The following is a 57,671-nucleotide window of genomic DNA, read 5'->3' as shown; positions in this document are numbered from 1 at the left end:
CTGGTTGAAGCGGGTAACATTTCAATGCCATCGCTAAGGTAAAGATGAATTGGATTACAAGCGTCCAGCCCGCTACATATGGGTCCACCATAAAGATAAAGGGATTAACAATGAGAAAGGCAATAATGGTTTTTTTATACCAGTCGGGCGCATGTCCCAGGAAATTCTTATAGATCGCCGCGATCATTGAGGTTTGCATGAGTTCCTGTTCCTTTTACAACAAAGCACGCATTTTTGCGCATCTTTATACTGTGTAGTTCCGGTTATTGCATACATAAACTGCTGGCGCTATGCGATTTATTTCGCCTTACCGCGGTTTTGCTGCTGTCATTATAGTCGGAAATTAAGCGTACATGATATTAACGTCTTGAGAAAGCAATTCACAGACCCCACCATGTGAAAGTCACTGAATATTTATCACTTTTTTTATGATAGTTATCATTGAATTTGAAAATACGTAATATTTCGAACATAAAATGTACAAGCAGTGTTTAATGGTGTTTGAAATAACACTTTAATTTTAACAAGTTGTTAAAACCTTGAGTGGACGAGGCATAATTCATTGTGATAATAAAACAGCATCTGGTACAATCAGTTGCAAAATAACAATAACGTGCAGGCGATTAGTTATGATTTATAAGGCACAGAGTCCAGCTGGATTCGCCGAAGAATATATTGTTGAATCTATTTGGAGTGGAAGATTTCCACCTGGCACCATTTTGCCTGCAGAAAGAGAGCTTTCTGAGTTAATTGGTGTAACGCGTACTACACTGCGTGAAGTACTTCAGCGTCTAGCTCGTGATGGTTGGTTAACAATTCAACACGGCAAGCCGACCAAGGTTAACAATTTCTGGGAAACGTGTGGGTTAAACATTTTAGAAACTCTCGCTCGTTTAGACCAAGAAGGGATCCCTGAACTGGTTGATAATTTATTAGCAGCGCGCACTAATTTAAGTGCGGTTTTCATTCGAGGCGCAATTCGAAACAACCCTCAAGAGTCTGCTGAAATTATTGCCCGTTATAAAAATGTGGAGCAAGAAGGTTTAGCTTTTGCCCAGTTCGACTATCAAATGTCACATGACTTGGCGTTAGCGTCTAACAATAACGTATTTGTTTTGATGATGAACGGTTTCCGTGGTTTGTACTCGCGTATTGGTGGCTATTTCTTCTCGCACCAACAAGCACGCGACGTGGCAAACAAGTATTACGCAGACTTGCTTGATGTTGCTGAGAAAGGCGAATACGACCGTGTCCCTGTAGTAGTTAGAAAGTACGGTATAGAAAGTGGAAAGGTGTGGCTTGCTATTCGTGATGACATGCCTAAGGATTTGGTCGACTAAACACTAGGCTGCCAAAGGCTGTTGGTTTCCATACGACGGCTTTTACAATAAACAACAAAAGCGCCGCATTATTTCTGAATATGCGGCGTTTTTTTATCGCTTTCTACTAACGCTCGTTGGTGAATTTACAGCGATGAAACACAGTTTCACATATCTTGTAACATTTTAACCCTTACTTAGTCTCATTCGCGTTAACTATCGCTAGACCCTTAATTGTATTTATATATACTCAGTCTGCTTATAAGTTCTGCTTAGTTTAGTTGCCTCCCTATATTTTCAATCACCATAAGTCGATTGTCTTCAATCGTTTGGCGGTAAACAAAGCGCAAATAAAAGTGCACAACAGGAATAATAATGAAATATCTATGGATAGCACTTGCCGCAGGTGGCTTGGTAGCAGGCTGTGGCGTCGAAAATAAAACTGAAAATCCTCAACAAGTAGCTGAAAGTGCAGCGCCATCCGTTATGCTAAATACTCAAGTAAGTGCGCCTGTGGCAAAAAAAGTGCCGCATGAAATGACCGCGCATGGTGTTACCCGTAATGACAATTACTATTGGATGCGAGATGACTCCCGCACCGACGAAGAGATATTGTCCCATTTAGAACAAGAAAACAGCTATGTTGAGACTGTTTTGGCTCCTCTTAAGAAAAACCGAGAAGCGCTTTATGAGGAGCTCGTGTCTCGGATTGAGAAGGACGACTCAACCGTTCCCGTTCTCGACAATGGTTACTGGTACTACACCAGCTACTCAGGTGAAAACGAGTATCCTATTTATTTAAGAAAACCTTCACTTGACGCTGAACCGCAAGTATTGCTTGATGCAAACCGAATGTCTGAAGGGCATGATTATTTCAGTATTGGCAGTTATGCGGTGAGCAGCAACAACAAGTTGCTTGCGTATTCTGAAGATACGCTTAGCCGACGCATCTACACTGTGTATGTCAAAAGCCTAGAGAGTGAAGAAAAGCTTGATGACGTTTTAGAAGGTACGTCTGGAAGTGTAGTTTGGGCGAACGATAATACCCACCTCTTTTACGTGAAGAAAGACCCGCAGACTCTTTTGGGATACCAAGTCTATCGCCATAAATTGGGCACGTCTCAAAGCGAAGATGTTTTAGTTTATGAAGAGAGCGACCCTACCTTTTATACCTATATCAGTAAAAGTAAAGACGATAGTCTCATATACATTCACCATGACAACACCGAAAAAACAGGCGTGACTCTGATTGATGCGAATAACCCAACGTCTCAAACAAAAGTATTCTTGCCCATTGAAGACGGACAAGAATACAGTGTAGCAAAAGCGAGTGACGGTTATTTTGTGTTGACTAATATTGGTGCGAAGAATTTTAGAGTGATGAAAGCACCATTAGACGCCACTAACGATGTGTCGAAATGGCAAGAAGTGATTGCACATCGTCCAGACGTTTTCCTTCAAAGTATTGAAGTAATGAACAACCACTTAGTGGTTAAAGAAAAAGAAAACGGCATGCTGCGCTTGGTCGTTCACAATCTGACGTCAAACGAAGAGAAAGTTATTCCAACTCAAGATCCAATTTACGGTGCGTATTTTAATGCAAACCCTGAAATGGATACCAATAAGCTTAGAATTTATTACAGCTCGTTGACCACGCCTGGTTCTATCATTGATATCAACTTAGATACCCTTGAAAGCGAGGTGATGAAACAAACCCGTGTATCTGACACTTTTGACTCCTCTCTCTATGCCTCTGAGCGCGTGATGATTGAAGCGAGAGACGGTACGTCGGTTCCCGTTTCGTTGGTTTATCGCAAAGATAAGTTTAAGAAAGACGGCACCAATCCATTATATCAATACGCCTATGGCTCATACGGTTCGACTGTAGACCCAACGTTTAGAAGCAGCTGGTTATCCTTGATAGACAGAGGTTTTGTTGTCGCGATCGCACACATTCGCGGAGGTCAAATGTTGGGTCGCGAGTGGTATGAAGACGGCAAAATGCATCAGAAAATAAATACCTTTACTGACTTTATTGACGTTTCAAAAGGACTTGTGGCAAAGCAGTACGTAGACAAAGACCGCGTCTTTGCTATGGGCGGCAGCGCTGGTGGCTTATTAATGGGCGCAATCGTAAATATGGCACCTGAACTCTATCAAGGTGTGAGCGCGCACGTTCCATTTGTTGATGTAGTGACCACGATGAGCGATGCGTCTATTCCGCTGACTACCGGCGAATATACCGAGTGGGGTAACCCAGCCAACAAAGCTGAGTTTGACTATATGCTTTCCTACTCGCCTTACGACCAGGTTGAAGCAAAAGACTATCCACATATGTTGGTCACAACCGGACTACACGACTCACAAGTGCAGTACTTCGAGCCAATGAAGTGGGTGGCGAAGCTAAGAGAATACAAAACAGACGATAATTTACTGCTTTTCAAAACCGACATGGAAGCGGGTCACGGTGGAGCTTCAGGACGTTTCAAACGATTCGAGTCTACCGCGCTTGAATATGCGTTCGTATTGCATCTTGCAGGTGTTCCACTCTAACTCTACACCCACCTTTTTAAAACCAGTCTCCTCTGGTATTTCGCCCGAACAAGTTAGCGCTTTTTCGGGCATTTTTATTTTTTGTGTTTTTAGTATGCGGATTCTAATTGTTAATCGTAAAGTAAAGCCATGGTGTTGAAATACACTCTCATTTAGCATTCATAGGAGCTGAACATGACTACTACTGACACAATTAAAGGTAAAATCAACGAAGCCGAAGAAATGGCACGTAAAATTTGGTTAGCAGGCCTAGGCGCTTATGGCAAGAGCGTTGAAGAAGCGCAGGGGCGCTACGAGAAGCTAAGCGAAGAAGCGAACAAAATGTTTGACGAGCTAGTGACAAAGGGCGAAACGCTAGAAGAAGACGCAAAGAGTAAATTCAAATCTACGACTAACGATGTTGAAAATCGCGTTGCAGACGTGCGCAAGAAGCTTGGCCTTGATTCAGAGCCAGCTGATCAGCGCATCGAAGAGCTTTCAGCAAAAATCGATGCCTTGACTGAAGCGGTTGCAAAGCTAGCTGCCAGCAAGTAAAACGGTTTTCCTTCCGGGCACCATTTTGTGGTGCCCTCCATGCAGTTTTCATAAGCTTTTCAGTGCTGAAAGCGCGTTTTAAAAGCTGCAATTGAGTGACAGCGAAGCATTTTTACAAAGTTCAATGACTGTAGAAACCGTTTTATGCTGTCATGCTTAGTAAATCTCCGTATTGGAGGCGTTATGAGCAACAAAAAAATTCCATCTACAGAATCTGTGTCGACAGTCGATCAAGATTCATCGGTACTTAACGGTACTGCTACTTCACCTCTTAAATCGTCACCTCTATTTGGTTGGCTTTACGCTGGCTCAGATTTGTTATCGGCGAAATTAGACCACGCTGCAGGCGTTGTTAGTCAGAAAATTGATGACACGCAAGAAACCATAAATTCGATGCAGGCGAAAGGGCTTGAGGTTGAAAGCGAGTTAAGACGAACACTTAATCCCTTTGCCTTGGTTGATGCTGCTCAGAAATTAGTGGCGTCAACGCCGCTTTTTTCTGCATTCTCAGGCGGCCAGAAGCGCCAGCAAAAAGAGCAGCAGCTTGAACTATTAAGCGCAAAAGTTGACTTGCTTGTAGAGCAGGTAGCCCTTTTAGCAGCAAAAGAAGCTGCTAAAAAAGCCGAGGCTAAAAGCGCTGCTAGCAAGACTGCAGCGCCCAAGAATACCTCACCAAAGTCTACGCAAGCAACGAGGAGTACATCGACAAAGTCGTCTTCGACCGCTTCTTCAACTTCTCGTGCTCGCAAAGCCAGTACAACCAAATCGGCATCTGCATCATCAAGTACGACTAAAAAAGCTTCTGCGGGAACAACTAATAAGCGTACTGCGGCCAAATCGACAACTACTAAGAGTGCGGCACAAAAGAAAGCGGCTAGTGCAGAAGCAACGTCGACTAAGAGCGCGACTGATACAACCAAGAACGACGAATAAAAGCACTTCCTAAAGATAAACCTCGCTTTCGGCATGAGCGCCAATTAACTACATATGTGGTTAATTGGCGCAGCTTCGTCCAGAAACGCTTTAGATAGACATAGTGATAGCTATAGCTAAGTTTAGTTTTACATTTTCTTGAGAGGTGTTTTGTAGAAGTTGTACTATGAGCTTTTATTGAAGTGAAACTTCAATTTTTCCATCACAAACTTCACGTAACTAAGCCCACTATTTATTTTTCGCCCACAAATTCTGATGCTTTTTAAAACCGAAGAAGTCATAGGGTTCCCAGAAACTCGGTACTAAATCGTCAAGTGCGTCTGGAGTGAAGTTGCTCGACAATTGACTCATAATTTCACTTAATCTGTCTTTCCCTACGCGCATGAGTTTCTTGCGGTTAGCTGGGAAATAAAGGTTTCTTCCTTTGGGAATGATTTCTTGCGTACCGCTGGTAATGTACTTCTGATTTCTTGTTACCACTTTACATAAAGGCTCAGCTGGATTTGCAGGGTTGAGGCCAATCACTATTGCACATTCGTACTGGTCCTTTTCATGACCTTTCTCATTCATCGGTATGTAGGTAATGCCGAACCCTTGTGGGAAATACCCCACAAGCTCAACAAAGTCCTGCGCTAACTGCTTATTTAAGCCGCCTTTTTTCGCTAGTTGTTCAATGAGCATGTAGCCTTTAGGCAAGCTCATACGTGAGTAGTCAGACTTAGTTGAAAGCACAATCGAAACATAAATTTGAGGGATCTTTACAATCTCTCCCAGCCCCGTTTTCGACACAAATGCATCTTTTACCAGCTGCTGCAAAAATTCATTGGCTTCTTTGTGAGTTTGAACAAAGCGATCCCTTTCTTCTTTGTTGTTTCCTACATACTTAGGTAGGCCTAACCCCTCAGACAAGTACTTTAAAGTGAAGTGATAGTTTAGCTTCAGAAGATCCTTTCGCTGCGACTCTTCCAGCAAACGAAATTCGTCTAGATCGCCATTTTCCCCTTTCAAGATGGTGAGTGCGGCAGGGCTTTGCAGGCCAATATCTTGAAGTAACGCTGCGGTTATTAGTGGTCGCCCAAGCTCAGTTTTCCATTTATCGCGCCAATAGCGGTTCCCACGAAACCGGGATGCAGCTTCGCGATACTTCGAGAAATATTTGTGAGCAATCGTGTCGTGCTCTAACAGTCTATCGACTAAGCGCAGTGTAAGCACCGCTTTGTAGAGCGGTTTGAAGCGCATGTGCACACGTGCAAAGTTGCCCTCTGGTCCTCGTGTGAGCAGCATAAGTGTACCAAGCAACTTAGCGCTGAGCTGTTGTGTTTCTTGCCAGTTATCGCCCTCACAAAGCTCAATAATTTTGGTGCTTACAGCGTCAAGCCGCTCTATCCTTGCCAGACGCTCTTCTTCAAGCTTTTCAGTGCTGTTTGTTATTTGCTTGGTCAGTTGCTCTGCAAGCACCTCTTTGTTTTTATTTCCCTCAATTTTCTTAAGCTGAGCTTTCAAGTCTTCAATGTGCTGCTCAAGAGAGGGGGTAAGCGAAAAATAGTGACTCGCATCCTCGAACACCGAACCGTAGCCCGTTTCTTGAGGATAAATCATATTGATTAGTTGTTTTACTTGCTGCGTGTAAATGCTGTCGGGGTTTTGGCTTTGTGCGCTCACCGTTTTCCTTTCAAAAGATGCTGTGAATTGCCATTACTTTGCTATTGGCAATTCAAGACAGGTCAAGCGACGCACACGCTATCTTACTTCGTGCCCAAGCTCTACTGCCTCACGTTTTTTCAATTGGCCTAGATGATACCGTAAATTTTCGCTAATTTTGGTATTTCTTTTAATAACATGAAGTTGCGGCCATGATGCCCGTTCGCCACTGACAATCAACTGATTGATGCTTTCGCGCGTTGGATTAGACAAAACCTGCGATAAATTTCTAATTTGGCGCTTGGGTAAAATATTGATGTTACCTACGTATTGCTGATCAATGATAGAACGAACTTTATGAATAGCCAATTTGGCACTTTTATTACCGGTTAACCTTTCAATGATATCAATGGCGAAAATACTGTTAGTTTTCGCTAGTTGGCCAAGATGGCGCGCAGACATGTCCCACAGCGAGTTGGGGTCAATGCGGTTTGCGGAAATGAATGGTACTGCCAACGGGTTTGTTTGGCTCACGATACTGTGATTTACACCATATAGCCTCGCTAAGCGCTCGAAGGGAAGGTCGGCCATTAATGAGCCATCGGCAAAACGACGGTTGGGAATATAAGGCACAATATCGCCCGAAGGCGTCTTCGCTCTTAACTGTACAGGGCTAAAAATGATGGGAACTGCACAGGATGCACGTACCGCTTGAGTAATAATTGCATTCGGTGAGGTTTTAGCATTTAACAAGCGCGAATGTTGATGGAGGTCGGCAGGGGATACCGTCACAGTAATGTGTCGACCTGTTTTCTTAAAGGCTTCCTCAAAAGTGGTAAGGTCGAAAAGTTCAATCAGCGCATTTTCGAGCACGGAACTATCAAATAGCCCTTTCTTTCCAAGACCGGCAAAGCTTCGCCAGTGTTTAAAAGTCTCGTAAATAAAGTCGGCGCTGAGTGCTTCTAATAACTGGTCGTGAGTTCGTGTACCCAACATGGCTGCGATGATAGAACCAGCGCTAGAGCCAGACACTACGGTAGGTAACAAATTCTTTTCGTTTAATGACTTAACCACGCCAGCATGGAAAAAGCCTAAGCCTGCGCCACCTGAAAGCATAAGGCAGCTGCGCCCGAAGGCGTGTGCAGTCTCTTCAAAAAATGACAGTTTCTCGTAAAAGTCTACGTCTTGTTCATCGGCGTGATAAATTTGCTCTAGCGCCAATATCACTTCGTCAATAAACTGTTCAATAAGATATTTAGTGCCTATTTTACACTGGGTAAGTAATACGGGGTTGGCAATATTGCCTAAATTGCCGTGTAGCCCCTCGTGCAGAATCGACATAAGCGCATGTAAATCGCCTTTGCCTCTGGCAAGCTGTAGGCGCTGAACCCGTTTGCGAATTAGTTTGTAGTCGTAATCATCGCTAGCGTCTTCGGCTTTCCATTCCTCTGCACCAGACAATGCATCGTGCGCTAAGCACGCGGCCTCATATTCATCATAATTGCCTGCATGCTCGATTTCATGTTCAAGCTTTTTTAACCGCAAGTCGAATACTGCCATGACGAGTACCTATTTTTGATTGATGAGGGCTGTACCTTCTACTCATTGGAAAAAGTACACTGACCCAAAAAACACCAGCAAAACGATAGTTTTCATTTAGAACGCAGTTCTCAAAAATTGCAGGTCTTTAAATGTCCATATAGCGAAGACTCAAAGCACGGGCTTGAGAACAGCGGTTCATACACTATTTTGAGTGTATGGCGTAAATTTAGAATTCACTACCTAATCGTTTGTTGTTGAGAAAACTGATGCACATTAGGTGAATCACACAAGGTCAAACGTTCTAACTTTTAGACTTTCATTTAGCTGTTTTCAATCAACAATTAGCAGTAATTTCACTTTTTACATTGACCATTTCATAAGCACTCAGTAGCCTGAGAGAGAAAATAACAAATTGGACCACATGTTCGTAGTATGGAATGGAACTTTGAAACGCTAAGTCTGCTATCAATTCCTTTAATTAGCGCTATTGTTGGATGGCTAACCAACTATCTGGCGGTAAAAATGATGTTTTACCCCATTGAGTTTGTTGGTATTAAGCCTTTCTTAGGGTGGCAGGGACTCATTCCTGCGAAGCGCCGCCAAATGGCCGAGATTGAGGTTGAGCTAGTGCTAGGCAAACTGCTTAGTGTTGAAGAGTTAGCACAGCGTTTAGACGCAGACGAGCTCACTAAAGCAATTGAGCGGCGTTTAAGTCAAGTTATTCGCAAAGTCGTTAACGATGTAATGGCAGAATCTGCGCCTCAACTTTGGGCTGCGTTACCTGTACAGGGCAAAAATTTAGTCTATCAACGTATCGAAAACGACATTCCTAATGTGGTTCATAAAATGGTGGACGACTTTCAGCACAATGTTTCAGAAATTTTAGATATTAAAGAGCTGGTGGTAGAGCAGCTGGTGAATGCGCCCGAGCTCGTTAATGAAATTTTCTTAACGGCAGGCAGCAAAGAGTTTCCGTTTATTGTACGTTCTGGCTTCTATTTTGGCTTTTTGTTTGGTTTGCCCACCATGCTACTTTGGTATTTCTACCAAGCATGGTGGATTCTGCCGTTAGGTGGGCTGCTTGTGGGTTATGCCACTAATTGGATTGCTATCAAAATCATATTCGAACCCAAACGCCCAAGAAAACTGGGGCCGATTACTATTCAAGGAATGTTTTTAAAGCGCCAAAAAGAAGTGTCCGAAGTCTATTCAAACATTATTGAAGAAAAGCTTATAACGCCTAAAAACATCACCCATGTAATCTTGCATGGTTCAGGCTCAGCCCAGCTTTTAGAACTCATTGAGCTTCATGTCAACGACGCTATTGAACGCTATGTTGCCATAGCGCAACCGTATTTTGCGTTGGGTGTGGGGTCAGAAAATTACCATAAAATGAAGGCACTAGCGGTGCGTCAGATATTTGATAATTCTGATAAGTATCTGCTTTATGCGTTTGATTACGCTAATAATGCTATGCAGATTGGGCACGATTTAAGCGAGCGCATGCAGGCGTTAAGTGTTGAAGAATTTGAAGGCGTTTTGCGCCCAGCATATCAACAGGATGAGTGGAAGCTCATCGTAACCGGCGCTATTCTAGGTATGGTAGCTGGTATTGCTCAACTCTATCTGGTGTTTATGTAGCGTGTTTCACGAATAAAAAAATTAACGCACTGGGTTGGCAAAGGATTGAACTAAATTATGAAAACCGCGCAGAAAATACTACTCACCGCGCTAACCTTATTTAATGAGCACGGCGAAAACACCGTTACCAGTGTTGATATCGCTATTGAGCTGGATATTAGTCCGGGGAATCTCTACTACCACTTTAAAGGCAAGGACAGCCTGGTTAACGCGTTGATGAAAATGCATGAGCAGCAGATGCAGAAGATACTAAGCCGAGAAAAGCTCGATACACTTCATCCTGAAGAAATTATGTATTACCTGTATTTGCTTATAGACAGTATCCATGTATTTCGCTTTTTCTACCGTAGCCCGGCTGACTTAGCAGAAAAATATCCCAGTATCGTGCGCCCTAGACAGCACATATTGTCTAGCTTGAATAAGCAATTAGCGTTTCTTTTTGAGTCACTATCGAAACGAGACATTCTTATTGCCTCAAAGGCCGACAGGGCACTTATGGTGGATTTAATGTCCTTAATCATCACACAGTCTTGTCAATTTGATGAATTAAACAGCCATATGGATAGTACGATGCAGCGCTATCATGCTTTGTCGCTAATGATGGTAAGCGTATTGCCAAGGTTGGCACTGTCCGATGAACAAAAACAGCAGTTAGAACAGATGCTCGACTCTCATGACTTTATGAGAGATGCCTCAACCCCGTCACCCCTCGACTTCGCGTAAAGGAATAGTAATGGCAAAAACGCTCAGTTTCTTAGATAAGTCATTTTGGATAACCGAGTCAGACGAGAATCCAAAACACGTAGCTTGCTTGCAGCTACTTGCCATACCTAAAGGGGCAAAAAGTACCGAATATGTCCCTCAATTATTCCAAGAAATAAGAAGCTTTGCCCGTGCTACTTCTCCCTTCAATTGTGCGGTAAAAACGGTATTGGGGTACCCAGTGGGGTTTGCGCCGGTAAAAAAGCTCAACATGGATTATCATGTTCAAATTCATCGTGTGGCTGATGTTACAAACCGCGAAGAACTCGATGCGTTTGTAGCAAGATTACATGCTTCGCGGTTAGATCCCGACAAGCCCCTTTGGCAATACCATTTCATCTTTGATGACAACAGCGAGACGTTTGCTATTTATGCGCGGGTTCATCATATGTATGGCGATGGGGCAACATTAGTGCGCTGGTTCCAAGCGGGATATGTATCAAACTCTCACGAGACTAAGTTCACACCAGTATGGGCAGTAAAACGACTGCGCCATAAGCGCAGAGAGCCTGTGAGCTTTTACAAGCGCTTAGTGGGAGTGGGTTACGCGCTTAAAACCGCGCTTGATTTGCTAATTATCTTTATTCGTATATTCATGAAAGTGCTGCGAGTGAACCCACACTATATGCCTATTCCTTTCACTGGTACGAAAACAGTGCTGACTGGACAAGTGAAAGCGGGAAGGGCTGTGGCTACCATGGACTTAGACTTTAAGCGTGTGAAAGCCCTGGCAAGGCGAACGCGCTCTACGGCAAACGAGGTATTACTATGTGCCTTCGATATTGGCGTACATAAACTGCTGCAAGACCACGGGCAAGTATTTAAAAAAGCCTTGTTCACCAATATGCCAATCAACTTGCGTAAACCCGGCGAGAAAACCACGGGTAATAAGATAGCTATTGTGCCGGTGCAGCTTGCTCACGGCGAAACTGATCCTTATTTACGTTTGCGCCAAATCGTAGTGAATCACCGCATTGTAAAACATGCAGCGCAGCACGCGCGGCCCGCAGCATTTAGCGGCTATACCATTGTGATTCAATCGCTTGCACTGGTCTTTGAGTGGTTAAGGCTATCTAGCGTAGTCAAACCCATTGCCAACATCTTAATCTCCAATGTACCTGGGCCAAAAGATACGCGGTATCTAAAAGATGCAGAGCTTCTGGCTTGTTACCCCATTTCTACCATGACGCCTGGTGGCGGGGTAAATATTACGCTTATGACATATGCAGGCACGGCAAATGTGGGATTAGTGTGCTGCAATAAGAATATTGAATCGCTACAGCCGTTAGCGCGCTACGTCAAAGAGGCGTTCGATATGCTAGAAGCAAGTGTGGACGATCCCAGGTTAAACATCGTCGATATTGGTGAACAGGTGGATACCGTCCCTGTTTCTATTGTGTCAGATCACTAGCGTGCATTGTTCCAAACAGTAAGCGTTGTCATTCAATGAGGTAGAAGCGCAGCACGTCGTCTTCTATACGCACGTTTTGGCCAGCTTTTGAGAACAGAACCTCGCGCCAATGGTCGTTACGCATGGTATGGCTTAAGTCTTCCTGCTTAATTTGCTTTTTAATGGCGTTGTTAATGAGAGGGATGTGGTAGTCCAACACGGCTTGTTTCGAGCCAGATAAATAGACCTTTAGATAGTCTGCAGCTATATCGGATGTGCCGGCGCTAAACAGTGATAACGCTGATTTTAAAGAGCCACCAAGCAAAGAATTAACGCTTTTGGGGAAGAGTCGCGACATCAGAAATTGCGTGTCTTTAATCAACGCGTAATCATCGTTAACTAAGGTGACGCTGTCAGTGGCGACGCCTGTCAAATAGAGTGTACTCATATTTTTGTCGTAATAGGGTGAAGCTGACACGGTAAATACAACATGAGCGCGATAAATAGTCGTGGTGGCAACCACAATATTAAGCGCAGCGAGGCACTGCAGACCAATACGGTTGCTTTCACTATCTAGCGTGATGTTTCCTTCAAGCACGGTAACCGTGCCAGTTCCCATGGGGATATCGAAAGTGAATGAGTAAGGAAAGCTGCCTTTTACGAGGTCATGAAGCTCTGATTTCGTGAAGTCGTCGTGCTTCAGCTTGCCCCATTTCACAAGCCATTGTGCAAGGTAGACTTTACATTTGTCTTTAAACGATAGGTTTTTGGTCAACGTTCATTCTTAGCCTAAATCTACTAGGCGGTGGCTTGTTGTTAGTTTTTTCAGAGTAGGGGCTACTTCGATATAGACTTAAGTTATCAGGATTATTAGATTTTTTAAATCTTACAATTTAAGTCTTTTCTCGGCGAAGTGTTGTTTGGTAATCTGGTCGTACCACAACATTTTTTTAACATTTAATAGTCTTGCCCTCAAGGAGTTGGCGAAATGAGCGAAGTACTGAGCAAATACGATTACATTATTGTAGGCGGCGGTTCTGCGGGCGCGGTGCTTGCCACCCGTTTATCAGAAAACCCCGCGTTAGATGTTTTGCTATTAGAGGCTGGCTCAAAGGACACTAATCCGCTTATTCATATCCCGTTTGGGTTGTCTTTACTCAGTAGATTTGAGGGGATTGGCTGGGGTTATCACACAGCACCCCAAAAAGAGATGTATGACAGAGAACTGTTCTGGCCCCGCGGTAAAACCTTGGGCGGCAGCAGTTCGGTTAATGCGATGTGTTATATTCGCGGGCAAAAAGAAGACTACGACCGCTGGGCTAACGAAGAAGGGGCTGAAGGTTGGTCGTTTGATGATGTACTGCCTTATTTCAAACGCTCTGAGAACTTTGAAGAAGGTGCTGATGAATACCACGGCACAGGCGGCCAACTCAATGTTAGCAAGCTTAGGCATACCAGCGTGCTGTCAGACGCATTTGTGAACTCAGCGTCGATTGCAGGCTATCAACAGCTTGACGACTTTAACCGAGACGACAGGGAAGGGTTAGGGTATTACCATGTTACACAGGCCAAGGGGCAACGCTGTTCAACGGCGAAGGGGTATTTAACGCAGGCCAAGCATCGCAACAATTTAACTGTACTTACTAGAGTCGCAGCCGAAAAAGTGCTGTTAAAAGAGGGGCGTGCAATTGGCGTTCAGGTACGTGAAAAAGGCGTAGTAAATCGCTATTTTGCTAAAAGCGAAGTTATCCTGTGTGGCGGCGCGATTAATTCACCACAACTTCTGATGCTTTCAGGTATAGGACCCAGAGCAGAGCTAGAAGAAAAGGGGATTTTTGTTCAGCAAGATTTGCCTGGTGTGGGTCAAAACTTACAAGACCATCTTGATGCAATTGTACAATATACTTGTAAAGCGAGAGAGGGCTATGCCGTGGCGTTAGGGGCCTTGCCTTCCTACGTAAAAGCCACCGCAGACTATGCGTTTAGGCGCAAAGGTATTTTCTCGTCCAACATTGCCGAAGCAGGTGGCTTTGTTAGCTCAAGCTTAGCGACACAAGGTCCAGACATCCAGTTTCACTTTCTACCGGCAATTTTAAACGACCATGGAAGACAGTTAGCTTTTGGTTACGGTTATGGCCTTCACGTATGCTGTCTATACCCCAAAAGTCGCGGCACTATTTCGCTTCAAAGCAACCATCCTGCTGATCAAGCCCTTATTGACCCCAATTATTTGACTGCAGAGGAAGATCAGCAAGTCATGATTGAAGGTGTGCGCATTGCTCGTAAGCTGCTATCTGCACCAGACTTCGACAAGTTCCAAGGCAGTGAGCTATATCCTGGGGTAGAAGCACAAACAGATGAAGAAATATTAGAGTTTTTACGTGAGCGTGCTGAAACTATCTATCACCCAATTGGTACCTGTAAAATGGGCAGTGATGACGATGAGATGGCAGTGGTTGATACCCAATTGCGGGTAAGAGGTATAGCAGGTCTTAGAGTGGTAGATGCTTCTGTGATGCCCAGCCTAATTGGCGGCAATACCAATGCGCCCACCGTCATGATTGCTGAACGTGCTGCTGAGTTTATTAAAGCGACGCACGAAGGCCAGCCAGTATCTATGGCTAAAGCGGAATCGGCGTAACTAAAAAAGTGCTACGAGCGAGTCTTCGTCTCGCTCTGGCAATTCATCCGTTCTAAGCATCCATTTGCTTTTGCATAAATAAATCTGCTGCACAATCACACATTTCCTCGATATGACTGCTGTCAGCGTAGATACCATCAATAAGCAATCGTGCAATCCCGTGTAACGTGCCCCAAGTAACCTGTGCGAGTCTCAGCGCATCCTGATTATTTGGGAGAAGCCCTTTATCTTGCCAATAGCGCGTCATCGTCACTTGAAACTGAAAGCAGGGAAATGCAACCTCTTTCAGATCGTTGGTCGCCGCTTGGTTTTGCCAAATTGTGCGACCAAACATCAATTCGTACATCTCTGGGTTGTCGGCAGCGTAGCCAATGTATTCGTGCACAAATTCGCGGAAACGTGCCTGCGGTGTTTTGTCTTCTTGTTCGAAGATTCGTTTAGCTGCGGTATGCCAATCGCTAAAGCCTTTGGCTGCAATGGCGCTTAAAAGCGCACTCTTGTCTTTGAAATGGTGATAGGGCGCAGTACGTGACACTCCGGCATCTTCTGCCAGCTTTCTGAGAGATAAACTATCAACGCCGTATTCAGACAGACGCGCCGTTGCCGCCTCTATCAGTGCGCTGCGCAAGTCGCCGTGATGGTAGCTTTGTACTGCATTAGCCATAAACCCGATGTTTCCATTTTCAAATTGAGACGAATAGATAACGTTTTATCTTGACACTGTCAACATAGCCTTTTATCTTGACGCTGTCTAGTTTGCAAATTTGTTAACAGGAACAGCCCAAGGAGACAGCGCAAACCATGAAGTACTCTACATTAAAAGTAAAACAAGAGGGTCATATTGCCCACGTAGTACTAAACCGCCCCGACGCAATGAATAGCATGATCCCAGAGTTCTGGACCGAATTGCCAGCGGCTATTCGTGAAATAGACGATGAAGGCAACGCCCGTGTCATTGTTATTTCATCAACGGGTAAGCATTTCTCTGCCGGTATGGACTTATCGGTGTTCCTGAATATGAAAGAAGACTTTAAGGGCGACCCGTCGCGCAGAGCAGAGCGTATGCGCCGTATGGTGATGTTGCTTCAAGATAGCTTTACCGCCATAGAGCAGGCACGTATGCCGGTTATTGGTGCCGTGCAGGGCGGGGCAATTGGTGGTGCAGTAGATTTGCTTAGTGCATGTGACATGCGCTATTGCACACAAGATGCTTTTTTTACTATTAAAGAAACCCAATTAGGCATGACAGCCGATGTCGGCACGCTTCAGCGACTTCCAAAACTCATTCCCATTGGCATAGTTAAAGAACTGGCTTATACAGGTCGCAATTTTGGTGCAGCAGAAGCGCAGCAGCTTGGCTTTGTAAATCAGGTATTTGACGACCAAGAATCATTGCTAGACGCAGTGATGAAAATAGCGCAGCAGATTGCAATGAATTCGCCGTTAGCAGTTTCAGGCACTAAGACTATGATTAACTACGCGGCAGAACACACGGTGGCAGAGAGCTTGACCTATATGGCCACATGGCAAGCGGGCATGTTCCAAATGGAAGATGTGTTTAAAGCCATGGAAGCACAGAAAACCAAAACGCTGCCAGAATATCCGCCATTGCACCCAGCCATTAAGAAAATGAATTCGTAAGTTTATGTAATTCGTTGAATTACATAGCGCCTTCAGAGAAAGAGCGCATTAGATAAGAATATTTAAACAGGCTTTTTAACGGCTTTTACCAAGCCAAAACGACTTTCAGGAATGTATCATGAATCAGACCGTTACCGATCATCCCGTTTACCCTCATTTATTTCGTCCGTTAGATTTAGGTTTCACCACCCTTAAAAACCGCGTGCTAATGGGCTCTATGCATACAGGCTTAGAGGAATTACCCGACGGCCATAAACGTATGGCGGCATTTTATGGTGAACGTGCCAGAGGTGGCGTAGGGCTTATCGTTACAGGTGGTATAGGACCAAACGAAGAGGGTGCTACCCATCCGTCAACGTTTCGTTTAGATACAGACGAAGCAGTGAAAAATCACAAAGAAGTGACTGACGCGGTGCACATTGCTGGCGGTAAAATCTGTATGCAAATTCTGCACACGGGGCGCTATGCGTATAGCCCTAAGCTTGTTGCACCTTCTGCGGTACAAGCGCCTATTAATCCGTTTAAGCCCAAGGCACTTGAAGCTGACGAGATTGAGAAGCAAGTTAAAGATTTCATTACAGCCGCAACTCAAGCCCAGCGCGCGGGTTATGATGGTGTTGAGATCATGGGGTCTGAAGGCTATTTCCTTAATCAGTTTATTGCAAAGCGCACAAACCACCGTGACGATCAGTGGGGGGGCGAATACGAGAATCGTATCCGTCTGCCTATTGAAGTGGTACGCCGCGTGCGCGAGGCGGTAGGTAAGAACTTCATCATTATTTATCGCTTATCGATGCTAGACCTGGTGGAAGGTGGCTCTACTTATGATGAAGTCGTGCAGCTTGGCAAAGAAATTGAAAAAGCCGGTGCAACTATTATTAACACCGGCATTGGTTGGCACGAAGCGCGTATTCCAACCATTGCCACTAAAGTACCGCGAGCGGCATTTACGTGGGTTACCGCAAAATTCAGAGAGGCGCTTTCAATTCCAGTGATCACATCGAACCGTATTAACACGCCTGAAGTTGCTGAAGAAGTGTTGTCTCGCGGCGATGCAGATATGGTGTCTATGGCACGTCCGTTCTTGGCAGACCCTGACTTCGTCCGCAAAGCCCAGCAAAATAAAGCCGACGAAATTAATACCTGTATTGGCTGCAACCAAGCATGCCTAGACCATGTCTTTAACGGCAAAATGACCAGCTGTTTGGTAAATCCACGAGCCTGTCACGAGCTTGAAATTAACATCAAGCCTGCAGAAACCAAAAAGCGTGTTGCAGTGGTAGGTGCGGGCCCAGCTGGATTAGCAGCGGCAGTGACTTCTGCCAAGCGCGGTCACGACGTGGTGATTTATGATGCATCTAGTGAAATTGGTGGTCAATTTAATATCGCCAAACAAATTCCAGGCAAAGAGGAGTTCTACGAAACGCTGCGTTATTTCAAGCGCCAAATCGAGCTTCATAAAAACATTACCCTTAAATTGAATACTTATGTTGATGCGGCTGCGCTAAACGACGAAGGTTTCGATGAAGTGATGATTGCGACGGGGATCAAGCCGCGTACGCCAGCGATTGAAGGCATTGAGCACGAAAAAGTGCTGACCTATATCGAAGTATTGAAGGAAAAGAAACCCGTTGGCAATAAAGTGGCCATTATCGGCGCTGGTGGAATTGGTTTTGATACCGCTGAGTACTTGTCTCATGGCAAAGAAACGCCAAGCCAAGATATTCCTGCATTTATGAAAGAGTGGGGTATTGATATGACCTTCTCTGCTCGCGCGGGCATCGAAGGCGTTAAGCCGCAGCCTGAGCCATCGCCAAGAGAGATTTTCCTGTTGCAGCGCAAGACAACCAAAGTTGGCGCGGGTCTAGGCAAAACAACGGGGTGGGCACACCGAGTGGGTCTACTAGCCAAAGGCGTGACCATGATCCCAGGTGTAAGCTACGATAAAATTGATGACGAAGGGCTACATATTACGGTTGATGGTAACAGCCAAGTATTGCCGGTAGACAACATTATCATCTGTGCAGGCCAAGAGCCGATGCGTGATATCGTTGAAGGCTTAAACATGCCTTATCACTTAATTGGTGGTGCTGATGAAGCGTTAGAGCTAGACGCAAAACGGGCCATCGACCAAGGTATGCGCGTGTGCGCTGCGGTTTAACGAGCTAGTAAACCCAACCTTGTTAGCATTATAAGCGCCTCATGGAGAGGCGCTTTTTTTGTATATATTAAAACTGAACCTGTTGTGGACTTTTGTAATGACATAGACCTGTTATTATCGTTTTCTTTTTTGAGATAAACATGGCATACAGCAGCACCCAAGACTTAGTTCAAGCAGTCACTAATTCCCCAGATACTATCGAATTTAACGACGTTATCGCGCTCGTTGATAGTGCGTTTGTTTTCACGCCCACCGCTTTCACTAATGGTGACGTAAAAAACGAAGCCAATCAGAACAATGGCTCTTGCAAACTGCTCGCACTCGGTCAGCATTTAAACCTCAATCAAGCGCAAACGCTGGCCTTATTTGGACGTTTTTATCGAGAAGATGTACTTAATAACCCTAACGGCGACGACCATGCCAATATCCGCAACTTTATGGAAACGGGGCATGAAGAGGTGGTGTTTGAGACGTTTCCTTTAGTTAAATTGCAAAATTAATACATCACGCTATTAAGGCTAAAAGGCGAGAGGCGCAAAGCTCTCGCCCTTGTGCAGACTGCATTAATCACGCTCTGTCAAAATCAACTCACTAGACTGGGGCATTATTGCAAAGTCAAACTGACCTAGAACGTTCATTCCCAACAATCCGTCGGCATCGGGTAGAGCGTCTTCGGGCAGCACGATGGCAGAAACATCGTTGAACTCGTAGCCAGCAAAGTAAAATCGGGGTATTTGTACCAGAGGGGCTTCAATGGTTCCTGACGCGGTTCTAATGTTGAAGTTACCAATGAACGTGAGGTTTCGCATACGGCCTAAACGCGCAAAGAGTCGCGATGATATTGCGGTGGTACTGGCACCCGTATCTAAAATCATGGTGGCTTTTTGGTTAAGCGCCTTTACATCAAGGCGATATTGATCGCCAATGCGCTCTAAGGCTACACGGGTTTGATAACGTGCGGCTTCAGCGCCTGTTGGCTCTATTTCACTCTTGTTCGGCGTAGCGTCTGCGTTGGCAATATCGCGCATTTCATAGGCTTTATTGCGAATGATATTCGCGTCTCTGTCGTTTGATGGAAGGGCAGCAAGCACGTCTTCCATTAACGTAAGCTTTTGCTGATAAGCGTACGCTTCAGCCAAATTAAGGGTGTAGTGCCTAGCGTCAGGTATGCGTTGATACAGTGGCTCATTTAATCTGGCAACCAATTCCCATTGTTCGTCTTGACTTAACTGCGTCTGCGCCTGTTGATACAAAGTGGCAATTTTTGCGTCAATAAATGAGAGAGTTTCAGTTGAAAGAGGCAGTTCGGCCAAGTCGTAGTAGTGCACTATGGCCGTTGAGAGAGGCTTGGTTAACTCGATCAGTTCACCCTCTAGCAACAACAGAGATTCGTTGAGCGGGTCATATTTCAAAAGGTTTGTTAATTCAGTGGCGAGGAACGCGTATTGCTCGTTATTGAGTAGGGTAGTCAGTGACTCTAATTGATCTTGATTAACGAGTGGTGAAGAGGTGCGTAGATCGTCAAGTGCGTTGGGTGCCGTGTTAGTGCCTGTCATAGGTGAAAAGTTGGCGGGAGAGCGTTCATTGTTGAAGGGCTCAGCTTTTTCGTTTACCTGAGTTTCATCCACCAACTGTGCTTGGGTTTCTAGCTGCTTGTCACTATCTAAACGGTGTTCATAACTGGCCTCTAGTGCATAAGCTTTATCATTGTGCTGCTTTAAACTAAGCCATAGGTAAACGTTTATGCCTAACGACACAATAAGGAAGAGCGAAAGCACTATCGCTAGCCACGTTTTCATTGCGCCACACACGCTTTGCCATAGATGTCCACGAATTGTTTAGGCATTCGCTTTGGGGCGCCAGTATCAAGGCTAACACATACGAATGTGGTCATAGCATCAAATACGGTTTTGTTTCGCTTTGGGCAGATAAATTGAAACTGGCGTTTCAAAGTAAGTTTGCTGTCGCAATGCACTATCCATGTAGCGCATTCTAACGTATCTCCAAGATGTGTTGGCAGGTGGTAGTTTAGCTCGTGCCGCTTAATGACCATGCCACGGTTAAGCGATTGATAATCGGCAAACTGCAAGCCAAGCGCGTTTGAATGGGCCCATGCTAGGCTTTCTAACTGCGACAGGTATGCCACATTATTAACGTGCTGATAGTGATCGATGTGCGTTTCATCAATATGCCACTGCTGCACATAGGGGGCGTCTAACATCCAATTAAGCGTTGGGGTGCTCAAATCTTTTCCTTATTCATATTTTTGCTTTGATCTACTCTGCTTCTTCACGTTCAGGCATTGTGCCTCATACCACAGGCAGGGGATTATCTTCAGGTAACGTTAAATCATCGTTTAACAATAATTGCATTATCGCTTTTTCTCTCACCAATACGGGGTCAATAAAGCTCTGCACGTCACCTATCGCTTTAAACGCATCAAACCCTCGTTCCAAAAATTCATGCAATGCGAGTAATCCTGCTAATTTAGCTGGACGACGGGACAGTGAAATTAACATACCTATACCACGAATTTTTATAACGTCGGCGAGTTGATCGCCCAAATGGGAAATTATGTCGATTTGATGCTTTCTATCCTCAATTCTGCCCACATTACGATACGCCAAAGCGTAGTCATCTCGGTTGATAGGTTCTCCGGGAAAATGGCTTTGTAAGTACTGAGCCATCGCCATATCTAAATCGAACGATAGTGCATTTAACGACAATGCGTCGTCCATAGCGTTCATAGCTTTGTCAGGCAATACTTTTGCGAGCTTCGGAATAACTCGCACTAAATCAGCGTCCCGTTGGCTAAAATCTTTTGGCCCGTACAATTCATCTACAAAAAAAGCCATGGCTTTTTGGTAACGTTTTTGCTGTGCTAAATCGTCGTGCGTGACCAGTAAGCGTTCGCATTGCCAGTGTTGCAATTGATGAATGATAGGCATTACACCCAACTGATTGGCTAAGTCACGAAGGGCGTTGACCCGATGAATATGTTTAATTATCTCTTGCGCCAAATGACAAACTCCCTGTTGAGATAGTGTGGCTAATTCGTTGTTGTAAACCTAGATTGACCTAAGCAAGCGAGCCTTTCAAGTGAGAAGACAAAGTTTTACTGGTATACTCCACCGCCATTGAAATAGCTCTGTTGTGTAGAATTTATTAGCCGCCATGAACATCGCAAGTCATCACGCATTGTTTGCCAAGACTGAAACTAAAAATACCGATACTAAAGGCTCAAACGTTGAAAGCCTAAAAAGTGAATATCCGGGCATGCACCGAGAAACGCCTACGGGGTCGGATCACTCAGAAGCAGACGTTGATGTACCTGTGTTAATCGCGTTGTTTAATTCGACATTTGAAGATTTTAATACACGCTTGGTTTTAGGTGATGACGAACCCATTTACATCCCAGCAGACAGCGCAACGCCTTACCATCAAGTCGTGTTTGCTCATGGATTTTTTTCAAGCGCTTTGCATGAAATTGCGCACTGGTGTATTGCGGGTGAAAAGCGTCGACTATTAGAAGATTACGGTTACTGGTATTGCCCAGATGGCCGCGATGCATCACAGCAAGCTGACTTCGAAAAAGTAGAAATTAAGCCCCAGGCCATTGAGTGGGCGTTTACAGAAGCAGCAGGAAGAAAGTTTCAGGTAAGCACGGATAACTTAAACGGCGCTGAGCCCGACAGAGAAGGTTTTACGCGAAACGTAGCCGCACAGCTTGAACGTTATAAATCTGAGGGCTTTCCGCCTCGGGCTGAACAATTTATTAATGCGCTGTCATCTGCGTTTGGTAAAGGTAAGTCGTCTGGTTCATGTAGCAGCATAATAAATAGCACGGTAACAGACATGTCAAAAAATACGCTAACAGCAAATTGGGTGGCGGGATAGGAGTAGATGCCGAATGAATCATACTGATCTTAGCCAACCAACGTTTGATAACAAACCCAAATTCAAACTGGGTGTTGTGGTAAACCCCTTTGCCGGCATAGGCGGAGCACTCGCGCTTAAAGGCAGCGACGGTGCAGAAATTCGCGAAAAAGCACTGGCTATGGGAGCAGAGAAAAAAGCCAACGAAAAAATGGCGAAAGCGCTCAGCATTCTAGAGGCGTTGTCAGGCCAGTTCACAGTGGTTACAGCCTCAGGCGACATGGGCGAAACCGTATGTGAGTCTTTAGGTATTCCCTGTGAAGTTATCTACACAGCTATTGCAGAGCAAACCGAAGGTGAAGATTCAGAGCGCGCAGCTAAAGCAATGGTTGACGCAAACGTCGACTTACTGCTTTTTGCTGGTGGCGACGGCACAGCCCGTAATATCTGTAGCGTAGTTGGCACACAGGTGCCCGTGCTAGGTGTGCCTGCAGGTTGCAAAATTCACTCTGGCGTTTACTGCGTGTCGCCGTCAGCGGCAGGGCAGGTAGTAAGTCAGATGATCGCAGGCGAGCTTGTGAGTGAAATGGACGCCGAAGTACGTGATATTGACGAAAACGCGTTTCGCGAGGGCAAAGTTATTGCCAAACACTATGGTGAAATGCGCGTACCCGCAGAGCTCACTTACGTTCAAGCAGTAAAAATGGGCGGGAAAGAGGACGAGGCTTTAGTGCTTGACGACATTGCCGCTTATGTTGGTGAAATTATTGACGATGAGCCTGACACCTATTTTGTCATGGGATCCGGCTCCACCGTAGGTGCGGTCATGGACTTTCTTGGCCTAGAAAATACCTTGTTAGGTGTGGATGTGGTTAAACAAGGTGAGCTAATCGCAAGTGACGTTACTGCGAGCGAACTGATTGCGCTGACTCATGACAAGCCCACCAAAGTCATTTTGACGGTTATCGGTGGTCAGGGCCACATATTAGGTCGCGGAAATCAGCAGCTTAGCCCTGCTTTTATCCGTCAAATTGGCAAGCAGAATATGCTCGTTGTTGCCACTAAACAAAAACTACAGGCATTAAACGGTAAGCCGCTTCGCTTAGACTCAAGCGATGCAACGCTAGACGCTGAACTCGCAGGCGCGTTCACGGTTATCACTGGGTATAAAGATAAAGTACTTTGCCAAGCTGTTTAAAGACGCAGTTTGATACAACACAGCACATGTATAGCCATAAAAAATGAGTTTATCTCGAACTAAGATTTGATATTTAAAAACAGGAAGGAGTAAGACGTGTTACCACCTGCTGCAGCACCAGAAAGTGTCGTTAACGCCATCGCAGATATTGAGGCATCGCTTGATGACGTGGTAAATCACGGTAGTGATGACGAATTGTTTATAGCCAGCTACTTGCAAGGTCACTTTGCAGTAGAGGCTCGCCAGTTAGAAATGCAAGAAGATGCTACGGTTGCGATGCTTAATGATAAAATGCTCGAAAGCCTTAATAGCGCATTCGCCAACAACGAATTAGAAAGTGAAGACGCTAAACAAGTTAAAGCGCTTTGGGCACGGCTAGTCGCAATATAATTGCGACTTTCTTCCTTACTTTTCCCCTATCAATTTTTCTTCGTTCGTCGTTTATCCTCTCTTTTACAATCCGTTACAGTTTTCTGCATCGTAACTCTTTATAAACTACCAAATTGATTTATGTTTAGTATTGGCGTAAAGCCGTTTTGTGGTGCCTGGCACATTTTGGTGTTCAGCACAGATAATAAGATTAAGGATGACGAAATGACTGTACTTAAGCATCTCACCAAGCGCTTAAAAGTAAGTGTAGGTGTGCTGGCAGTAAGTAGTACGCTGGTTGGCTCAGCGTTTGCTAAAAACGATATCAATATCGACTACGAAAAGTTCACTACCGATAATGGGTTAACGGTAATTGTTCATGAAGACCGCAAGGCCCCAGTGGTTGCCGTTGCGGTTTGGTATAAAGTGGGTTCAAAAGACGAACCAAACGGCAAATCAGGGTTTGCGCACCTATTTGAACACTTAATGTTTAACGGCACGGAGAACTATGACGATGAATGGTTTGGGCCGTTACAAGAAGCTGGGGCAACAGGATTAAACGGTACCACAAACTTTGACCGTACTAACTATTTCCAAACCGTTCCGACACCTGCACTTGATCGTATTCTCTGGATGGAATCTGATCGCATGGGGCACTTGTTAGGTGCGGTGACACAAGAGAAATTAGACGAACAGCGTGGCGTTGTACAAAATGAAAAACGTCAGGGCGAAGACCAGCCTTATGGAAGCGTATTCACGCATATTTTTGAAGGCTTATTTCCCATAGGGCATCCTTACCATCATACGGTGATTGGCTCGATGGAAGATCTTAACTCCGCATCGTTAGACGACGTTAAAGGCTGGTTTAACCAATATTACGGACCGAATAACGCAATACTGGTGCTAAGCGGCGATATTAACGCAGAAGAAGCCAAACCTCTGGTTAACAAGTACTTCGCTGATATTGAGCCGGGCCCAGCACTGTCTAAATGGGAAGCATGGGTACCCAAGCGCAATGCAAATACCCGAGAAGTGATTCAAGACAAGGTGCCACAATCGCGCATTTACCGCCTTTGGGTTTCACCTGAAAATACCTCTTCAACCGCAACAGACTTGTTCATTGCCGCGAGTGTCATGGGCGATGGTAAAAACTCACGCCTTTATAAAGAACTGGTGTACGACCAACAAATTGCTACCAATGCCTCGGTGTTTAACTACGAGCTACAAATGGCGTCTATTTTTGGTGTGACGGTTGACGTAAAAGATGGCGTTGACGTTGCGACAGTAGAAAAAGAAATAGATAAAGTCATTAGCGAGTTTTTGAGTAAAGGTCCAAGCAAAGACGAAGTTAAATTGGTGTCGACTAAGCGACGTGCTTCAATTATTCGCGGGCTTGAAGAGGTTGGGGGCTTTGGCGGTAAAGCCGATACGCTTGCTAGTGGTGAGTTCATTGCTGGCGACCCTAACTACTTCAAAACTGAATTGAGTGAGCTAGGACAGGCTACTCCTAAAGGGGTTAAAGCGGCTGCGAATAAATGGCTAAAAGAAGGGTGGCATCAAATCACGGTTGTTCCGTTTATTGAGCACACAGCATCTACCGAAGGCGTTGACCGCAACTCTGGCTTGCCTTCAATCGATGCAGAGACTCAACTGAGCTTTCCTGAGGTGACAGAAACTACGCTTTCTAACGGTGTAAAGGTAGTATTTGCAAAACGCTCTACGGTTCCATTGGTGAATGTTGCGGTGCAATTCGACGCAGGTTACGCTGCTGATGCGGGTGGCAAGTTGGGACTTGCGAGCTTCACCACACAGATGCTTGACGAAGGCGCGGGAAAATATGATGCGCTGGAGCTTGCGGCAGAGCTTGAGCAGTTGGGTACTGATTTAAACGCCGGCTCAAACCTAGATACCACCACAGTTACCATGTCAATGTTAACAGAGAACATGGAGCCTTCTTTGGCGCTGATGGGGGATATCTTGAAATCACCAACGTTCAAAGAGGAAGAGATTGAACGTCAACGAGCGCTTATATTAAGTAATATTGCACAGCAAAAAACACGCCCTGTAAGTATTGCGCTTACGTTACTTCCGCCTCTTATTTATGGTGAAGGCCATGCGTACGGTATTCCGTTTACCGGTACCGGAACTGAACAAGACGTACAAGCGATTACGCGAGATGACCTTGTTAACTTTAAAAATACGTGGCTACGCCCAGACAATGCGACAATTTTTGTTGTTGGCGACACCACGTTAGGTGCCATTAAACCCATGCTTGAGAAAGAGTTTGGCAAATGGAAGGTAGAAGGTAGCAAAGGTGCGAAGCAAATTGCTGAAGCGTCAATGCCTGAGCAAGGCCAAGCGATTATTATCGACCGCCCTGGTGCACAACAGTCGCTTATTCTGGCTGCACATTTAGCGCCACCAACAGGGGCTGACAACAATATTGCAATTAATGCCATGAATTTAACCTTAGGTGGTGCTTTCACTGCTCGCGTTAATATGAACCTGCGTGAAGATAAAAGCTGGTCTTATGGCGCGTACACCTTCCTGCAAGATGCTAGGGGACAGCGCCCGTTTATGGTTTATGCGCCGGTGCAAACCGATAAAACAGGTCCATCACTGCTTGAGCTTAAGAAAGAGCTTAACGCTTACTTAGGTGAAAAGCCGCCAATGGCGAATGAACTTGAAAGGGCGCGGTTAGACGAAGTTCGCTCTTTGCCAGGTCAATTTGAGACGGCTAACGCGGTATTGTATAGCTTACTGTCGAGTGAAAGATTTAACAGACAATATAACTACCCAGAGTCCTTGGTCGAGAAATACAACAGCTTGTCTTTAGACGATTTGAGTAACGCGGCGAAAGAAGTGCTGCACCCAGAGAAATTAACCTGGATAATCATCGGAGATGCCGAGAAGATTAAAGCAGAAGTTGAAGCGGCTCAGCTCGGGCCTGTTAGCGTGCAAAGCATGAATTCACTGTAATAAGCGACACTGCAAAGCAAGCGAAAGGGCCGAGAAATTTCTCGGCCCTTTTTTATTCAGAATTATTCGCTAAATTCGTCAAACGCACGCAAAGCATCGGCGGCGTACATAAATGATGGGCCTCCGCCCATGTATACCGACATACCGCACACTTCTTCTATTTCTTCACGGGTAGCACCTAAATGCACTAACGCTTTAGCATGAAAACCTATGCAGCCATCACATCGCGTTGCAATACCAATCGCAAGGGCAATAAGTTCTTTCGTCTTTTTATCCAACGCACCATCGGCGGTCGCCGCCTTGGCCATATCTGAGAACCCCTTCATGACTTCTGGCACGCCTTTTTTAACCTCGGCTAGATATGGATTTAAGTTATCTGTAATTTCTTTATATGACTTCGTCATAGAGTTTCTTCTATGTGGCGACTCAGGAAGGCCCTTTTCTTTTCTTTCCAAGTTCAGGCGTATTCCTTGCACAAACAACGCGAGACGGCAAAGCATTAGGCCAAGTGAACTCAATGATTGAAGATCACGAAGGGTGCATTTGGTTTGTGACCACCACGGGTCTTTATAGACATACAGGTGAGGGAAATTACGTAGAGAAGATGGACTTTGGCTATGACAACGGACTTCGCATAATATATGAAGACCACACTAAAACTAAATGGGTAACCAGTGAAGTTCACGGCATATTCAAGCTATCTCCTCGCCGTAAAATCAAGCAGATCAACAGTGACTCATTGGTTTCACCCAGTGGCATTGAGCTAGATACCTTCAAAAATAGTGGCGATGTATTGATTGCTACAGCAAATGCTGAAATTTATACATGGAAAGTGAAAGAGCAAATACTCCAAAAGGAATTTGACTCGGTATTTAAAGAAGAAAGTGAATATTCAAATAGGGGAGTTATAGAACGACCTATTATTGTCCCCGATAAACACGGCAATATTTGGGTGGCACAAGACAACTTTATTGCACGTGTTAACAGAAAGAATGGAAATGTAAGTCGCTTAGAATATCCCAGAGAAGACAGCAAGTATCGCCAATTCAGAGAGTTCAGAGCGTCAGCGTTAGATAACGAAGGCAATGTATGGATAGGTACCTACAAGCATGGTGTTTATATATACAACGTGCAATCTGGCGCCTTTGAGCATCTTTCAACGACTGACGGCTTAGCTCACCCAGAGATTCACGCCATTGTTAATGACTCTCAAGGAAATATGTGGATTGGCACTGGAAGCGGCGTAAATTTATGGTCCATTCAGGACAATACTTTCACTCAGATTGAATACAATAAAGATCACAATGCAGGTCTGTTGGGCAGCATTGTCGAAGATATTCATGAGACCAAAAACGGCCAAATTTGGATTGCAACCCAACGGGGGTTGAACCTTTATAAGCCTGAATCGAAATCCTTCGAGTGGTTTGGGGAGCAGAAAGGGTTGCCCGCTACCTTAGTAAGAGCGATTGCAGACGGCGACGAGGGCCAGCTCTGGCTTACCACGAATAAAGGAATCTTTCTTTTTAATCCGGCTACTGAAAGTGCCATTAATTACACTAGCACTGCCGGGGCTGTAAGTCAGAATTTCTATTCAAACAGTTTACTTAGAGCCACTAACAACACGTTCTTTACCAGTAGCCAGCGAGGTATTGAATACTTTGAGTATGTGCCAGGACAGTCTGAATTGGTCGATTCTAAAATTGTGCTAACTGGCTTCAACAAAATGGGCGAAGCAGTAAGCCTTGATAAGCCACTATCCTACGTTACGGATATTAATCTTTCCTACGAAGACTATTTCTTCTCATTAGACTTTGCTCTTCTAGACTTCTCTGATCCCAAGCGTTCGCATTTTTCCTACAAATTAGAAGGATACGATGAACAGTGGATTGATATCGGAAATCACAACAACGTTTCATTTACTAACCTAAATGGCGGCACCTATACATTGCTGGTCAAAGCAATGAAACCCAATGGTGAATGGGGCAGTGAAGTCATGTCGGTTAATTTGCATGTAGCAGCAGCTCCTTGGAAAACTTGGTGGGCATACAGCATTTACTTTGCGTTTTTACTCGGCATTGTTCTGTTGATCATTTACTTAAGAACCCACTTACAGCAAACAGAAATTACCAAGCAGAAGCGCTTTGTTCAGGCGCTAGAGCAACAAGTTTCAGAAAAAACAGCCTCGTTGAAAGCTCAGGCCAACGATTTGAAAAAAGCGCTGGAACAAGCCGAAGAAGCAACCAAGTTGAAGTCTGAATTCCTTGCAAATATGAGCCATGAAATTAGAACGCCAATGAACGGCGTGATAGGGATGCTGGGCCTGCTTAAGAAAAGCAACCTAACTACTGAGCAATCACAGCGCGTCAACATCGCAAGCTCAAGCGCTAATTCTCTACTGGCCCTGATTAATGATATTTTGGATTTCTCTAAAATAGAAGCGGATAAACTCGAGATTGAGTCCGTTGAATTTGATGTAAGGGAATTGATTGAGAGCATTGCTCAATCGGTTGCGCATCTAGCGCAAGAAAAAGGGCTGGATGTTGTTGTAGATTTGTCAAAGGTCAGTGAGTCAAAAATAAACTCAGACCCCAGCCGAATTCAACAAATCCTCACAAACCTTTTAAGCAACGCCGTTAAATTTACTGAGCAGGGAGAGCTCTCTGTCACGGCAGAATTGCTTCCTACTAACAATCAGAATACTGCGCTTATGCACATTGCGGTGGCAGATACGGGCATTGGTATTCCCGCATCAAAACTACCTCATTTGTTCGATGCGTTTACACAGGTCGACGCTTCTACAACTAGACGCTATGGCGGAACAGGGCTTGGGTTGAGCATTACCAAAAAGCTATGCCAATTGTTAGGAGGAGACATAAGTGTTACCACCGAGCTTGGCAAAGGCAGCCGTTTTGATGTGACATGCGAAATTCGCTACGCCGAGCAACGCAACGCTGTGCGCCCTCAGCTTGCTAAACAAGACATGTGTTGCCTGATTATTGACGACAATGCTTCAACAAGACGTGCCATGCAAAGCCAGTTGAAACTTTGGGGAGTGCTTACACTGACCGCATCTTCGATTGAGGAAGCGATTAGCTTATATTTGAAAGACAGCGAGCAAGAGATACCGGCAATACCCATTGATGTTGTATTTCTGGAGAAAGCAGAAGAGGAAGAGTTTTCACAACACTTCGGCCAGATACTTTTAGATAACCCCAGAACAAAACATACGCGTTTGGTATTAATGACACAGCTAAGCGACATGGAGAGCTCTGTTGTCTATGGCGGAATAGACGTTGATGAGAGTCTTCCTAAGCCACTGACCTCTTCAGATTTAATTCGAATTGTAGAGGAATCAGTAAATACATCTGACTATGAAGCTAAACCACGCTTTAGAAAACGCGAGGATGATCCAGTCCATATTATCGAAGGCAACACTCAGCACGTTCAATCACCTGAAGAAAACGCAAAATCCACCTCTGATGACAATGCTTATCGAATCTTGTTAGTAGAAGACAATGCCATTAATCAAATAGTGGCCACCAATGTTCTAGAAAGCGAAGGGTATGTGGTTGACGTTGCCAACAACGGTGTAGAAGCGTTAGAACTGTTAAAAAGCAGCAAGCTTAAGGCGCATTACAGCGCAATTGTCATGGATTGCCAAATGCCGGAAATGGACGGGTTCGAAGCAACCAAGCTTATTCGCTATGGTGCAGCCGGCGACGTTTACAAACGTGTACCCATTATAGCGATGACGGCGAATGCTATGCAGGGCGACAAAGATATGTGCATGAAAGCCGGTATGGATGATTTCCTCACCAAACCCATAGAGCACAATAAAGTAACTTCAACATTACAGCACTGGCTCAACAAAGTTAATTAGACCCTCGCCAACGGGGAAATAAACGCGTTAATATGCAACAAGTTTTTAACATGTTGTGAGAGCGTTAATGCTAAACCGAGCATCAAAACCCTTCGTCAAACTCGTCGAACGATATCTTCCTGACCCCTACATTTTCGTTTTATTACTCACCCTAATTACGTTTGCGTTTGCAGTGGTCATTCAAAATCAGTCTCCACTTACAACTATTCGACAGTGGGGTGACGGATTTTGGGGGCTGCTCACATTTTCAATGCAAATGCTCTTGGTGCTAGTCACTGGGTTTATGCTGGCATGCACGCCATTAGTAAAAGCCTTACTTGAAAGGCTTGCGAGCTTAGCAAAAAGCCCTGGGAGCGCCATTGTGCTGGTCACGTTGGTGTCGCTTATCGCAAGCTGGATAAACTGGGGCTTTGGTCTTGTTGTAGGCGCGTTGTTCGCTAAAGCCTTAGCAAGAAAAGTGTCGGTTGATTATCGGTTATTGGTGGCAAGCGCGTACTCAGGCTTTATTGTATGGCATGGTGGTTTAGCGGGCTCTGTGCCCTTAACTATTGCAACGCCGGGTCATTTTTCAGAAGCACAGATTGGCGTAGTTGGCACTGGAGAGACTATTTTCAGTGGGTTTAACTTGCTGTTATTGGCAATCATGTTCGTGATTATTCCTCTTGTTAATCGTTTAATGTTACCGCCTGAATCTGAAAGCATTATTGTCGATAGCGCCAAGCTCAAAGACGACGCTTTACCGTCGGCAACAAACGAGCGGCCCGCCGACAAACTTGAAAACAGCAAGGTGCTTGGGTTACTTGTAGGCTTTGCAGGGCTTGCTTATCTCACTAACTACTTTGTTTCAGGGGGCGGGCTTAATCTCAATATCGTTAACACGCTATTTCTCTTTCTCGCTATTGTCCTTCACGGTACACCACGCAATGTACTGCACAGCCTGCAGCAAGCCGTTCAGGGCGGTAGTGGTATTGTTATACAGTTCCCATTTTATGCGGGGATCATGGCGGTAATGGTTCAATCAGGATTGGCCCAAACCATGTCAGAATGGCTGATTAGCTTTGCATCTGCAGAGTCGCTGCCAGTATGGAGTTTTATTAGCGCAGGCATTGTTAATATTTTTGTGCCTTCGGGGGGAGGTCAGTGGGCAGTGCAAGCCCCAGTAATCTTGCCCGCTGCCGCTGAACTTGGAGCCGAAATAAATAGAGTTGCCATGGCGGTAGCGTGGGGTGATGCGTGGACCAATTTGATTCAGCCATTTTGGGCGCTACCGGTACTTGCCATAGCTGGCCTTAAAGCCAAAGACATTATGGGCTTTTGCTTAGTTCAGCTTATCGTAACCGGTGTCATTATTTCCTTGGTATTGCGGTTTGTGTGAGGATTTAGAGAGCAATTTAACGCCGTCAAACAAGGCGAATAGAGCCGAATATGAAGCCACAACTTAAATACAAGCGGTGTGAATGATGCATTTAAACGAAGAAAAGGTAGGGTTGTTGATCGTAGATGTTCAGGGCGCGCTGGCTCGAAAAGTCAATGATAGCCAGACAATGATCTGCAAAACAGTAAAGCTAATACAGTGTTGTAAATTGCTCAATATTCCCGTAGTTGTACTTGAGCAAAATCCTGATGGCTTGGGGAGAACGGTCCCTGAAATTGAAACTCATGTCGCAAGCGATCCTCACTTTAAGAAATTTACTTTTAACGCAGTAGCAGGTACTGACCAGTGCTCGTCCGAAATACTGGCGTACATTGGTGAAATGGAATTAAGTCGATGGCTGGTTGTGGGAATTGAAGCGCACGTATGCGTTTATCAAACGGTAACGGGTTTATTGGAAAATAATCACACTGTGGAAGTAATACAGGACTGCATTTCTTCAAGAGAGTCTTCAAATGCTGTGCTCGCCATCCAAAATATGCGTGAGCAGGGCGCACGGATCAGCAGTTTTGAGATGACACTTTTTGGCCTTTTAAAATCATGCCAACATCCAAAATTCCGAGAAGTGTTAGCGCTCATCAAGTAGTCGAACAACGTGATGAGCGAAACAAGTCGGAGCTAAGCGAATGCGGTTTCTATCGATACAATGTCAATACCACGCACTTGCATAGAATCCAGCGCCAATAGATGACCAATGGCGTCACGCGTGCAGGTGCAAGGTTCAATGACTTTGGGGGAATACTTGGCAGCAGCTGGTGATAATGCTGTGTGAGTTACGCAGTTGTGCGTCATCATACCTGCAAGAAGAATTTCATCCACGCCCAATGACTGTAAGGTTTCGTCTAAATTGGTGTTTTCAAAACAATCGGCGTGTTGCTTTGTGATGATGGGCGCATCCGGGGCAGCGGCTATCACCTCTTTATGAATTTCAGCGCCATGAGATCCTTCATAGAAAAACAACCCTTCTCCGGCCTCAACAGGCACAAGGTGCTGTATGTGAATAATCGGAATGCTCTTTTCCTTTGCAATAGCCATCGCTTTAAGTGTTTCTTGCATCGCAAGCTCTGGTTTGTGTAAAGGATACTTCCCTTCAGGAAAGTAATCGTTTTGAATATCTATAACAATAAGTGTTTGTTTAACCACGGTCTTACCCTCTTTATCCAAGAAATAGTCTCTAGCACGGTTTAAGTTGTGCTTACTCGATATTGACTATTTTGCAGATTTTCACGTGTAATAGAGAGTGACGATAATGACAAAAAGCGCGCCAAATGCGACAGCGTTCACAGAACGACAATGAAACGATGAAAGAAATAAAAATAGCAGTAATAAACTATCCAACCGCAAGCCAATCTGCGCTTTACGGCATCGTTGAGATGTTAGAGTTAGCAAATACGATGTGTGAGCAAATCAACGCTGATGTGGCATTTAGCGCGAGTATTTACAAAGCGGAACAGTTAAACTCAAATGCACTGGTTGATGTCGTCATCTTGCCGCCAAGCATGAGTGAAACATTTTTTGAGCATGACTTCACATCACTTATCAACTATATGGAAGTCATGCAGTCCCAAGGTGCATTGCTCGCATCTGCTTGCGTAGGTGCATTTATTCTTGGCAAGGGGGGCTTTTTAGATAACAAAGTGTGTACTACACACTGGCGAATTGCCGATCACTTCATGGCAACCTTTCCCACAGCAAAGCTAGATGCTAAGGCTATCGTGGTAAACGGGGAGGGTGTAATAACAGCTGGTGGAAGAATGGCGTGGATTGATCTTGTGTTTGAAATCATATCGACCTTAAGTTCACCCACCATTGCCTTGAATCTTTCTAAAGAGATGGTGGTGGATACAGGTTACAGGGAGCAAGGCTTTTATCACCAGTTTTCACCCAAAAAAGATCATGGCGATGCTCTCGTTGTTAAAGCGCAAAATTACTTGGCAAATCATTACAGTCAGCCAATTTCTCTTAGCGATTTAGCCAGCCACACTTTCGTTAGTCAGCGAACCTTACAGCGAAGATTTACGCAAGCGTTAGGTATGTCAGTCATCGACTATCTGCAGAAGCTGAGACTTCATCATGCTTGTCAGCAAATTGAAGTATCTACGCGTAGCATTGCTGATATCGCATTCAACGTGGGCTATCAAAACGTCAATGCGTTTAGGAAGATATTCCGTAAAGAGTATGGGCTTAGTCCGGTGGAATACCGCAAGCGTTTTGCAATAAATTAATCATATCGTTATTTTCATTTTAATTGTTATGTTATAACATTTATTAAATTCGAGATTTAAAATGAAACTTAGCGAGTCGTTATGTCAATTCAAACTCAGCTTCCCGTTACCGTACTTTCGGGCTTTCTAGGCGCCGGTAAGACCACGGTTCTAAATCATATTCTGAATAATCGTGATGGATTAAGAGTAGCCGTTATTGTTAACGATATGAGTGAAATCAATATCGATGCTGCAACGGTGAAAAATGAAATTAGCTTTAATCGAGCCGAAGAAAAGCTAGTTGAAATGAGCAATGGCTGTATTTGTTGCACGTTGCGAGAAGATTTGCTTGAAGAGATAGAGCGTTTAGCGCATGAAGGTAAATACGATTATCTGGTAATAGAGTCTACAGGTATTTCGGAGCCTTTGCCTGTAGCTGAGACCTTCACGTTTGCCGATGAAGACGGTAAAAGCTTGTCGGAAATATCACGCCTCGATTCGATGGTCACCGTTGTCGATGCATTGAATTTTCTTAAAGACTATGACGAAGCTAAGTTTCTCAACGAAGTGGGTGAGAGCTTGGGGGAGGAAGATGAGCGAAGCGTGGCAGACTTGTTGGTCGAACAAGTGGAATTTGCTGATATATTGCTTATAAGCAAAACCGACTTAGTCTCTGAACAAGAGTTGGCGCGCCTTAAAAGTATTCTGCAAACCCTCAACACCGAGGCTATTCAAGTTCCTATCGAGCATGGAAAAGTGCCCCTCGACAAAGTGCTGAACACAGGGCGGTTTAGCTTCGAGCGCGCTCAGCAGTCGCCCGGTTGGCTGAAAGAAATGCGTGGCGAGCACGTACCAGAGACTGAAGAGTTTGGTATAAGCAGCTTTTCGTACGAAGCGCGACGTCCGTTCGATCCGCAGAAGTTTTATGATTTTATTCATAGTAAAGACATTGCAGGTAAGTTAATTCGTTCAAAAGGCTTCTTCTGGCTGGCAACACGCCCTCAATTAGCGGGTAGCTGGAGCCAAGCTGGCGGTATGGCGAGATACGGGGCTGCTGGGCTGTTTTGGAAAGCCGTACCCAAAGAGCAGTGGCCTGAAGACCCTGAATACCTTAAAGCGATTGAAGAACAATGGATGGAGCCCTTCGGTGACATGCGTCAAGAACTGGTGTTCATTGGACAAGGGCTTAATAAAAACGACATTATCGAGCGGTTAGATCGTTGCTTGTTAACAGACGAACAGCTTATTCAAGGTCATCATGTTTGGGCCGAAATGCCTGACCCATTTCCTGCGTGGGAGCACTAATATGCAGGCGTTACAAGACTACAATACCGTATTCGAACGCAGCAGTTCTTGGCGCTCAAGCGCCGATGCTATGGTGTTGGGCGATATCTTTGATAAAGGGATTAGCGTTGCGGTATGGACAAGGCCCGAAGTACCACTTGTCACGCAATATTATGTCGACGTTTTTAAATCATTAGGAATGGGGATTCGCGGTGTTTTCTCTTTAACATCACTGAAAGAGGAAATCGCAAAGCTTTTACCTGATGGAAGAAATAATGCCGGAAAGCAGGCTGCCATTGACGATATTTATTTGCTGTCTGACATGCTCACCACGCTATTTGACTGTGACAGTGTGGGTGTAAGGTTAGTGCCCCTTTCATCAGCAATGTGCCCAAGCTTTCATGTGGACAATATTCCTGTTCGGTTGGTGAATACCTATTTGGGCGAAGGTACAGAGTGGCTGCCGAAAGAAAGTGTGGTTACACGCCCAATGATTGGTCTTAACGACGCGAATACGCAAGGGCTTACTAAGAATAGATTGGGCCAGCACTATCGAGAGAGCAGCGTTAGGCAAATGAACGCGTTCGATGTGGGTTTACTTAAAGGTGAGTCGTGGCAGGGCCATGAAGAATTTGCCGCCGTGCATCGGTCCTGCAAAGTCATCCCTGGTACTCATCGCGTGTTGCTTACCCTGGATCCCATGTAGTTTTTAAATACTTATTGTACCTCACCCTCGGTTACTTCGGCGCTATCACTTTTTCCATGAGTTTTCCCTTGTGATAGCGCTTTTTTCTTTATCGGTACCTAGCCTCGCTAATCTTCTTAAATATTCGCTTTTAAGCTTCCAGCGTTAAGGTAAATAGTCTAACAGGCAAGTGCCACGTCTTTTTAGCGAAGACCTGAAAGGCCAAGTTTTTCAACATACACCCTTAAACATTATAATCTTTCATATTTAACGTGTTGTGAATGCTAGGAATACGTTCTTCTGCATGGTGATTTACATACAGCAGTGTACTGGTGCCTGCTTTAGCCAATATATCGATAAGCTTCAGCGCTTTTTGGCGGTTGAAGTCGTCTAAACCATTGCAAGGTTCATCCAAAATAAGCACGGCGGGGTGCTTAACCATAGAACGTGCAATAAGTACTAATCGCTGGTCACCAAAAGACAGTGACTGAAACGGCGTGTTCTTTTTCTGTTTCAAACCCAGTACTTCAAGCCACTGCTCTGCCACCATGCGTTCCGCTAGCGTGGGGCGAGTGTACAGACCAATACTGTCGTGAAAGCCTGAAATGATAACGTGCTCAACACTTGCATTCACTTTGTACTGCATGTGGAGCGCATTCGACATAATTCCAATGTGCTTTTTAATGTCCCATATGCTCTCGCCTGTGCCACGTTTTATGCCAAACATTGTTAAATCGTTGGTATAGCAATGGGAATTATCACCAGTAAACATTTGAAGCAAACACGTTTTTCCTGACCCATTTGGACCAGTGATCTGCCAATGCTCATTTTTGTTAAGCGTAAAGTTAAGCTGTTCAAATACGGTTCGCTCATCGAAGCGCACGAACCCATCTTTAAGCTGAATTAAGGTATGAGGTAGTGAATCTAACTCACTGTTTTGCTCATTGAGGTTTCGGTCATTGCGATTGGGGTCATCGCCGTGTTTGTCTTTAGCGTTTAGGGCTGAGGGAACATCGATATCATCAGACTCTAGTGCAAACCAAGTGCTTAGTTCTGAGCGCAAACCGTCATAGTTAAGTTTATCTTCAGATTTCCACGTAATAGCCAAGTCATCCATGACAATCAACTGAGCTTGTATATTCTTGGGAATATCTGCGAGTTTGTTGGCGGTAAGTACTAAAGAAGCTTGCTGCTGAGAGACAAGAAAGCGACTAAATGCGCTTATCGCTTCAACATCTAAACCTTCGAAGGGTTCATCAAGCAAAATAATAGAGGCATTACTTAACCATGCCAACATGATAATAATCTTGCGGGTTTCACCTGTTGAAAGTGAAAGAAACGCATTATCTAGCAGATGCTCAATTCTAAGCGCAGAGGCGAGTTCGTCGTAATAAGGGTGGTTTTTATAATCCTCATTAGTCTGTGCGAATAGTTCGCGAACCTGTGTTGGCTCAGCTATTACGTCTAGAATATCTGCACTGTCTTTTTGTTTTTCTTCTTCAATTATCGCTTGCTGTTTAAAAACCGAAACCTCTGCAACAACCGAACTACATTCACGACTACCGCTTGCTGCCTTCCCACTACCGGCAAGCGCGGAAATTAAGAGTGACTTTCCGCTACTGTTTCTACCTGCAATAAGGAAGTGGGACGGCGCACTTTCAGTACAGAGCGCTAGCGAAAATGCAGGAGTAATGTATTGATTAGAAAGCTTTATTTGAAATTCAGAAAGGTAAAGCATTAATGATCGCGAGTGAATATGGTTTAGCGCCATTGTGAAGTTTTCTGATTTCGTGTCAATGGTGAATAAGACATTCTGAAGCCTGAATCAGGTGGTAAGTTAGTCTTTTACTATCAATATGGCTATAAACGACTAATGATGACTTGAGTGAACTTCAGCTTATAATGGCAAGAAAGCAGTGTGCATTAATAAGAAGACAGGATGAAAATTTCACTGGAAGAAATAAACAAATCTAACTATGAGCAGGTTTGTGACTTGGATGTGGCGGATGATCAACAAGCGTTTGTAGCGTGCAATATGTGGTCGTTGGTTGAGTCTTTTTACAACGAGAACCATACCTGCAAAGCCATTTATTGCAACGACCAGCCCGTAGGGTTCTTGATGTGGGTTCAGGAAACGCCTACTAAGGTGTCCATTTGGCGCTTTATGATTGATAAGAGCCATCAGAATAACGGAATTGGCAGAGTTGCTTTATCTCAAGCTATCACGCTTATAAAGCAAACTTCTGAACTTAAACAAATAGAGATATGCTATAACCCCAAGAATCCTGTTACCAAAGCCTTCTATTCAAGCTTTGGTTTCGAAGAGGTGGGGTTAGATGAAGATGGCGAAGACATGCTTGCTGTTATTGCCATTTAGCCACGACTTAAATTTAAAGCAGCGAAATGCGAGGGATCTCAAGATATGGACGTCATAGATATTAAGACTTTTATTCCAAGCAAAAACTACGATATTTCTAAAGCATTTTATTCTGAGATTGGATTTAATGCTTCATACGTAAATGAAGACCTAACACTGTTTGAGAATGGTGATTGTCTATTCTTTCTCCAGCGCTTCTATAATCCTGAATTGGCGAATAACTTTATGCTACAAATATGTGTAGCAGACATTCAGGACGCTTTTGATTTGTGCTCGCGCTCGTTACATAAAACGAAAATTTCATCAATTGAGCAACAACATTGGGGAAGTGTTTTCTATCTGTGGGGCCCGTCGGGCGAACTACTTCACATTACCGAATTAGGTAGCTAGCTTTTGCGAGAACGAGGGACGGAATGACGAATGATGCATACGAATTACACCATTAAAGAAAGCCCTCCGTCAGCTGAAGAATTTGCCAGTTTAAGAAAATTGATTGGATGGAGTAACCCGTGTCTATCGGTTGTTCAAAAAAGTATTGATGCCTCGTTGTTTTGGGCAACAATTTACCTCGACAACAACCTTGTAGGCTGTGGTCGGGTGATTGGCGATGGCGCAATGTATTTTTATATTCAAGACGTCATTATTCATCCAGAACATCAGAATAAAGGCTTGGGATCGAAAATAATGAACACGTTGATTGCACATTTGGAGTCTTGCTGCGCACCTGGCGCAACCATTGGCTTGTTGGCTGCGCACGGAAAAGAGAGTTTTTATCTTAAGTTTGGCTTTAAACCTCGTGATGGTCAGAGCTTAGGTTTAGGCATGTGTAGGTTTATTTAGCTACTTGGTCATTAACGTGGCATGAGAGTTCCGGGAGTTCTCAAGTTTTTTTAATCACTTGTCATTGTGATCATTGCCTATTTAATTATCGGCAGCTTTCTGTCCTAAGGCGGCAAGTCGCCTCCGCTTTTCATGCACGGCCTGACGATAAACATCAAGTTCTTTTAACACTGAGAAAGGTACATCTCCTGAAACTAGGCGCTTTACGTCACTTGGTTATCAGCAATTTTTTTTCAATGTAACCTCCAATGTAACGGTCAATGCTACTTGTAGTCTCTCTTTGGTGTGAATTTTGCAAAAGCCTGTTTAAAGACACTGAAAATGTCGGTTTGCGTAGTAGCTGATCACTGTTTTTCGATGAGTTTTTGCTTCTTTCCGATAGAAATTTGACGTTTTTCACTGGACACGTGTAATGAAAAGTATGACAAAACCTGTCTCTCACGCTTTGCTGACAGAAAATGGTCGCTTAGTCGCGAAAGCCTTGGCATATACCGCGCTTCTCTTGGGCTTACTCTCTGGTTGCTCTTCATCTGACGAACCTAAGAGTCAATTTGCGCAAACCGATGCCAGCGACGTATCGGCATTGGGGAATGTGGAATACCACACCTATATGTTAGCGAACGAACTTTTTGCTGATGTGGGTCCAGCACGTCAGTCTCGCTATGCGGTAGTTGGCTTTGTACCTGCCGATACTATGAAATACAGTGCTGGTCATCAACATCCGCTAATGTTGTTGGGCCATCAGCTTGAACAGGGAATGATTACGGAGGCCACGAAAAGAGGCTTTTCTACTCAAGAATTCAAGCTTTCGAACGATATAATTGTTAGTAACGAAAGCGACAGAGTATTAACCCGCGATATCGACCAGCTTTCCAACATTGAGCGCGTCGATTTTTATATAACCGGCACTATGGTGTATCAAGAGTCTGGCGCGGTGGTTAACGCTCGAATTATCAACGCTAGAAATAAAAACATTGTCGCTGCAGCAACACGCTTTTTCCCTGCCGAACTGTTTTGGCGCGAAGAACAAGTAACCACCAGAAACGGCAAGTTATACAGAACTGAAGGTACGAGGTAACCCCATGAAAAGACGAAATCAATACGCGGCGCTTTCGCTTTGTGCTTCACTGCTAAGCGTCAGTGGGTGCTCTATGATGATGGGGGAAGAAGAGGTAGCCGAACAAGCGCCTCAGCGCCCGGCCATGAACGTGATTGATATTACTGCCGCCGACCGCGCTCCCTCAAAGCCAGTTGAAAATACGAGTGATACTCAGTCTCAGGGTATGGATGCGTACGGCGCTATCGGTCAACCTCCTTTGTATTCGAGCGTACAGGGCGCGTATAAAGGTCGACCTCTAACCAAGCATATTGGCGACTATGTGAAGAACATGGCGCAAGACTTAATTGCCAATATGGAATATGTGAATAACAAAACACCTATTGGTGTAACCCATTTCGCACTGCTAGATACTGACTTGCAGAAAACAGATTTGCTTGGTCGTCAGATGGCGGAATCTTTTGTTCACGAACTGCATAAATTCCGCGTGCCGGTTATCGACTTCAAAGCCACTGAATATATTCGCATTACTGACGATGGCGATTTTGTATTAAGCCGAGACTATCTGGAATTGAGCAGCAGCCTTCCTATTGAATACGTGTTAACGGGAACGATGACAAAGCACCAAGGTGGCGTGTTAGTTAACGCTCGTATTTTGGGCATGGAGTCGCGCGCAGTTGTGGCAACTGCGCAAATGTTAGTGCCGTTCTACGTAGTAGATGCACTTATTCCAAGTGACGGTAGCCAGCAAAACGGTATGCGCGATGGTGTTAAGCTAAGTCGCGGCTAGGAGTTTCAGTATGGTGTTTACAAAGAAGCTTGTGTCAAGCAGTTGGGCAGCCGTTGGCGTAATGCTGAGTGTATGTATGACAGGGTGCACTAGCACAGAGTCTATTGGCTCATTTTGGTTAGGTGAAGACGGTGAAATTACTCATCACGCCGAGCCAGTGCCTGTACCAAGCCGCTCAGGGCTGGAGTACACACCAGATTCTCGCGATAGACAATATCAACAGCACGTGGAAGTCGAACCCGGCTATAAAGACCCACTACATCATGGCTATTCACCTTCACAAACGCATAAGCGCTTAAATGATTACGCCTCGCAACTTGCGATGGAGTTAATGGACAATGCAACCCGTCTTACGCAGCAAGATATGGTGGGTGTGGCGAGCTTTGTGAGGCTTAATCAGTCGTTGAGCGACAGCACCGTGTTAGGCAATCAGCTTTCAGAGTATCTAATAGCCGAGCTACAAGACTTTGGGTTAGCGGTTGTCGACTTTAAGCTTGCAGGTGGCATTACCGTAACGCCAATTGGCGATTTCGTACTTACTCGAGATGGTACTGCACTCGCTAAACAGGTTGAAATGGACCATGTTGTAACAGGCACTATCATTGAAGATGACAGAGGCGTCCGCGTAAACGCCCGTATCGTGTCGCTGGAAAATAAACAAGTGGTGGCAAGCGCCAACGTATACATTCCTGCGTTTATCGTGATGGATTTAAATAAAATGGCTAGCGTAAACTAGCCATTTACTTCCATTGGGCTCTGTTTTTTCAAAGCGAATTCCTTTCATGTTCGCTTTCAAACCTCTAAACGTCTGGTCTTTTGTGTCCTGCACAGGAGAATTTTCACAAAGACCTCTCCGTTTATTAACCCTGACTTCTAATTGCTTCGCGAGTCATAAAGCGGCTTGTGTTCACTGCATTAAGCAAATCGTTGCTTAAAGGTAGCGGCTCCTTACATAGACTGCTCACCAAGACCTCTGCCATTAAAGGCGCTGTGGTTAACCCTCGTGACCCTAAGCAAGTAAGGGTGGAAACTACGCTGCTTGGCAACACTGGCGCGCTAGTCAACGGTTTGCCCACGCCCAGCATAGTGTAGAGCTCTTTTAATGAATCAAAATTATGTAGTGCACCGACAACAGGCTGGTGGTCGGGTGAACCTAAACGCGTAGCCGCTCTGGCTTTACCGTCATGTTGTAATGCTTGCACGATGTCGGTGTTTGCCAGCGCCTGTTCATGTGTGGCAAGGTTCATTTCAGTTTCGTCGCTTCTCGCATCGGTACTTAAGTCGTTTTTAACGTAGGTCGAACCTAACGCGTGCCGACCTTCGAATACAGGTGTCATATAGCCTTTGTGACACAACACAGTGTTAAGCTGTTCAATTGGCATTTGGGTGGGAATAGCTTCAACCTGTCCGCGAACAGGGCGAAGGGACAGACTGTCAAAATCGCTAGCGTTTACCGCACCTGCACCAAGGGTAAGGATAAGGTGATCGGCAGTAATAACTTCTTCATTCTCAGCGCTATCTAAGTTAAAACGAATCTGCACCCGCTGCTTTGTTGTCTCAACTGCCTCATGAGATACATAGGTATGATTGGGTTTCAGCGTGAGTTTGCCACTTTGAAGTGCTTCTTCAATCATGGCAGTAACTAGCTGTGGAGGAGAAAGCCAACCACCAAGGCCAATGTATAAGCCTGAATAGGGAAGGGGCAGATTAGCGATATCGCTCACTTCTTTGCTGTCTACGGGCTTAATTAAAGTTTCAGGCCAAACGTCGGCTGCTGCCAGTTTATTTTGGCGTTCTGCTACCTTGTCGTTAAAGTTTAGTTGAATAACACCACAGAAATCATGGGCAACGTCGGCTAGGCCACAGGCTTTTACATGTTCAATAGTGTGGTCGTAGGCTTGTCTAGCATACAAAAAACTGTGCGCCTGAATGCGGCTGGCAATACTTGCTTCGCTATGGAGCTGCGGATAAAAGCCGCCTTGCGGGTTGCCAGAAGCGCCGCTTGCAAGGGTGTCACCATCAAAATACAAAGTAGTGCTAATGCCGCGTTTTACTAAAGCCAAGCATGCCGTAGCTGCTGCAAGGCCGGAGCCTACTACCGCGACTTTACTTGTTTTATCTAAACTGTCGTTCGCGTACCTATAGTAGGGGCCAGCAGGCAGGCGAAGTTTATGCTGCACATTCTCATTGTCTTGGTTAAAAACGCCGGTCAGCATGTCGCGCTTACGGCCAAAACCGTTGCGTTTTTTAATGGTAAAACCCACACCAGCTAGCCCACGCTTTACGATGCCTGCGGCGGTAAAGGTTCCAAAGGTAGTTCCGGTTTTTGACAAGCGAGCCATTTGGCTAAACAGAGCATCTGTCCACATATCAGGGTTTTTGCTGGGTGCAAAACCATCTAAAAACCAGGCATCGATGAGACCATCTACAGGGCAATGCCATTGAGGTAAAAGCTCGTGAACATCACCAATCCACAAGTCGAGAGTGGTTGAATGGTTATCAAAATGAAGGCGATGACAGCCCTCAAGGCCCATGGGGTAAAGTGAAGCAAGGGCATCCGCTTCATCTTTAAGGGCAGGAAAAGCTTCTAGCGCACGCTGCATATCCTGTTGAGGCAATGGAAACTTTTCCGTGGTAATAAAATACAGGCGCTTTAACGGGTGGTCAGGGTTCGCTGATCTAAATTCGTTAAAGGCGCGCATGGCGACCAAAAAGTTCAGCCCAGTTCCAAAACCTGTTTCGGCGATAACAAAAGTAGGGTTGCGCCACTGTTGCCAGCGCTCAGCAAGGTCGTTGCCTGCAACAAAAACGTGTTGGGTTTCATCAATTCCGCTGTCATTAGAAAAATAAACGTCGTCAAAATGGTCGGCGACAGGCGTACCGCTCTCATTAAAATGAACCTGTGCATGCTTAGATTTCACTGTTTATTTTTCTCCGTTTATGTCGTCGTTGTGTTGGCACTTTGAATTGGAGGCAGTTTTCACTACTTCAATAGCTTGCCCATCCGATGCTTGTTTTGAAACGTCAGAGCTAGCCTGCCTTTTAGATAAACAAGACACTTCTGCGAGTGTTGAAAAGTGCGGGATTACTTTACTGGTCACGAGCTGTGCGCCAAGCATACCGCCAATGGTGCTCCAAGAACCATTAACGTTAATTAACCCGCGGTGATCCATTGTAGGCACTTCAGCTTCTGTTTTCGAGATAACCCAAGTGTCTTCGGCAATATCAAAGGTCCATATGGCGTCATCTGCAGTTGAAGGTTCGCCATTATAGCCAATGCCATTGTAGTTGTACGGATTAGTCGAACCGCCCACAAAATAGATTTTACTGGTGTCCTTATCGCCCGCTGCCGCCATGCGATAGCGCGCAGTACCCGTTGGATGGTCAAGCGTACGCCAATTAATTTTGAATGGATTTTCCTTGTCAATTTCACCTTTAAAGCAGGCGGTTTCTGGCTCGAAGCTGCGGCGTTTATCGCTGTGCGGTGTTACAGAATCGCCGTCACAAATTACCATAGTGCTGTTAACGATGCCGCCAGCTTGTCCGAATACCGGACTGCCAAGAAAAGGGCTCGCCTGTTGCCATTGGCCGGTTTGCGTATCATAAACCTGCACAAGATTTACGTTCCCATCGTTGTGCCAGCCAGAAATTAAGTACACGTAACGGTCTTGGTAAACTAAAGCAGTTGCATCATCAACGGGCACGGGCATAGGCGTTAATAGCTTATACTCCCCTGTTACAGGAGCGTATTTATAAACATCTGGGGTACTAATTTCATTGTGATCTTCATCAACCGTGTAACCGCCAAAAATATAAATGCTGTCATTAACGCCCACTGCTACGGAGGCTAAACGGCCTTTAAGCACAAGGCTGGATGGAACTGGGGTAAGGGCTTGCCATTGCAAAGGTTTATCTTTGTTGTTGATAACAAGTTGCCAAGCACGGTTGTGCACGTCTTTATGGGTCTTGCCTTTGCCCAGCCCCATAAAACTAAATACATATTGTGTGTCGTCGATGGTTACAGAAGCTACGGCATTGTTTGAAACTGGCTCTGGTAGCGCGGGGAGGACGATAGGCGCAGCTGTTACTGAGACAGTCGCTGCAGAAGCAATAATAAAGGCAGCCACCACGAAAGAAAGTCGGGGTACCGCACTTTGAAAAATGCGTAGAGCAATGGTTCTTGGCTTTTTTACTAACACAGCAATCTTCAGTTTTATCTAAATTTCGAACGTTTGGCGGCGTATTCTACCTGTCACCTTTTTGTTTTTCCGCAAAAGTTTGTGCCTGCTTAAAACTCTTCTTTTCATATTGCTTCTGCAAATAACAATCTATCAGTAAAAACAATACGTTTATTTAATTGCTGTTGTAAATATTTTGTTAAATTTAGCGCTAAGTCTATTGAGGATAGTTCAGGGAGAAGGTATGGCGGGCGTGTTTCACCAATGTGGTCAAAGCATTTGCAAACGCACTAGAAACGAAATGGATGATCGTGCACGTATCATCGCACGTGCACTGGCTGAGCAAGGTGTGTGCGATAACGATGTGGTAGCTATTCTTATGCGAAACCACGTCGATATATTTGAAATAGTAGAGGCATGCCGATATGTAGGTTCGCGCTATGTTCTGCTTAATTGGCACAGCCCTGTTGCCGAACTTCTGCCTATTTTAGACGACTGCAGCGCTAAAGTGCTGTTCGCTCATCGCGATTTATTAAAGGGTGAGAATGACCGCCAAACCTTATTACAAGTTCCCACCTTGTCTGCGATATACACGATTAAAACGCCGGAAAGTATTTTAGAGCGCTATCATTTAACAGATAATTCACTGTTAGCATCAGAGGCGAAAACTGGGGAACAGTACCAGTGTCTTGATACGCTATTAGCTGCCCCAAACGCAACGCGCCACGATGAACCGCCAAAACGCTTTAAGGGCATGTTTCCCTACACATCTGGCAGCACCGGAAAACCCAAAGGTATTAAGCGAGATGAAGACCTAACGCGGCCAGACCCTTATTTAATATTTAAAGGGCTGTCTGAAGCGTTAATGCAGCTATCAATAGGTGATCGCTTTTTCGTCTCGGCACCGCTTTATCACAGTGCACCACACGCGCTTACGCTCTGCTGTTTAGCAGCGGGCAATATTGATGTATACATTGAGCCTCAATTCGACCCCGAACGCTTTTTACAAGACATAGAGCGGTTTAAGCTGACTCACGCCTATATTGTTCCTACCATGATGGTGAGGCTACTTAAACTGCCCGAGTCGATAAGAAGCAAATACGACACTTCAAGCTTGCGATTTGCCTTATCAACCGGGTCCGCACTGCCAAGCGATGTGAAAGAAGCCATGATTAACTGGTTTGGTCCAATTTTCTATGAATCTTATGGTGCTAGTGAATTAGGCTTTATGACCCTAATTTCATCTCAAGAAGCATTAGATAAGCCAAATTCTGTGGGTAAGCCCATTCCCGGTGCCGCGATTAAAATATTGAGCGACGATAAAGAGGAGTGCGAGGTAGGTGGTGTTGGCGTTATATATGCGCACCTTTCCATGTTCGCGCCATTCAAATATACCAATACTACGGGCACGCAAAGCGACTTACATGTTGGTGAATTCACGACATTAGGTGATATGGGTTATGTGGACGAAGATGGCTACTTATATATTTGCGATAGAAAAAAAGACATGATCATCTCAGGTGGCGCCAATATATTTCCTGCTGAAATAGAAAGCGTCATCATCGAAATGCCTGAGGTTGCAGACTGCGCGGTATTCGGTGTGCCTGATGCTGAGTATGGCGAGAAAGTGGTGGTGGCTGTTCAATGCTCACCCGACAACGCGCTGTCGATTGATGCGCTACACGGGTATTTAGATGGCAAACTGGCGCGGTTCAAGTGGCCTAAAATGTTGCAAATACTCGATTCTCTGCCCAGAGAAGATACGGGTAAAATATTTAAGAACAAACTTAGAGCTCACTTTGGTCAATAAAAGAAACCGCTAAAGCTATTTTGAAGGTTTTGTGAAGGTATAAATTAACGCTGGTCATGACCCTGTGCATTCGTGCTACATTGGAAATATTCTGAACAAGAAAGCTTAGACGAAGACGGCAAAAACGAAAAAGAAGGGAAGTGGGAAACTACCTGTTTATACACACAAGCCCAGAATTGAAACAGGTATTGCAACGCTGAAGTTTGGCAAATTTGAGTATGGCAATTGGCAGAGCAGACCACTTTACCATTCAAAATCGTTACCATAAGCCGCAACAACGCAAAGGGTAAACTATGAGAAGAGCAGTTATCACCGGTCTTGGTATCGTATCAAGCATCGGCGTAAATAAAGAAGACGTACTTGCTTCACTTAAAGCGGGTAAGTCTGGAATTACATTTTCAGAACAGTTCGCCGAAATGGGCCTTCGCAGCCAAGTTTGGGGCAACATCGACATCGATTTGAAAGACCATATTGACCGTAAAGCTATGCGCTTTATGGGCGATGCGGCAGGCTACGCATACGTGGCGATGCAACAAGCCATTGCAGACTCTGGTTTAGAAGAAAGCGACATTTCAAACGAGCGCACGGGTATTATTGCTGGCTCAGGTGGCGCGTCTTCTGAAAACCAAGTGCTTTCTGCTGATATTCTTCGCGAAAAGGGCGTTAAGCGTGTTGGTCCATACATGGTTCCCCGCTGTATGGCATCTACGGTATCGGCTTGCTTAGCGACACCGTTTAAAATTCGTGGCGTGAACTATTCAATTGCCTCTGCGTGTGCAACGAGTGCCCACTGTATTGGTAATGCGCTAGAGCTTATTCAGCTTGGTAAGCAAGACGTAGTATTCGCCGGTGGCGGTGAAGAATTACATTGGTCACTATCAAGCCAATTCGACGCTATGGGCGCACTAAGCTCTAAATATAACGACAATCCTGCTGTGGCATCACGTACTTATGACGCAGCACGCGACGGCTTTGTAAGTTCAGGCGGCGGCGGTATGGTTGTTGTTGAAGAACTTGAGCACGCGCTTGCACGCGGCGCAAAAATCTACGGCGAAGTAGTAGGTTACGGCGCTACATCAGACGGTTTCGACATGGTTGCACCGTCGGGTGAAGGCGCAATTCGCTGTATGAAAATGGCAATGCAAAATATCGATGCGCCAATCGATTACTTGAATACCCACGGCACATCTACGCCTGTAGGTGACGTGAAGGAACTTGCGGCGATTCAAGAAGTGTTTGGCCAAGCGGGCGTACCTATTAGTGCAACTAAGTCACTGACAGGTCACGCACTAGGTGCTGCGGGTGTAAACGAAGCTATCTATAGCTTGTTGATGATGGAGAATAACTTTATTGCGCCATCAATTAATATCGACACGCTAGACGACGCGGCACAAGGGCTAGATATTGTTACCCAAGCACGTGAAGCAACGCTAAACACAATTATGTCTAACAGTTTTGGTTTCGGCGGCACTAACGCAACGCTTGTTATGCAGCGTTATAACGGTTAATTAAAACCGCTTGAACCAGTAAGCTTTTTCAACTTCAGTTAAGAAGTTTCAAAGAAGACAAAAGGGCGTAAACCTGAGCACCGTGGGTGCTTGTGTTTACGCCCTTTTTTATTGGTATTTTTTAAATAAAACCTGTGTTTTCAGAAGCGGCCGCTTAAGCGATTGTAATTGTGTGTTTTGTCCGTGAAGCAGAATGTCAAATTTTTATTAAGCGCAGTGTTTCGAGTGACGCTAAATTTGTCGTTTAACTAAGTGCTCTGAGCTATCGGTTAAACCAACTTTCATTACTCAATCGGCAATCTTTGTCAATGTTTGCCATAATTTGCAAATGGTGGACATTCGGAAATAGACAATGGCAACTTTAAATGTGTCGCTTCCTGACGAAATGCGTACGTGGATTGATGAACAAGTAAAAACTGGCAAATTTGCTAATGCTAGTGATTATATTCGCGATTTAGTGCGTCGCAATCAGAGTGAGCGAGAGGCAATTAGCTTAGCTCTCATAGAAGGTGAATTGAGTGGGAAAAGTGATAAGAATGTTTTAGATATTATTCAAGTTAAGAAAACTCGAGCCTCAGAATGAATAAATATACCCTCTCCAATAAAGCAGAGGAAGTTATCTCCGGGATTTACGATTATTCAGCCAATATTCATGGCGTAACTCAAGCTGAAGCCTATCTTGTTGCCCTACACGAAGCTCTAGTCATTCTGGCGGAAAAACCTAGTATCGGTACTTCAGCAGAGGATATCAGAAAGAATTACTTTCAACTGCCAGTTCATAGGCACATGGTCTTCTATAAAAAAGTCGATGACGGCATTTTCGTTATTAGGGTACTTCATCAACAGATGAAATACTCTATACATCTATGCGATTGAAATACGGAGGAAAGACCCAGTAATGTGGCTGAAGCGTCAAGTCAAATAAACTGATAACGACTAAACAAGGTATCTGGCTCGGGAATAGTGATTTTCCCGTAATGCCGTTTTACCAAACCTTCTTGTTGAAGTTCACCTAATAACTGGTTCACCGTTTGCCTACTGCTATTTATCATTTGCGCTAAAGACTCTTGCGAAAGGGTAAGTGTAATCGCGTTATGTTTGGGCAAATGCTGACCGTAACTGGTGGTAAGCATTAAAAGCCGTTTTACCAGCTGGTGCTTAAGGCTAAGCCCCGCGCTTGAGTCAATAAACTGAAACGCACTGCGCACGCGCGTGCATAAAAGGCGAGTAAAATGCGGGTAGAGTTCAGGGAACTGTTCAAGCAGTGCTTTAAACGCGTTCTTTTGAATAATCGCCACCGTGCAATTTGTCTCGCAGAAGTTGTCGTGAGTACGAGGGAGGTCGTCAAACATCGATATCTCACCAAACCAGGTGCCGGGGCCCAGTAGCGCAAATAGCATTTCGCGACCATCCACGCCCACTGTAACAACTCTTAAACGGCCCTCGCATACGCCATAAAAACCGACACCGTCTTCACCTTTGGCATGCAGTTGCTGCCCAGCTTTTAGGTGTTTTAGACGCATCTTGTCGAACATGGCTTCCTGCAAATAGGGTGGGAGCGCGCCAAACCAAGTAGAGCTAGCGAGAACAGGTTTAAATTTTTCCATTTAACAAATTTCTTACAATGTCGTATATGCGACAGTGTATAGCAATTACAGCGCGTAATGTAGGTGGTAAGAGAAAGTTAGTGGAAGTTTAATTGAAACGTTCAAGGTATCGAGCCTTCCACCTAGGGCTCCCGCCTCAAATGAAATTAATTTGTACGTTAAAAGAGTAAATCTATGACAGATTCAGTAAAGTCGAAAGTTAGCAGTGAAGAATGGCAAACCCGTGTTGACCTTGCCGCATGTTATCGCGCAGTTGCTATGTATGGTTGGGACGACCTTATTTTCACCCATATTTCTGCCCGTGTTCCTGGGCCTGATCATCATTTCTTGATCAATCCTTACGGTTTAATGTTTGATGAAGTTACTGCATCAAGCTTGGTTAAAGTTGATCTTCACGGTAACAAGGTAATGGAAAGTGAGTACGACATTAACCCAGCAGGTTTTACTATTCATAGCGCTGTTCATGAGGCTAGAGACGATGCAAAATGTGTCCTGCATTTGCACACAGTAGAAGGTGTGGCGGTATCCATTTTAGAAGAAGGGTTGCAGCCATACTCGCAACAGTCGCTTTTTCCGCTGGCGTCGCTTTCCTATCATGCCTACGAAGGCGTGGCGCTAAACCCAGAAGAAAAAGTGCGATTGGTTCGCGACCTTGGCGATACCCAATTTATGATTTTGCGCAATCACGGGCTTTTAACCTGTGCAGACAATATTCCCGATGCATTCTTGTTTATGTTTATTATGCAGCGCGCCTGTGAAATTCAGTTAAAAGCGCAGGCCACAGGCAAACCGCTTATTCCAATTCATTCGGCAATTCTAGATGGCATTCGTACACAAGCCGATCAAGTCACCCGGCAGGCTGGTGGTTCGTTAGCATGGCCGGGTATTAAACGACGCGTTGAACGCCGTTTCCCTGGTTACGACAAGTAACTATTTAAAGTTAACGTTATCCAATACCACGTTCGCAACGGATGAAGTGGACAAAAAACGTGAGCTAAAGCGGTTTGCTTCAAGCGTTCCCGTGTTAAAGGATTGTATGAACTTCGGCCGTCTCTTTAATGTTGCGGCCAAACGTGCATCAAAATGACGTAAATTAAACGAATCACCGACAAGATAAATCAAGGGCGCTGGGTTACTAAAAGCCTAAGTTAAGGTACACTTAGCGCCATGAAAATACTTCTTGAAGATACCATTCCGTTTGGCACCGATTACCTTAATAGCGTAGGTGAGGTTGAAACCTATGCATGGCAATCTCTTGTGCCTGAAATGCTGCGCGATGTAGATATTCTTGCGCTACGTTCTACCACCAAGGTTACCCCTGAACTGCTGACCAGCGCTAGCAAGCTCAAGTTTGTTACTACGGCAACGGCGGGGACCAATCATCTAGATAAAACGCATTTAGATAGCGTGGGTATTATGCATAGCAGTGCAGCAGGCTGTAATGCCGTAGCGGTTGCCGAGTACGTGTTGAGTGTTTTGCTGCACGCGCAAAAAGCCCAAAAGCTCGATTTATATAATGCGACAGTGGGAATAGTAGGTGCTGGTAATGTGGGAACTGCATTATCAAGAATTTTAATGGCAATTGGCGTTAAACACTGTCTGTATGACCCACCGCTACAGCAAGCGCTAGCAAAATCTGGTAAGAAGGAGCATAACGGTCAGTCATTTGTAGACTTAGCGCAAATAGCAAAGTGCGATGTTATCTCGCTTCACGTGCCTTTTATTAAAGGCGGCGAATATCCTACATATCAGATGATAGACGAAGCGTTTCTGGAAGGATTAACGTCAAACCAGCTGCTTATAAATGCATGCCGGGGTGAGGTTATTGATGAAGTGGCACTACTTAGTGTACTTCGAGGTGAAAAACCGCCAACGGTGGTACTCGACGTATTCGACAATGAGCCTGCCATAAATACAGCATTATTTGACTATGTTTGGTTCGTTACACCACATATCGCGGGGCACTCTGTAGAAGGCAAAGTGCGCGGTACGCAAATGATTTACGAGCAAATTTGTGACGTAGTGGGCAAAGCCCCAGACAAAGTGCTTAGCGACTTTTTAGAGAAAACCAATCCGATCAAAGTTGCGTTAAATTCGCCTGAGGCGGTGCGGTTGTCGGTTGAGGATCTCATTGCCGTATTCCACAATGTGTATGATGTAGCTATTGACGATGAGATAACGCGAAACGCGTTTGCGTCAGGCCATAATGAAACGCCAGAGACACACATAGCAAATACGTTCTCTACATTGCGCAAGCAATACAGAGTGCGTCGCGAGTGCAGCGCCTATGCGTTACACTTGCCAAAAAACACCAGTAAGCAAATCCAAGACACATTTACCAAACTGGGCTTTCACGTAAGTCTGGTTTAGTTATTTTAATATTAGGAGCATAAAGCATTATGTCGCAAGCGTTTGACGTAGCGGTACTTGGCGCCACAGGTCTAGTGGGCCAAACCATGATTGAACTATTAGAAGAGCGAGACTTTCCGGTAAACCGTTTGTATCCGCTTGCCAGTAAACGTTCAGCAGGTAGTACCGTGTCGTTTAAAGGCGAAGACATTGAAGTATTAGATGCTGATGATTTCGACTGGTCATTAGTGCAATTTGGCTTTTTCTCAGCTGGAGGCAGCATTTCTGCAAAATTTGCTCCGCTAGCGGCAGAGGAAGGCTGTATTGTTATCGATAATACTTCAGAGTTTCGTTACGAGCCAGATATCCCACTTGTGGTGCCAGAAGTTAACGCCCATGCACTGGCAGAATTTCGCAATAGAAACATTATTGCGAACCCAAATTGCTCAACCATTCAAATGTTGGTTGCACTTAAACCTATTCAAGACGCTGTTGGTATTGACCGTATTAACGTGTGCACATACCAGTCAGTTTCTGGTGCAGGTAAAGAAGCCATGGAAGAACTGGCTAAACAAACCGCAGGTTTGCTAAACGCACGTGAAGTAAAGCCAGAGTCGTTTAGTCGCCAAATTGCCTTTAATGTCATACCTCAAATCGACGTATTCCAAGACAACGACTACACCAAAGAAGAAATGAAAATGCTGTGGGAAACCCAAAAAATCATGGGCGATCAAAGTATTTTGGTAAACGCGACGGCTGTGCGCGTGCCGGTTTTCTACGGACATGCTGAGGCCATTCACCTTGAAACGCGTTCGCCAATAGACGCGCAGCATGTTAAAGAGCTTTTAGCCGATGCGCCAGGCGTAACAGTTTACGACGGCAATGAGCAATTCCCAACGCAAGTAAGCAGTGCTAGCGGCAACGACATTGTGCATGTAGGGCGTATCAGGAATGATATTACTCACCCTTGTGGTTTAAACCTATGGGTAGTGTCAGACAACATTCGCAAAGGTGCAGCGACAAACAGCATTCAAATTGCTGAGACACTTATTCGCGACTACTTATAAGTATTCTACAGAGACACAGCCTCTGATTAATCGGATAAGCACAGGAAAAGGTAAACATTTTTCTGTGCTTGCCGATACGCAATGAAAGGGGCATTACCTGTTACAATTGATAAAAGCATTTAATGCATCAAAGCGGCAGTGTTCAACACGATAGAGTGAATGTATTTGAAGCAACGAAATGGCGGTTTTTAGCGAAAATTTGAGCATTAGAGCGCTTCAATACTACTGTCTAACTAGATCACCCTTAATAACTGGTTTATAGTTTGTAAAGTTAGGAATAGAACAACCTTAAAAACAATACTCAGTCAGACACTTAGGCGAAGGGTAAGAATTCTATAAAGCGCAAATAAATCTTACTGCTAAGTTCAAAAAGACTGTAAAACGCTGGCTTGATTGTTAATGGTTTCAAGGTGGCTTAAGAATAAAAATAAAAGCCAATATTTTCTTCCGTACTGATTGGCTAGAAAATCCGCCCATACGTCTCGGGTGGTAAAGACGCTTGAGGGCATATAGGACTGCTATGAAATTGCATTTGACGGGCTTACTTTTACTAACACTTTGTTTGTCTGGCCCTATTATCACTGTTGATGCACAAGAACGCGCTACCTTCTTAAAAGGTCCCAAAGACGCAACTGATCAGTATTCAGGCCTAGAATATGGCCCTATCGACGCCAACGATACCTTATGGCGTATTGCTGAGCGCTATCGCCAAAACAATAACCTGAGCGTATATCAGGTTATGACCGCCATTTACGAGCTCAATCCAAGCGCCTTTGAAAACGGCAATTTAAATTTATTAGTTGATGGTGCGGTATTAAAGCTACCATCAGAACGCTATATCGCCAGAATTGATAAGCAAAAAGCCCAGATGCGCGCTGAGCAGGATGATAGGGCATTTGCTGAAATGCTTAATAAGCCCGGCAGTAGCGTAAGAAATATCAAGCCTGCATCGCCTTTAGTCAATCAACAAGACTTAACGCAAACCCAAACTGATATTGAGCAGAAAATCACTCGCTTAGATCAGGAGCAAACCCGACAATTTGACGAGCTGCGTATGCAATTTGCAGCCTCACTGGAAAATGTTGAAGCTATTCTTAACGAAAACAGACGCTTGTACGAGCGTGTTGAGGCCGTTAATGGCGAACTAGAAACCTTGCGTGGACAAGTGGAAGGTGATGTTAAGAGCCAACTAGATATGCAAGTGGCGCTTCAGCAAGAATTGCTCGACATGATCAAGGCCGAGCAAGCGCAGCGCGAAGCAGAAAAGCAGTCTTCTTTTTTAAGCGCACTTACCAGCCCACTCAGTCTAATCATAGGCTCTGCAATTCTGTCACTATTGTTAGTTGGTGGTCTTATCATGTGGCTGCTAAAACGTAATAGTAAGCCTGACGAAGCGCCTGCGGCTGGACCTACGATTACAGCCGATAACGATGAAGTGCCGGTACCTGATTCTGACATTGGCGATCTTTCAAGTGCACTGGCCCCTGACTTTGATGATAAAGCAGAGTTGTCAGATGATGACTTGTTCAATGACGACGACCTACTTGATGACGTACTTACCTCAGATTTAGAAGAAAGCCTAGATGACGAACTAGAAACCTTCGCCGACCTTGAAGACGACATGTTGGTGCCAGACGATGGCAGTGATGACTTGTTTGAAGCTGGCGATGATGAGCTTGATCAAAGTGAACTAGATAGTCTGTTTGATGACGATGACCTGTCAGATAAAGTATTAAACGAAAACGACACTGACGACCTTGAAGGCTTCGACCTGTCTGGGGATGACGACATCTTTGATGAAGATGCTGCCGATGAAAGCGAGCCAGAGACGGAAGTTGCTGACGAGGCTGCATCGACAGATGACGATGATTTTGACATTGATGACTTGCTTGATGATGTGCAAAGCCAAGACGCGGCAGAACTTGAGAGTGATGAGCTAGATGAGTCGGGCGATATAGACCCTGACGACATACTGGCTGAGGTCAAAGGAACTGCTGAATCTGACAATGTTGATGAAGACGATATCGACGCGTTGCTTGCCAGCTCAGTTGATGATTTATCTGACGCTGACGAAGAAACAGAAAGTGTTTCTTCTTTGCCAACCGTAGAAGATGAGGACGATAAGCCTGAAATCAGTATTGACGATTTGCTAGAAGAGCACGGCGTTGATGCAGGTCTTACTGATGAGCTAGACAGCAATGACGACCTTATCAATGAGGATATGCTAAGCAAGCTCGACGACGAGATTAATCAGCAAAATAAAGAAATTGATAAAATCACCGACGATTTGTTAAATGAAATTGAGCAAATCGAAATGATGGGTGGCCTGGGTGAAGAAGGTGACGAAGACGAGGATGATCTCGAGGAAGAAATAACAACTTCTTCGCCGTCGCCGCAGTCTATTCAGAGTCTTGATGCCATTACCGACGATTTAGACGAAATAGTCACCGACGAAATCGAAACTAACGCGGACTTCAGTGACCCTCTTTCCGATGAGCTTATTGCTGAGCTACAGGCGGAAGATGAGCTTGCTGAAGAGCCTTCAGCGGATCAAATGCCCTCAGCGGATCAAATGCCTTCAGCTGATGATGAGCTCGATGAAAGCGCTTCTAGCGATTTACCTACTCAATCCGATGAGGAAGGTGATTTTGACGATCCGTTTACTGATGAACTACTTGCAGAGCTTGAAGCAGAGTTAGATGGCGAGCCTGAAGTTAGTCCTGAAGCTCACGAAGAAGACGTAGATCTTGAAACGCCTGAAGGCGATGAAGAAGATGCAAGCGAAGATGATTTTAGCGACCCGCTAACTGATGAGTTGCTTGCTGAACTAGAAGCTGAAGAATCTAAAAGCAGTGAAGATGTAGATTTGCTGACAGACGAGCTACTTTCTGAGCTTGAGTCTGAAATAGAACCAGATGATGAAACAGATGCAGAGTTCGAACCTGAAGTCGAGTTTGAGTCAGAACCAGAAGCTGAGCTAGAAGCTGACATTGAAGATGAAGTAGAGCTTGAGACGGAAGCCGAAGGTGAACCGCAGTCAGAACTAGAATCAGAGCTTGGCACTGAAGTAGAAGCAGAGCAAGACGCTGAGATTGAGCCTGAACTAGAAGCGGAACTTGAGTCTGAGCCGGAGCCGGAATCAGAGCTAGAATTTGAAGCTGATTCTGAATCTGAATTCGAACAGGATTTCGATTCTGAAACAGAACTAGACCAAGAAGCAGAAGAAAAAGCTGAGCCTGAAGCCGACTTGGAAGATGAAGTAGAGCTAGAGGCGGAAGCCGAAGGTGAACCAGAGTCAGAACTAGATTCAGAGCCAGAGTTTGACACTGAAATAGGAGCAGAACAAGACGCTGAGATTGAGCCTGAACTAGAAACGGAACTTGAATCTGAGCCGGAGCCGGAATCAGAGCTAGAATTTGAAGT

At 44.9% G+C, this 57,671-nt stretch carries 49 protein-coding genes (1 of these 49 running past the window's edge); 35 read left to right on the top strand and 14 right to left on the bottom strand.

The annotated features are described in order from the left end of the window. Nucleotides 1-199: the 5' portion of a sodium/proton antiporter NhaB gene (nhaB, locus tag MHM99_RS09390; RefSeq protein WP_014949997.1), read on the bottom strand. Its footprint begins 1,376 nt before the window's first position; only the first 199 of its 1,575 coding nucleotides appear in the window; the start codon lies at nt 197-199; its stop codon lies beyond the left edge, outside the window. 430 nt (nt 200-629) lie between these two features. Here nhaB and fadR point away from each other — a divergent pair, with 430 nt between their 5' ends. The 4 genes from fadR (at nt 630) to MHM99_RS09370 (ending at nt 5,339) form a co-directional block, all read left to right on the top strand. Further along, nucleotides 630-1,340: a fatty acid metabolism transcriptional regulator FadR gene (gene fadR, locus MHM99_RS09385; RefSeq protein WP_014949996.1), complete on the top strand. Its 711-nt coding sequence runs from the start codon at nt 630-632 to the stop codon at nt 1,338-1,340. A gap of 354 nt (nt 1,341-1,694) precedes the next feature. After that, nucleotides 1,695-3,872: a S9 family peptidase gene (locus tag MHM99_RS09380; protein ID WP_239219130.1), complete on the top strand. Its 2,178-nt coding sequence runs from the start codon at nt 1,695-1,697 to the stop codon at nt 3,870-3,872. Between the two features lie 174 nt (nt 3,873-4,046). After that, a complete protein-coding gene (locus tag MHM99_RS09375; protein WP_014949994.1) occupies nt 4,047-4,406 on the top strand; it encodes a phasin family protein in 360 nt (119 codons plus the stop codon). A gap of 183 nt (nt 4,407-4,589) precedes the next feature. Further along, the gene (locus MHM99_RS09370) at nt 4,590-5,339 is read left to right on the top strand and encodes a hypothetical protein (RefSeq protein WP_049587739.1); all 750 of its coding nucleotides are present in this window, start codon (nt 4,590-4,592) and stop codon (nt 5,337-5,339) included. A 228-nt stretch (nt 5,340-5,567) separates the two neighbouring features. Here MHM99_RS09370 and MHM99_RS09365 read toward each other — a convergent pair whose 3' ends face one another. Together MHM99_RS09365 and MHM99_RS09360 are read right to left on the bottom strand one after the other, a co-directional pair. After that, complete coding sequence (locus MHM99_RS09365) at nt 5,568-7,001, bottom strand: hypothetical protein (RefSeq protein ID WP_239219128.1); 1,434 nt, start codon at nt 6,999-7,001, stop codon at nt 5,568-5,570. Nucleotides 7,002-7,079: 78 nt separating this feature from the next. Continuing rightward, entirely contained in the window at nt 7,080-8,540 is a 1,461-nt protein-coding gene (locus tag MHM99_RS09360) for a DUF3336 domain-containing protein (protein ID WP_014976917.1), read from the bottom strand. Between the two features lie 414 nt (nt 8,541-8,954). Here MHM99_RS09360 and MHM99_RS09355 point away from each other — a divergent pair, with 414 nt between their 5' ends. The 3 genes from MHM99_RS09355 to MHM99_RS09345 are packed head-to-tail and all read left to right on the top strand — an operon-like array spanning nt 8,955 to nt 12,336. After that, entirely contained in the window at nt 8,955-10,163 is a 1,209-nt protein-coding gene (locus tag MHM99_RS09355; RefSeq protein ID WP_014976916.1) for a DUF445 family protein, read from the top strand. Between the two features lie 57 nt (nt 10,164-10,220). Next, a complete protein-coding gene (locus MHM99_RS09350) occupies nt 10,221-10,886 on the top strand; it encodes a TetR/AcrR family transcriptional regulator (RefSeq protein ID WP_014976915.1) in 666 nt (221 codons plus the stop codon). A 10-nt stretch (nt 10,887-10,896) separates the two neighbouring features. After that, nucleotides 10,897-12,336: a wax ester/triacylglycerol synthase domain-containing protein gene (locus tag MHM99_RS09345; RefSeq protein WP_239219126.1), complete on the top strand. Its 1,440-nt coding sequence runs from the start codon at nt 10,897-10,899 to the stop codon at nt 12,334-12,336. A 28-nt stretch (nt 12,337-12,364) separates the two neighbouring features. On the opposite strand, the gene MHM99_RS09340 is transcribed toward MHM99_RS09345, so the two are convergent. Next, on the bottom strand, nt 12,365-13,090 hold the full coding sequence (locus tag MHM99_RS09340) for a DUF1439 domain-containing protein (RefSeq protein WP_239219124.1): 726 nt from the start codon (nt 13,088-13,090) through the stop codon (nt 12,365-12,367). A 213-nt stretch (nt 13,091-13,303) separates the two neighbouring features. On the opposite strand from MHM99_RS09340, the gene MHM99_RS09335 reads away from it, so the two are divergent. After that, a complete protein-coding gene (locus tag MHM99_RS09335) occupies nt 13,304-14,956 on the top strand; it encodes a choline dehydrogenase (RefSeq protein WP_239219122.1) in 1,653 nt (550 codons plus the stop codon). Nucleotides 14,957-15,008: 52 nt separating this feature from the next. Here MHM99_RS09335 and MHM99_RS09330 read toward each other — a convergent pair whose 3' ends face one another. Next, nucleotides 15,009-15,620, bottom strand: coding sequence for a TetR/AcrR family transcriptional regulator (locus MHM99_RS09330; RefSeq protein ID WP_039225239.1), 612 nt, complete (start codon nt 15,618-15,620; stop codon nt 15,009-15,011). 137 nt (nt 15,621-15,757) lie between these two features. Here MHM99_RS09330 and MHM99_RS09325 point away from each other — a divergent pair, with 137 nt between their 5' ends. The 3 genes from MHM99_RS09325 to MHM99_RS09315 all read left to right on the top strand — a co-directional run bounded on the left by MHM99_RS09325 (nt 15,758) and on the right by MHM99_RS09315 (nt 19,258). Further along, nucleotides 15,758-16,597 (top strand): crotonase/enoyl-CoA hydratase family protein, encoded by an 840-nt coding sequence (locus MHM99_RS09325; protein WP_239219120.1) that lies wholly within the window; start codon nt 15,758-15,760, stop codon nt 16,595-16,597. Nucleotides 16,598-16,715: 118 nt separating this feature from the next. Continuing rightward, complete coding sequence (locus tag MHM99_RS09320; RefSeq protein ID WP_239219118.1) at nt 16,716-18,758, top strand: NADPH-dependent 2,4-dienoyl-CoA reductase; 2,043 nt, start codon at nt 16,716-16,718, stop codon at nt 18,756-18,758. Nucleotides 18,759-18,898: 140 nt separating this feature from the next. Continuing rightward, nucleotides 18,899-19,258 carry a HopJ type III effector protein gene (locus tag MHM99_RS09315; protein ID WP_239219116.1) on the top strand — a complete coding sequence of 120 codons (360 nt, stop codon included), beginning with the start codon at nt 18,899-18,901 and terminating at the stop codon, nt 19,256-19,258. A 63-nt stretch (nt 19,259-19,321) separates the two neighbouring features. Here MHM99_RS09315 and MHM99_RS09310 read toward each other — a convergent pair whose 3' ends face one another. The 3 genes from MHM99_RS09310 to MHM99_RS09300 all read right to left on the bottom strand — a co-directional run bounded on the left by MHM99_RS09310 (nt 19,322) and on the right by MHM99_RS09300 (nt 21,778). Continuing rightward, entirely contained in the window at nt 19,322-20,557 is a 1,236-nt protein-coding gene (locus tag MHM99_RS09310; protein ID WP_239219114.1) for a retropepsin-like aspartic protease, read from the bottom strand. Then, nucleotides 20,554-21,003: a thioesterase family protein gene (locus MHM99_RS09305; RefSeq protein ID WP_039225244.1), complete on the bottom strand. Its 450-nt coding sequence runs from the start codon at nt 21,001-21,003 to the stop codon at nt 20,554-20,556. The genes MHM99_RS09310 and MHM99_RS09305 overlap by 4 nt, the downstream gene beginning before the upstream one ends. A gap of 64 nt (nt 21,004-21,067) precedes the next feature. After that, entirely contained in the window at nt 21,068-21,778 is a 711-nt protein-coding gene (locus tag MHM99_RS09300; RefSeq protein WP_239219112.1) for a hypothetical protein, read from the bottom strand. Between the two features lie 154 nt (nt 21,779-21,932). On the opposite strand from MHM99_RS09300, the gene MHM99_RS09295 reads away from it, so the two are divergent. The 4 genes from MHM99_RS09295 to MHM99_RS09280 all read left to right on the top strand — a co-directional run bounded on the left by MHM99_RS09295 (nt 21,933) and on the right by MHM99_RS09280 (nt 27,180). Then, the gene (locus MHM99_RS09295; RefSeq protein WP_275445510.1) at nt 21,933-22,655 is read left to right on the top strand and encodes an elongation factor P hydroxylase; all 723 of its coding nucleotides are present in this window, start codon (nt 21,933-21,935) and stop codon (nt 22,653-22,655) included. 13 nt (nt 22,656-22,668) lie between these two features. Beyond that, nucleotides 22,669-23,832, top strand: coding sequence for an ATP-NAD kinase family protein (locus tag MHM99_RS09290; protein ID WP_239219110.1), 1,164 nt, complete (start codon nt 22,669-22,671; stop codon nt 23,830-23,832). Between the two features lie 96 nt (nt 23,833-23,928). Further along, nucleotides 23,929-24,222, top strand: a complete 294-nt coding sequence (locus tag MHM99_RS09285) for a YfcL family protein (protein ID WP_014949976.1) — start codon at nt 23,929-23,931, stop codon at nt 24,220-24,222. Between the two features lie 204 nt (nt 24,223-24,426). Beyond that, a complete protein-coding gene (locus MHM99_RS09280) occupies nt 24,427-27,180 on the top strand; it encodes a pitrilysin family protein (RefSeq protein ID WP_239219108.1) in 2,754 nt (917 codons plus the stop codon). Between the two features lie 62 nt (nt 27,181-27,242). On the opposite strand, the gene MHM99_RS09275 is transcribed toward MHM99_RS09280, so the two are convergent. After that, entirely contained in the window at nt 27,243-27,584 is a 342-nt protein-coding gene (locus MHM99_RS09275) for a carboxymuconolactone decarboxylase family protein (RefSeq protein ID WP_187446662.1), read from the bottom strand. A 14-nt stretch (nt 27,585-27,598) separates the two neighbouring features. On the opposite strand from MHM99_RS09275, the gene MHM99_RS21370 reads away from it, so the two are divergent. From MHM99_RS21370 to MHM99_RS09260, 3 genes are all read left to right on the top strand, one after another. Then, nucleotides 27,599-31,060, top strand: a complete 3,462-nt coding sequence (locus tag MHM99_RS21370) for a hybrid sensor histidine kinase/response regulator (RefSeq protein WP_239219106.1) — start codon at nt 27,599-27,601, stop codon at nt 31,058-31,060. A gap of 67 nt (nt 31,061-31,127) precedes the next feature. Beyond that, nucleotides 31,128-32,435 (top strand): short-chain fatty acid transporter, encoded by a 1,308-nt coding sequence (locus MHM99_RS09265; protein WP_049587759.1) that lies wholly within the window; start codon nt 31,128-31,130, stop codon nt 32,433-32,435. Nucleotides 32,436-32,517: 82 nt separating this feature from the next. Beyond that, complete coding sequence (locus MHM99_RS09260; protein ID WP_230633711.1) at nt 32,518-33,078, top strand: isochorismatase family protein; 561 nt, start codon at nt 32,518-32,520, stop codon at nt 33,076-33,078. Nucleotides 33,079-33,110: 32 nt separating this feature from the next. On the opposite strand, the gene MHM99_RS09255 is transcribed toward MHM99_RS09260, so the two are convergent. Further along, nucleotides 33,111-33,635, bottom strand: a complete 525-nt coding sequence (locus MHM99_RS09255) for an isochorismatase family protein (protein WP_239219104.1) — start codon at nt 33,633-33,635, stop codon at nt 33,111-33,113. Nucleotides 33,636-33,760: 125 nt separating this feature from the next. Here MHM99_RS09255 and MHM99_RS09250 point away from each other — a divergent pair, with 125 nt between their 5' ends. The 3 genes from MHM99_RS09250 to MHM99_RS09240 all read left to right on the top strand — a co-directional run bounded on the left by MHM99_RS09250 (nt 33,761) and on the right by MHM99_RS09240 (nt 36,686). Further along, nucleotides 33,761-34,717 carry a helix-turn-helix domain-containing protein gene (locus tag MHM99_RS09250; protein ID WP_049587763.1) on the top strand — a complete coding sequence of 319 codons (957 nt, stop codon included), beginning with the start codon at nt 33,761-33,763 and terminating at the stop codon, nt 34,715-34,717. An 81-nt stretch (nt 34,718-34,798) separates the two neighbouring features. Then, nucleotides 34,799-36,001 (top strand): zinc metallochaperone GTPase ZigA, encoded by a 1,203-nt coding sequence (gene zigA, locus MHM99_RS09245; protein ID WP_014976899.1) that lies wholly within the window; start codon nt 34,799-34,801, stop codon nt 35,999-36,001. A gap of 1 nt (nt 36,002) precedes the next feature. After that, nucleotides 36,003-36,686, top strand: a complete 684-nt coding sequence (locus tag MHM99_RS09240; protein WP_239219102.1) for a DUF1826 domain-containing protein — start codon at nt 36,003-36,005, stop codon at nt 36,684-36,686. Nucleotides 36,687-36,909: 223 nt separating this feature from the next. Here the strand turns inward: MHM99_RS09240 and MHM99_RS09235 are convergent, their stop codons facing one another. Continuing rightward, on the bottom strand, nt 36,910-38,436 hold the full coding sequence (locus MHM99_RS09235) for an ATP-binding cassette domain-containing protein (RefSeq protein ID WP_239219100.1): 1,527 nt from the start codon (nt 38,434-38,436) through the stop codon (nt 36,910-36,912). A 168-nt stretch (nt 38,437-38,604) separates the two neighbouring features. Between MHM99_RS09235 and MHM99_RS09230 the strand changes: the two genes are divergently transcribed. From MHM99_RS09230 to MHM99_RS09205, 6 genes are all read left to right on the top strand, one after another. Continuing rightward, nucleotides 38,605-39,042 (top strand): GNAT family N-acetyltransferase, encoded by a 438-nt coding sequence (locus MHM99_RS09230; protein ID WP_239219098.1) that lies wholly within the window; start codon nt 38,605-38,607, stop codon nt 39,040-39,042. A 45-nt stretch (nt 39,043-39,087) separates the two neighbouring features. Beyond that, entirely contained in the window at nt 39,088-39,432 is a 345-nt protein-coding gene (locus tag MHM99_RS09225) for a lactoylglutathione lyase (RefSeq protein ID WP_156086586.1), read from the top strand. A 30-nt stretch (nt 39,433-39,462) separates the two neighbouring features. Then, nucleotides 39,463-39,882 carry a GNAT family N-acetyltransferase gene (locus MHM99_RS09220; RefSeq protein ID WP_239219096.1) on the top strand — a complete coding sequence of 140 codons (420 nt, stop codon included), beginning with the start codon at nt 39,463-39,465 and terminating at the stop codon, nt 39,880-39,882. A 412-nt stretch (nt 39,883-40,294) separates the two neighbouring features. Next, nucleotides 40,295-40,960: a FlgO family outer membrane protein gene (locus MHM99_RS09215; RefSeq protein WP_039225263.1), complete on the top strand. Its 666-nt coding sequence runs from the start codon at nt 40,295-40,297 to the stop codon at nt 40,958-40,960. A gap of 4 nt (nt 40,961-40,964) precedes the next feature. Next, nucleotides 40,965-41,729: a FlgO family outer membrane protein gene (locus tag MHM99_RS09210; protein ID WP_014949957.1), complete on the top strand. Its 765-nt coding sequence runs from the start codon at nt 40,965-40,967 to the stop codon at nt 41,727-41,729. Nucleotides 41,730-41,739: 10 nt separating this feature from the next. Beyond that, the gene (locus MHM99_RS09205; RefSeq protein WP_049587774.1) at nt 41,740-42,465 is read left to right on the top strand and encodes a FlgO family outer membrane protein; all 726 of its coding nucleotides are present in this window, start codon (nt 41,740-41,742) and stop codon (nt 42,463-42,465) included. 124 nt (nt 42,466-42,589) lie between these two features. Here the strand turns inward: MHM99_RS09205 and mnmC are convergent, their stop codons facing one another. After that, nucleotides 42,590-44,650, bottom strand: a complete 2,061-nt coding sequence (gene mnmC / locus MHM99_RS09200; protein ID WP_239219094.1) for a bifunctional tRNA (5-methylaminomethyl-2-thiouridine)(34)-methyltransferase MnmD/FAD-dependent 5-carboxymethylaminomethyl-2-thiouridine(34) oxidoreductase MnmC — start codon at nt 44,648-44,650, stop codon at nt 42,590-42,592. Nucleotides 44,651-44,653: 3 nt separating this feature from the next. Further along, a complete protein-coding gene (locus tag MHM99_RS09195) occupies nt 44,654-45,928 on the bottom strand; it encodes a galactose oxidase (protein ID WP_239219092.1) in 1,275 nt (424 codons plus the stop codon). Between the two features lie 223 nt (nt 45,929-46,151). On the opposite strand from MHM99_RS09195, the gene MHM99_RS09190 reads away from it, so the two are divergent. The 4 genes from MHM99_RS09190 (at nt 46,152) to MHM99_RS09175 (ending at nt 50,101) form a co-directional block, all read left to right on the top strand. Beyond that, nucleotides 46,152-47,717, top strand: coding sequence for an AMP-binding protein (locus tag MHM99_RS09190; RefSeq protein ID WP_239219090.1), 1,566 nt, complete (start codon nt 46,152-46,154; stop codon nt 47,715-47,717). A gap of 293 nt (nt 47,718-48,010) precedes the next feature. Beyond that, nucleotides 48,011-49,225, top strand: a complete 1,215-nt coding sequence (fabB, locus tag MHM99_RS09185; RefSeq protein WP_014949953.1) for a beta-ketoacyl-ACP synthase I — start codon at nt 48,011-48,013, stop codon at nt 49,223-49,225. Nucleotides 49,226-49,577: 352 nt separating this feature from the next. Beyond that, a complete protein-coding gene (locus MHM99_RS09180; protein ID WP_014976888.1) occupies nt 49,578-49,808 on the top strand; it encodes a type II toxin-antitoxin system ParD family antitoxin in 231 nt (76 codons plus the stop codon). After that, on the top strand, nt 49,805-50,101 hold the full coding sequence (locus MHM99_RS09175) for a type II toxin-antitoxin system RelE/ParE family toxin (RefSeq protein ID WP_049589147.1): 297 nt from the start codon (nt 49,805-49,807) through the stop codon (nt 50,099-50,101). The genes MHM99_RS09180 and MHM99_RS09175 overlap by 4 nt, the downstream gene beginning before the upstream one ends. 41 nt (nt 50,102-50,142) lie before the next feature. On the opposite strand, the gene MHM99_RS09170 is transcribed toward MHM99_RS09175, so the two are convergent. Then, a complete protein-coding gene (locus tag MHM99_RS09170) occupies nt 50,143-50,832 on the bottom strand; it encodes a Crp/Fnr family transcriptional regulator (RefSeq protein ID WP_014979674.1) in 690 nt (229 codons plus the stop codon). A 174-nt stretch (nt 50,833-51,006) separates the two neighbouring features. On the opposite strand from MHM99_RS09170, the gene MHM99_RS09165 reads away from it, so the two are divergent. The 4 genes from MHM99_RS09165 to MHM99_RS09150 all read left to right on the top strand — a co-directional run. Further along, nucleotides 51,007-51,762, top strand: coding sequence for a class II aldolase/adducin family protein (locus MHM99_RS09165; protein WP_239219088.1), 756 nt, complete (start codon nt 51,007-51,009; stop codon nt 51,760-51,762). A 237-nt stretch (nt 51,763-51,999) separates the two neighbouring features. Continuing rightward, entirely contained in the window at nt 52,000-53,202 is a 1,203-nt protein-coding gene (locus MHM99_RS09160; protein WP_239219086.1) for a 4-phosphoerythronate dehydrogenase, read from the top strand. 29 nt (nt 53,203-53,231) lie between these two features. Next, nucleotides 53,232-54,248 (top strand): aspartate-semialdehyde dehydrogenase, encoded by a 1,017-nt coding sequence (locus MHM99_RS09155; RefSeq protein WP_014979671.1) that lies wholly within the window; start codon nt 53,232-53,234, stop codon nt 54,246-54,248. A gap of 520 nt (nt 54,249-54,768) precedes the next feature. Then, on the top strand, nt 54,769-57,671 hold a 2,903-nt coding region (locus MHM99_RS09150; RefSeq protein WP_275445504.1), incomplete at its 3' end, for a FimV/HubP family polar landmark protein.

Source organism: Alteromonas sp. MmMcT2-2 (assembly GCF_022348305.1).
GTDB lineage: Bacteria > Pseudomonadota > Gammaproteobacteria > Enterobacterales > Alteromonadaceae > Alteromonas > Alteromonas macleodii.
This window is presented reverse-complemented; position numbering and strand designations above follow the sequence as displayed.

Excerpts from the sequence above, each read along its gene's own strand:
- fadR (WP_014949996.1), top strand. The coding sequence starts at position 630 with ATGATTTATAAGGCACAGAGTCCAGCTGGATTCGCCGAAGAATATATT.
- MHM99_RS09380 (WP_239219130.1), top strand. The coding sequence starts at position 1,695 with ATGAAATATCTATGGATAGCACTTGCCGCAGGTGGCTTGGTAGCAGGC.
- MHM99_RS09375 (WP_014949994.1), top strand. The coding sequence starts at position 4,047 with ATGACTACTACTGACACAATTAAAGGTAAAATCAACGAAGCCGAAGAA.
- MHM99_RS09370 (WP_049587739.1), top strand. The coding sequence starts at position 4,590 with ATGAGCAACAAAAAAATTCCATCTACAGAATCTGTGTCGACAGTCGAT.
- MHM99_RS09360 (WP_014976917.1), bottom strand. The coding sequence starts at position 8,540 with ATGGCAGTATTCGACTTGCGGTTAAAAAAGCTTGAACATGAAATCGAG.
- MHM99_RS09355 (WP_014976916.1), top strand. The coding sequence starts at position 8,955 with ATGGAATGGAACTTTGAAACGCTAAGTCTGCTATCAATTCCTTTAATT.
- MHM99_RS09350 (WP_014976915.1), top strand. The coding sequence starts at position 10,221 with ATGAAAACCGCGCAGAAAATACTACTCACCGCGCTAACCTTATTTAAT.
- MHM99_RS09345 (WP_239219126.1), top strand. The coding sequence starts at position 10,897 with ATGGCAAAAACGCTCAGTTTCTTAGATAAGTCATTTTGGATAACCGAG.
- MHM99_RS09335 (WP_239219122.1), top strand. The coding sequence starts at position 13,304 with ATGAGCGAAGTACTGAGCAAATACGATTACATTATTGTAGGCGGCGGT.
- MHM99_RS09330 (WP_039225239.1), bottom strand. The coding sequence starts at position 15,620 with ATGGCTAATGCAGTACAAAGCTACCATCACGGCGACTTGCGCAGCGCA.
- MHM99_RS09325 (WP_239219120.1), top strand. The coding sequence starts at position 15,758 with ATGAAGTACTCTACATTAAAAGTAAAACAAGAGGGTCATATTGCCCAC.
- MHM99_RS09320 (WP_239219118.1), top strand. The coding sequence starts at position 16,716 with ATGAATCAGACCGTTACCGATCATCCCGTTTACCCTCATTTATTTCGT.
- MHM99_RS09315 (WP_239219116.1), top strand. The coding sequence starts at position 18,899 with ATGGCATACAGCAGCACCCAAGACTTAGTTCAAGCAGTCACTAATTCC.
- MHM99_RS09310 (WP_239219114.1), bottom strand. The coding sequence starts at position 20,557 with ATGAAAACGTGGCTAGCGATAGTGCTTTCGCTCTTCCTTATTGTGTCG.
- MHM99_RS09295 (WP_275445510.1), top strand. The coding sequence starts at position 21,933 with ATGAACATCGCAAGTCATCACGCATTGTTTGCCAAGACTGAAACTAAA.
- MHM99_RS09290 (WP_239219110.1), top strand. The coding sequence starts at position 22,669 with ATGAATCATACTGATCTTAGCCAACCAACGTTTGATAACAAACCCAAA.
- MHM99_RS09280 (WP_239219108.1), top strand. The coding sequence starts at position 24,427 with ATGACTGTACTTAAGCATCTCACCAAGCGCTTAAAAGTAAGTGTAGGT.
- MHM99_RS09275 (WP_187446662.1), bottom strand. The coding sequence starts at position 27,584 with ATGACGAAGTCATATAAAGAAATTACAGATAACTTAAATCCATATCTA.
- MHM99_RS09265 (WP_049587759.1), top strand. The coding sequence starts at position 31,128 with ATGCTAAACCGAGCATCAAAACCCTTCGTCAAACTCGTCGAACGATAT.
- MHM99_RS09260 (WP_230633711.1), top strand. The coding sequence starts at position 32,518 with ATGATGCATTTAAACGAAGAAAAGGTAGGGTTGTTGATCGTAGATGTT.
- MHM99_RS09250 (WP_049587763.1), top strand. The coding sequence starts at position 33,761 with ATGCGACAGCGTTCACAGAACGACAATGAAACGATGAAAGAAATAAAA.
- zigA (WP_014976899.1), top strand. The coding sequence starts at position 34,799 with ATGTCAATTCAAACTCAGCTTCCCGTTACCGTACTTTCGGGCTTTCTA.
- MHM99_RS09240 (WP_239219102.1), top strand. The coding sequence starts at position 36,003 with ATGCAGGCGTTACAAGACTACAATACCGTATTCGAACGCAGCAGTTCT.
- MHM99_RS09235 (WP_239219100.1), bottom strand. The coding sequence starts at position 38,436 with ATGGCGCTAAACCATATTCACTCGCGATCATTAATGCTTTACCTTTCT.
- MHM99_RS09230 (WP_239219098.1), top strand. The coding sequence starts at position 38,605 with ATGAAAATTTCACTGGAAGAAATAAACAAATCTAACTATGAGCAGGTT.
- MHM99_RS09225 (WP_156086586.1), top strand. The coding sequence starts at position 39,088 with ATGGACGTCATAGATATTAAGACTTTTATTCCAAGCAAAAACTACGAT.
- MHM99_RS09220 (WP_239219096.1), top strand. The coding sequence starts at position 39,463 with ATGATGCATACGAATTACACCATTAAAGAAAGCCCTCCGTCAGCTGAA.
- MHM99_RS09215 (WP_039225263.1), top strand. The coding sequence starts at position 40,295 with ATGAAAAGTATGACAAAACCTGTCTCTCACGCTTTGCTGACAGAAAAT.
- MHM99_RS09210 (WP_014949957.1), top strand. The coding sequence starts at position 40,965 with ATGAAAAGACGAAATCAATACGCGGCGCTTTCGCTTTGTGCTTCACTG.
- MHM99_RS09205 (WP_049587774.1), top strand. The coding sequence starts at position 41,740 with ATGGTGTTTACAAAGAAGCTTGTGTCAAGCAGTTGGGCAGCCGTTGGC.
- MHM99_RS09190 (WP_239219090.1), top strand. The coding sequence starts at position 46,152 with ATGGCGGGCGTGTTTCACCAATGTGGTCAAAGCATTTGCAAACGCACT.
- fabB (WP_014949953.1), top strand. The coding sequence starts at position 48,011 with ATGAGAAGAGCAGTTATCACCGGTCTTGGTATCGTATCAAGCATCGGC.
- MHM99_RS09180 (WP_014976888.1), top strand. The coding sequence starts at position 49,578 with ATGGCAACTTTAAATGTGTCGCTTCCTGACGAAATGCGTACGTGGATT.
- MHM99_RS09175 (WP_049589147.1), top strand. The coding sequence starts at position 49,805 with ATGAATAAATATACCCTCTCCAATAAAGCAGAGGAAGTTATCTCCGGG.
- MHM99_RS09170 (WP_014979674.1), bottom strand. The coding sequence starts at position 50,832 with ATGGAAAAATTTAAACCTGTTCTCGCTAGCTCTACTTGGTTTGGCGCG.
- MHM99_RS09165 (WP_239219088.1), top strand. The coding sequence starts at position 51,007 with ATGACAGATTCAGTAAAGTCGAAAGTTAGCAGTGAAGAATGGCAAACC.
- MHM99_RS09160 (WP_239219086.1), top strand. The coding sequence starts at position 52,000 with ATGAAAATACTTCTTGAAGATACCATTCCGTTTGGCACCGATTACCTT.
- MHM99_RS09155 (WP_014979671.1), top strand. The coding sequence starts at position 53,232 with ATGTCGCAAGCGTTTGACGTAGCGGTACTTGGCGCCACAGGTCTAGTG.